The 57,671-nt window shown below is 38.9% G+C and carries 50 protein-coding genes (2 of these 50 cut by a window edge); 30 read left to right on the top strand and 20 right to left on the bottom strand.

Annotated elements, in window-relative coordinates:
* Window positions 1-597, top strand: partial view of a M61 family metallopeptidase gene (locus tag J690_RS11380; protein WP_032035894.1) — the final stretch only. 1,107 nt of this gene lie to the left of the window's left edge; only the last 597 of its 1,704 coding nucleotides appear in the window; its start codon lies beyond the left edge, outside the window; it ends in the stop codon at window positions 595-597.
* A gap of 400 nt (window positions 598-997) precedes the next feature.
* The gene (locus J690_RS11375; RefSeq protein WP_002118624.1) at window positions 998-3,235 is read left to right on the top strand and encodes an NADP-dependent isocitrate dehydrogenase; all 2,238 of its coding nucleotides are present in this window, start codon (window positions 998-1,000) and stop codon (window positions 3,233-3,235) included.
* Between the two features lie 115 nt (window positions 3,236-3,350).
* Here J690_RS11375 and J690_RS11370 read toward each other — a convergent pair whose 3' ends face one another.
* On the bottom strand, window positions 3,351-4,139 hold the full coding sequence (locus J690_RS11370) for an rRNA large subunit pseudouridine synthase E (protein WP_005067912.1): 789 nt from the start codon (window positions 4,137-4,139) through the stop codon (window positions 3,351-3,353).
* Window positions 4,140-4,335: 196 nt separating this feature from the next.
* On the opposite strand from J690_RS11370, the gene icd reads away from it, so the two are divergent.
* Window positions 4,336-5,592, top strand: a complete 1,257-nt coding sequence (gene icd / locus J690_RS11365) for an NADP-dependent isocitrate dehydrogenase (RefSeq protein ID WP_005067916.1) — start codon at window positions 4,336-4,338, stop codon at window positions 5,590-5,592.
* A 35-nt stretch (window positions 5,593-5,627) separates the two neighbouring features.
* Here icd and J690_RS24585 read toward each other — a convergent pair whose 3' ends face one another.
* Window positions 5,628-5,753: a hypothetical protein gene (locus J690_RS24585; RefSeq protein WP_080776957.1), complete on the bottom strand. Its 126-nt coding sequence runs from the start codon at window positions 5,751-5,753 to the stop codon at window positions 5,628-5,630.
* Entirely contained in the window at window positions 5,750-6,928 is a 1,179-nt protein-coding gene (locus J690_RS11360; RefSeq protein ID WP_032035892.1) for a YbfB/YjiJ family MFS transporter, read from the bottom strand. The genes J690_RS24585 and J690_RS11360 overlap by 4 nt, the downstream gene beginning before the upstream one ends.
* Before the next feature lie 96 nt (window positions 6,929-7,024).
* Here J690_RS11360 and J690_RS11355 point away from each other — a divergent pair, with 96 nt between their 5' ends.
* The 4 genes from J690_RS11355 to J690_RS11340 all read left to right on the top strand — a co-directional run bounded on the left by J690_RS11355 (window position 7,025) and on the right by J690_RS11340 (window position 13,349).
* Window positions 7,025-7,906: a LysR family transcriptional regulator gene (locus J690_RS11355; protein ID WP_032035890.1), complete on the top strand. Its 882-nt coding sequence runs from the start codon at window positions 7,025-7,027 to the stop codon at window positions 7,904-7,906.
* A gap of 197 nt (window positions 7,907-8,103) precedes the next feature.
* On the top strand, window positions 8,104-9,498 hold the full coding sequence (locus J690_RS11350) for an L-cystine transporter (RefSeq protein WP_032035888.1): 1,395 nt from the start codon (window positions 8,104-8,106) through the stop codon (window positions 9,496-9,498).
* A 150-nt stretch (window positions 9,499-9,648) separates the two neighbouring features.
* A complete protein-coding gene (locus J690_RS11345; protein ID WP_032035886.1) occupies window positions 9,649-10,464 on the top strand; it encodes a PhzF family phenazine biosynthesis protein in 816 nt (271 codons plus the stop codon).
* Between the two features lie 122 nt (window positions 10,465-10,586).
* A complete protein-coding gene (locus J690_RS11340; RefSeq protein ID WP_032035884.1) occupies window positions 10,587-13,349 on the top strand; it encodes a M16 family metallopeptidase in 2,763 nt (920 codons plus the stop codon).
* Window positions 13,350-13,410: 61 nt separating this feature from the next.
* Here J690_RS11340 and J690_RS11335 read toward each other — a convergent pair whose 3' ends face one another.
* Window positions 13,411-13,794 carry a DUF3144 domain-containing protein gene (locus tag J690_RS11335; RefSeq protein WP_002118682.1) on the bottom strand — a complete coding sequence of 128 codons (384 nt, stop codon included), beginning with the start codon at window positions 13,792-13,794 and terminating at the stop codon, window positions 13,411-13,413.
* A 107-nt stretch (window positions 13,795-13,901) separates the two neighbouring features.
* Between J690_RS11335 and J690_RS11330 the strand changes: the two genes are divergently transcribed.
* A complete protein-coding gene (locus tag J690_RS11330) occupies window positions 13,902-14,534 on the top strand; it encodes a hypothetical protein (RefSeq protein ID WP_017387283.1) in 633 nt (210 codons plus the stop codon).
* 35 nt (window positions 14,535-14,569) lie between these two features.
* Here J690_RS11330 and J690_RS24580 read toward each other — a convergent pair whose 3' ends face one another.
* The gene (locus tag J690_RS24580) at window positions 14,570-16,033 is read right to left on the bottom strand and encodes a CYTH and CHAD domain-containing protein (RefSeq protein WP_032035882.1); all 1,464 of its coding nucleotides are present in this window, start codon (window positions 16,031-16,033) and stop codon (window positions 14,570-14,572) included.
* A gap of 165 nt (window positions 16,034-16,198) precedes the next feature.
* Here J690_RS24580 and J690_RS11320 point away from each other — a divergent pair, with 165 nt between their 5' ends.
* From J690_RS11320 to rapA, 6 genes are all read left to right on the top strand, one after another.
* Complete coding sequence (locus J690_RS11320; RefSeq protein ID WP_081405136.1) at window positions 16,199-16,582, top strand: Mpo1-like protein; 384 nt, start codon at window positions 16,199-16,201, stop codon at window positions 16,580-16,582.
* A 115-nt stretch (window positions 16,583-16,697) separates the two neighbouring features.
* Window positions 16,698-17,309: a thiamine phosphate synthase gene (gene thiE / locus J690_RS11315; protein WP_032035878.1), complete on the top strand. Its 612-nt coding sequence runs from the start codon at window positions 16,698-16,700 to the stop codon at window positions 17,307-17,309.
* Window positions 17,310-17,351: 42 nt separating this feature from the next.
* Window positions 17,352-18,650, top strand: coding sequence for a glutamate-1-semialdehyde 2,1-aminomutase (gene hemL, locus J690_RS11310; protein WP_016146072.1), 1,299 nt, complete (start codon window positions 17,352-17,354; stop codon window positions 18,648-18,650).
* Between the two features lie 62 nt (window positions 18,651-18,712).
* A complete protein-coding gene (locus tag J690_RS11305) occupies window positions 18,713-19,417 on the top strand; it encodes an isochorismatase (protein ID WP_032035877.1) in 705 nt (234 codons plus the stop codon).
* Window positions 19,418-19,549: 132 nt separating this feature from the next.
* On the top strand, window positions 19,550-20,188 hold the full coding sequence (locus J690_RS11300) for an RluA family pseudouridine synthase (RefSeq protein ID WP_005307342.1): 639 nt from the start codon (window positions 19,550-19,552) through the stop codon (window positions 20,186-20,188).
* A gap of 144 nt (window positions 20,189-20,332) precedes the next feature.
* Window positions 20,333-23,170: an RNA polymerase-associated protein RapA gene (gene rapA, locus J690_RS11295; RefSeq protein ID WP_032035875.1), complete on the top strand. Its 2,838-nt coding sequence runs from the start codon at window positions 20,333-20,335 to the stop codon at window positions 23,168-23,170.
* A gap of 57 nt (window positions 23,171-23,227) precedes the next feature.
* Here the strand turns inward: rapA and J690_RS11290 are convergent, their stop codons facing one another.
* Window positions 23,228-24,244 carry an AI-2E family transporter gene (locus tag J690_RS11290; protein WP_005067939.1) on the bottom strand — a complete coding sequence of 339 codons (1,017 nt, stop codon included), beginning with the start codon at window positions 24,242-24,244 and terminating at the stop codon, window positions 23,228-23,230.
* 166 nt (window positions 24,245-24,410) lie between these two features.
* A complete protein-coding gene (gene fabR, locus J690_RS11285) occupies window positions 24,411-25,106 on the bottom strand; it encodes an HTH-type transcriptional repressor FabR (protein WP_002118668.1) in 696 nt (231 codons plus the stop codon).
* A gap of 140 nt (window positions 25,107-25,246) precedes the next feature.
* Between fabR and J690_RS11280 the strand changes: the two genes are divergently transcribed.
* Together J690_RS11280 and J690_RS11275 are read left to right on the top strand one after the other, a co-directional pair.
* A complete protein-coding gene (locus J690_RS11280) occupies window positions 25,247-26,317 on the top strand; it encodes a ferredoxin reductase (protein WP_017399288.1) in 1,071 nt (356 codons plus the stop codon).
* 12 nt (window positions 26,318-26,329) lie between these two features.
* Window positions 26,330-27,424, top strand: coding sequence for a fatty acid desaturase family protein (locus J690_RS11275; RefSeq protein ID WP_002118415.1), 1,095 nt, complete (start codon window positions 26,330-26,332; stop codon window positions 27,422-27,424).
* A gap of 48 nt (window positions 27,425-27,472) precedes the next feature.
* Here the strand turns inward: J690_RS11275 and J690_RS11270 are convergent, their stop codons facing one another.
* Window positions 27,473-28,174, bottom strand: a complete 702-nt coding sequence (locus tag J690_RS11270) for an SIMPL domain-containing protein (protein ID WP_032035874.1) — start codon at window positions 28,172-28,174, stop codon at window positions 27,473-27,475.
* A 467-nt stretch (window positions 28,175-28,641) separates the two neighbouring features.
* Between J690_RS11270 and J690_RS11265 the strand changes: the two genes are divergently transcribed.
* The 3 genes from J690_RS11265 to J690_RS11255 all read left to right on the top strand — a co-directional run bounded on the left by J690_RS11265 (window position 28,642) and on the right by J690_RS11255 (window position 33,267).
* Window positions 28,642-30,015: a diaminobutyrate--2-oxoglutarate transaminase gene (locus J690_RS11265; RefSeq protein ID WP_002118718.1), complete on the top strand. Its 1,374-nt coding sequence runs from the start codon at window positions 28,642-28,644 to the stop codon at window positions 30,013-30,015.
* Window positions 30,016-30,017: 2 nt separating this feature from the next.
* Window positions 30,018-31,550, top strand: a complete 1,533-nt coding sequence (locus J690_RS11260) for a pyridoxal phosphate-dependent decarboxylase family protein (RefSeq protein WP_032035873.1) — start codon at window positions 30,018-30,020, stop codon at window positions 31,548-31,550.
* A 286-nt stretch (window positions 31,551-31,836) separates the two neighbouring features.
* The gene (locus J690_RS11255) at window positions 31,837-33,267 is read left to right on the top strand and encodes an aldehyde dehydrogenase family protein (RefSeq protein WP_032035871.1); all 1,431 of its coding nucleotides are present in this window, start codon (window positions 31,837-31,839) and stop codon (window positions 33,265-33,267) included.
* A 71-nt stretch (window positions 33,268-33,338) separates the two neighbouring features.
* On the opposite strand, the gene J690_RS11250 is transcribed toward J690_RS11255, so the two are convergent.
* Window positions 33,339-33,824: an Lrp/AsnC family transcriptional regulator gene (locus J690_RS11250; RefSeq protein WP_000357090.1), complete on the bottom strand. Its 486-nt coding sequence runs from the start codon at window positions 33,822-33,824 to the stop codon at window positions 33,339-33,341.
* 134 nt (window positions 33,825-33,958) lie between these two features.
* Here J690_RS11250 and J690_RS11245 point away from each other — a divergent pair, with 134 nt between their 5' ends.
* The 8 genes from J690_RS11245 (at window position 33,959) to blp2 (ending at window position 46,052) form a co-directional block, all read left to right on the top strand.
* Window positions 33,959-35,680 (top strand): alpha-keto acid decarboxylase family protein, encoded by a 1,722-nt coding sequence (locus J690_RS11245; protein ID WP_032035868.1) that lies wholly within the window; start codon window positions 33,959-33,961, stop codon window positions 35,678-35,680.
* Window positions 35,681-35,819: 139 nt separating this feature from the next.
* On the top strand, window positions 35,820-37,199 hold the full coding sequence (locus tag J690_RS11240) for an amino acid permease (protein ID WP_032035867.1): 1,380 nt from the start codon (window positions 35,820-35,822) through the stop codon (window positions 37,197-37,199).
* A 477-nt stretch (window positions 37,200-37,676) separates the two neighbouring features.
* Window positions 37,677-38,708, top strand: a complete 1,032-nt coding sequence (locus J690_RS11235) for a substrate-binding domain-containing protein (RefSeq protein ID WP_002118975.1) — start codon at window positions 37,677-37,679, stop codon at window positions 38,706-38,708.
* Between the two features lie 99 nt (window positions 38,709-38,807).
* On the top strand, window positions 38,808-40,187 hold the full coding sequence (gene pstC / locus J690_RS11230; protein WP_002119004.1) for a phosphate ABC transporter permease subunit PstC: 1,380 nt from the start codon (window positions 38,808-38,810) through the stop codon (window positions 40,185-40,187).
* Window positions 40,184-41,581 carry a phosphate ABC transporter permease PstA gene (gene pstA, locus J690_RS11225; RefSeq protein WP_005073268.1) on the top strand — a complete coding sequence of 466 codons (1,398 nt, stop codon included), beginning with the start codon at window positions 40,184-40,186 and terminating at the stop codon, window positions 41,579-41,581. The genes pstC and pstA overlap by 4 nt, the downstream gene beginning before the upstream one ends.
* A 13-nt stretch (window positions 41,582-41,594) precedes the next feature.
* Window positions 41,595-42,497 (top strand): phosphate ABC transporter ATP-binding protein PstB, encoded by a 903-nt coding sequence (pstB, locus tag J690_RS11220; protein ID WP_005067963.1) that lies wholly within the window; start codon window positions 41,595-41,597, stop codon window positions 42,495-42,497.
* A gap of 148 nt (window positions 42,498-42,645) precedes the next feature.
* Window positions 42,646-43,608 (top strand): protease SohB, encoded by a 963-nt coding sequence (gene sohB, locus J690_RS11215; RefSeq protein WP_032035864.1) that lies wholly within the window; start codon window positions 42,646-42,648, stop codon window positions 43,606-43,608.
* A gap of 254 nt (window positions 43,609-43,862) precedes the next feature.
* Window positions 43,863-46,052 carry an Ig-like repeat protein Blp2 gene (gene blp2 / locus J690_RS11210; protein WP_032035862.1) on the top strand — a complete coding sequence of 730 codons (2,190 nt, stop codon included), beginning with the start codon at window positions 43,863-43,865 and terminating at the stop codon, window positions 46,050-46,052.
* Window positions 46,053-46,091: 39 nt separating this feature from the next.
* Here the strand turns inward: blp2 and J690_RS11205 are convergent, their stop codons facing one another.
* The 10 genes from J690_RS11205 to J690_RS11160 all read right to left on the bottom strand — a co-directional run bounded on the left by J690_RS11205 (window position 46,092) and on the right by J690_RS11160 (window position 54,411).
* Window positions 46,092-46,730 carry a DUF2238 domain-containing protein gene (locus J690_RS11205; RefSeq protein ID WP_032035861.1) on the bottom strand — a complete coding sequence of 213 codons (639 nt, stop codon included), beginning with the start codon at window positions 46,728-46,730 and terminating at the stop codon, window positions 46,092-46,094.
* A gap of 79 nt (window positions 46,731-46,809) precedes the next feature.
* Window positions 46,810-48,198 (bottom strand): adenylosuccinate lyase, encoded by a 1,389-nt coding sequence (gene purB / locus J690_RS11200; RefSeq protein ID WP_002118712.1) that lies wholly within the window; start codon window positions 48,196-48,198, stop codon window positions 46,810-46,812.
* A gap of 55 nt (window positions 48,199-48,253) precedes the next feature.
* Window positions 48,254-48,985 carry a high frequency lysogenization protein HflD gene (gene hflD / locus J690_RS11195; protein WP_002118587.1) on the bottom strand — a complete coding sequence of 244 codons (732 nt, stop codon included), beginning with the start codon at window positions 48,983-48,985 and terminating at the stop codon, window positions 48,254-48,256.
* A gap of 13 nt (window positions 48,986-48,998) precedes the next feature.
* Window positions 48,999-50,132, bottom strand: coding sequence for a tRNA 2-thiouridine(34) synthase MnmA (gene mnmA, locus J690_RS11190; RefSeq protein ID WP_032035860.1), 1,134 nt, complete (start codon window positions 50,130-50,132; stop codon window positions 48,999-49,001).
* 4 nt (window positions 50,133-50,136) lie between these two features.
* The gene (locus J690_RS11185) at window positions 50,137-50,625 is read right to left on the bottom strand and encodes an NUDIX hydrolase (protein ID WP_002119006.1); all 489 of its coding nucleotides are present in this window, start codon (window positions 50,623-50,625) and stop codon (window positions 50,137-50,139) included.
* Window positions 50,626-50,724: 99 nt separating this feature from the next.
* Window positions 50,725-51,483, bottom strand: coding sequence for a DUF4262 domain-containing protein (locus J690_RS11180; protein ID WP_032035858.1), 759 nt, complete (start codon window positions 51,481-51,483; stop codon window positions 50,725-50,727).
* A 71-nt stretch (window positions 51,484-51,554) separates the two neighbouring features.
* Window positions 51,555-52,097, bottom strand: a complete 543-nt coding sequence (locus J690_RS11175) for a gamma carbonic anhydrase family protein (RefSeq protein WP_032035857.1) — start codon at window positions 52,095-52,097, stop codon at window positions 51,555-51,557.
* A gap of 90 nt (window positions 52,098-52,187) precedes the next feature.
* Window positions 52,188-53,336 (bottom strand): D-alanyl-D-alanine carboxypeptidase PBP5/6, encoded by a 1,149-nt coding sequence (gene dacC / locus J690_RS11170; RefSeq protein WP_002118558.1) that lies wholly within the window; start codon window positions 53,334-53,336, stop codon window positions 52,188-52,190.
* Between the two features lie 126 nt (window positions 53,337-53,462).
* Complete coding sequence (locus tag J690_RS11165) at window positions 53,463-53,885, bottom strand: MCR_0457 family protein (RefSeq protein ID WP_002118406.1); 423 nt, start codon at window positions 53,883-53,885, stop codon at window positions 53,463-53,465.
* A 154-nt stretch (window positions 53,886-54,039) separates the two neighbouring features.
* On the bottom strand, window positions 54,040-54,411 hold the full coding sequence (locus J690_RS11160) for an MCR_0457 family protein (protein WP_032035856.1): 372 nt from the start codon (window positions 54,409-54,411) through the stop codon (window positions 54,040-54,042).
* A 101-nt stretch (window positions 54,412-54,512) separates the two neighbouring features.
* Between J690_RS11160 and surE the strand changes: the two genes are divergently transcribed.
* The 3 genes from surE to J690_RS11145 all read left to right on the top strand — a co-directional run bounded on the left by surE (window position 54,513) and on the right by J690_RS11145 (window position 57,254).
* On the top strand, window positions 54,513-55,283 hold the full coding sequence (surE, locus tag J690_RS11155) for a 5'/3'-nucleotidase SurE (protein WP_017387263.1): 771 nt from the start codon (window positions 54,513-54,515) through the stop codon (window positions 55,281-55,283).
* Window positions 55,284-55,394: 111 nt separating this feature from the next.
* The gene (locus J690_RS11150; RefSeq protein WP_031968531.1) at window positions 55,395-56,222 is read left to right on the top strand and encodes a peptidoglycan DD-metalloendopeptidase family protein; all 828 of its coding nucleotides are present in this window, start codon (window positions 55,395-55,397) and stop codon (window positions 56,220-56,222) included.
* Between the two features lie 102 nt (window positions 56,223-56,324).
* Window positions 56,325-57,254 carry a LysR family transcriptional regulator gene (locus J690_RS11145; RefSeq protein ID WP_002118686.1) on the top strand — a complete coding sequence of 310 codons (930 nt, stop codon included), beginning with the start codon at window positions 56,325-56,327 and terminating at the stop codon, window positions 57,252-57,254.
* 51 nt (window positions 57,255-57,305) lie between these two features.
* Here the strand turns inward: J690_RS11145 and J690_RS11140 are convergent, their stop codons facing one another.
* Window positions 57,306-57,671, bottom strand: partial view of a Lon protease family protein gene (locus tag J690_RS11140; RefSeq protein ID WP_005067989.1) — the final stretch only. The gene runs 2,253 nt beyond the window's last position; 366 of the gene's 2,619 nt are visible here — the last part of the coding sequence; its start codon lies beyond the right edge, outside the window — the gene reads right to left on this strand; its stop codon occupies window positions 57,306-57,308.

Genomic DNA, 57,671 nt, shown 5'->3' with positions numbered 1-57,671 from the left:
TCGAATAATGCGGGCACCAGTTACTACAATAAAGGTTCGTTAGTTGCGTTATGTCTAGATTTAGGTTTACGCCTGCGTGGTTCTAGTCTTGATGCTTTAATGCGTCGGTTATATGAAAACACTCAAAATGGTCTTCAAGTAAATGAAAGAACCATTTTTGATTTATGTAAAGAACTGACGGGTGATAGCTGGATTGAACAAATTAATCATTTAATTAATACCACTGATGAATTGCCACTTGATCAACTGTTCCCTGAGTTTGGCTTAAGTTATAGAGTTAAAATTGACAAATCTTTGCCACTTGGTTTGAAACTTGTTGATAAGCCAGAAGGCGTACTCGTGCAAAGTGCTCGCCGTGATAGCGCAGCAGCTAAAGCAGGTATTTCTGCCAATGATGTAATTATTGCAATTGATGGTTTAAAAGCGACCACTAAGCTTGTCGAGAAGTATGCAAAGCAGGGCGGTACTTATACTGTGTATGCTTTCCGTCGCGATGAGTTACTATCTTTTGAAGTTGAGTGTGCTACATCTGATTTAACTGAAGTTGAACTTATTATTGAAGATCAAGCTAAAATTGAAAAATGGTTAAAAGCTTAAATAACAGATAAATAGTTTATAAAAAACCGATGTTTTGTACATCGGTTTTTTATTTTTAAGTGCTACTAAACGATGAGATTAGTTTTATCTTTGAGTTTGTTTTGAATGAAAAGTATAATAATTGTCAGAACTCTGAAAGATATCTCATGTAATTTAATCGTATTCAGTCCCTAAAAAAGTAATGATGAATTATGTATTACTTAAAGTTGGGTATAGGAATATTATCAATAGATTTAAATTATGTATTATTTCGCTGCGAAATGTCGTTATCACTGGATATTTCGTTGACTGGAAGACAATGAGAGCCGATACTCTCAGGGTTTTATTTAAGCATATCGGTTCGTAGGCACTGGGTCACAAGCTCGGTCCTCAACACTCAATCAAACGGAAGGGGCTATATATGGCTGGTGAAAAGTCAACTATTATTTACACACTGACTGATGAGGCGCCATTATTGGCGACCTATTCGCTACTGCCGATCATTGAGACCTTTACCAAGCCAGCTGGCATCGAGATTATTAAAAGTGACATCTCTGTAGCTGCACGTGTGCTCGCAGAATTCGCTGATTACCTAAGTGAAGAGCAAAAGGTATCCGACAACCTTGCAGAGCTAGGTCGTCTTACACAAGATCCAGATACAAACATTATCAAACTCCCGAACATTAGTGCGTCTGTTGCGCAATTAACTGCATGTATTAAAGAGCTTCAATCAAAAGGTTATGCAATTCCAGATTATCCGGAAAATCCAACGACTGAAGAAGAAAAATCAATCAAAGCTCGTTATGGTAAGTGCCTTGGTTCAGCAGTAAACCCTGTCCTTCGTGAAGGTAACTCTGACCGCCGTGCTCCAGCAGCAGTTAAAAACTATGCGAAAAAACACCCTCATTCAATGAGCGAGTGGAAACAGTGGTCACAAACTCACGTTTCACATATGGAAGAAGGTGACTTCTACCATGGTGAAAAATCAATGACACTTGATCGCGCACGTAATGTGAAAATGGAACTTATCACGAATAGTGGTAAGAGCATTGTTCTTAAGCCAAAAGTTGCGCTTCAAGAAGGTGAAATCATTGATTCAATGTTCATGAGCAAGAAAGCACTTTGTGATTTCTATGAAAAAGAACTTGATGATTGTAAAGAAGCGGGAATTTTATTCTCTTTACACGTAAAAGCGACAATGATGAAAGTTTCACACCCGATCGTTTTCGGTCACTGTGTGAAAATCTATTACAAAGAAGCTTTCGAAAAGCACGGTAAGTTATTTGACGAATTAGGCATTAACGTTAATAACGGTATGGCTGGGTTGTACGAGAAAATCGAAACTCTTCCAACTTCATTACGTGAAGAAATAATTGAAGACTTACATGCTTGTCAAGAACACCGTCCTGCACTTGCAATGGTTGACTCTGCAAAAGGCATCACAAACTTCCACTCTCCAAACGACATCATCGTAGATGCTTCTATGCCAGCAATGATCCGTGCTGGTGGTAAAATGTGGGGTGCTGATGGTAAGCAGTATGATGCTAAAGCTGTTATGCCAGAATCAACATTTGCCCGTATTTACCAAGAAATGATCAATTTCTGTAAGTGGCATGGTAACTTCGATCCGAAGACTATGGGTACAGTACCAAACGTTGGTTTGATGGCCCAAAAAGCTGAAGAATACGGTTCTCACGACAAGACTTTTGAGATTTCAGAAGCGGGTATTGCAAACATTACCGATCTTGACACTGGTGAAGTGTTATTGACTCAAAATGTTGAAGAAGGCGATATCTGGCGTATGTGTCAGGTTAAAGATGCTCCGATTCGTGACTGGGTTAAACTTGCAGTAACTCGTGCACGTAACTCAGGCATGCCTGCAATCTTCTGGCTTGACCCGTACCGTCCACACGAAAATGAATTGATCAAGAAAGTACAAAAGTACTTAAAAGATCATGATACGACTGGTCTTGATATCCAAATCATGTCTCAAGTACGTGCAATGCGTTACACACTTGAGCGCGTAGTACGTGGCCTAGACACGATTTCTGTGACTGGTAACATCTTACGTGACTACTTAACTGACTTGTTCCCAATTATGGAACTTGGTACTTCTGCAAAAATGTTGTCTATCGTTCCGCTTATGGCGGGCGGTGGTATGTACGAAACTGGTGCAGGTGGTTCAGCTCCTAAACACGTACAACAGCTTGTTGAAGAAAACCACTTACGTTGGGATTCACTTGGTGAGTTCCTTGCCCTTGCAGTATCTTTAGAAGAAATGGGCATTAAAGAAAATAATGCTCGTGCTAAGTTACTTGCGAAGACACTTGATGAAGCGACTGGTAAATTGCTTGACAATGACAAGTCTCCATCACGTCGTACTGGTGAAATCGATAACCGTGGCAGCCACTTCTACTTGTCACTTTACTGGGCTGAAGCACTTGCTGCTCAGAACGAAGATGCTGAGTTGAAAGCTAAATTTGCTCCTCTTGCTAAAGCTTTAGCTGAAAATGAAGAGAAGATTGTTGCTGAACTTGCTCAAGTACAAGGTAAACCAGCGGACATCGGTGGTTACTACGCAATTGACCCAACTAAAGTAAATGCTGTAATGCGTCCAAGTGCTACATTTAATGCAGCTCTTGCAACAGTTGAGGCTTAATTACTAACTCGTTAGTAAATAGCTTAAGAGCCGGTGCATATGCACCGGTTTTTTATTGCCTAAAATAAAAGACATTAAAAAAGCCCACTGATGTGAGCTTTTAAAAGATTAAATCTTATCGACCATTGCGGCCACGACCACGTGGTGCTTTGGTATTTGGACGAGTTGTACCATTAGTCTTACGACGTGGTTTCTCGCTTTCATCCATTTGCCAAATACGTTTTGTCCCAGACTTTTTAGCAGAACCATCTTTGTTCTTGCGAACCATTGGTTTGCCACCCGTACCGCCTGGCTTTTTCACGTATGAACGCGAGCGATAAGGCTGTTCAGCTGGTACATCTTTAAAGTCAGGGTAGAGTAATGGTTCAATTTCTTTTACATCACCCGGTCTTAAGCCAAGTTGAACTAAGTCAATTGAGCCAATTTTAGTACGAATTAAACGTAAAGTTGGAAAACCTACTGCAGAAGTCATACGACGAACTTGGCGGTTACGGCCTTCACAAATTGAAATCTCAATCCAAGATGTTGGAATATTTGCACGGTAACGTACGGGTGGATTGCGTTCCCATAACCATTCAGGTTCACTTACTTTAATGGCTTTTGCAGGAAGCGTCATACCATCATTCAGTTCTACACCTTTACGAAGTTGCTCAAGCGCTTCTTCGGTTACATCGCCATCAACTTGAACTAAATACGTTTTGTATTTTTTATTTGCAGGGTTGGTAATGAACTGATTCAGACCACCATGATCGGTTAAAAAAACTAAACCCTCAGAGTCCATATCAAGACGGCCTGCCAAGCGCAAAGTCGGGTCATCAACAAAGTCAGAGACGGTCATGTGCGCTTCGTCTTTACGAAACTGGGAGAGAACGTCATATGGCTTGTTGAGAATCACAATTTTCATAAAAAATGGCTTCTTCTTTCAAATAACTAGAGAAAACATTGAGCTATATTTAAGTGGGAAATTTGCTTATTTCCCACATAAATCTCAAAAAGAATTAAATTCGATTAAGCTATTATGCGTTAATAAAAGTTGAAAGTATTGTTTATCGATAATTATTTTTAGTTAATTAAGTATTATAAAAGGGAGAATCTACACAATGGGTTATCAGAAGATCGTGGTTCCTGCCGACGGCGACAAAATCAAAGTAAATGCAGACCTATCACTGAACGTACCAAATCATCCAATTATTCCTTTCATTGAAGGCGACGGTATTGGTGTGGATATTACACCAACCATGAAAGCAGTCGTAGATGCTGCGATTTTAAAAGCTTACGGTGGCAAACGCTCAATCGAATGGATGGAAGTGTATTGCGGCGAAAAAGCCAATAAAATTTATGGCAACTATATGCCTGAAGAAACTTTTGAAGCACTTCGCGAGTTTGTTGTATCAATCAAAGGTCCTTTAACCACACCAGTAGGTGGAGGTATTCGTTCACTCAACGTTGCATTGCGCCAAGAATTAGATCTATATGTTTGCGTACGTCCAGTGCGTTGGTTTGAAGGCGTTCCATCACCCGTTCAACACCCCGAATTAACCGATATGGTGATTTTTCGTGAAAACTCGGAAGATATCTATGCAGGGATTGAATGGAAAGCTGATTCTGAAGAGGCAAAAAAAGTCATTAAGTTCCTTCAAGAAGAAATGGGTGTCACAAAAATCCGTTTCCCTGAAGGATGTGGCATTGGAATTAAACCTGTATCGAAAGAAGGAACACAGCGTTTAGTCCGTAAAGCCATTCAGTTCGCAATCGAAAATGACAAGCCTTCTGTGACGTTGGTTCACAAGGGCAATATCATGAAATACACCGAAGGCGCATTTAAAGAGTGGGGTTATGAATTGGCTCTAGATCGTTTCGGTGGAGAACTGATTGATGGTGGTCCATGGGTTAAAATTAAAAACCCTAGAACGGGTAAAGACATCATTATCAAAGATGTCATTGCAGACGCATTTTTACAGCAGATTCTCATGCGTCCAGCCGATTACTCTGTGATTGCCACGCTAAATTTAAACGGTGATTATATTTCTGATGCTTTGGCAGCAGAGGTTGGCGGCATTGGTATTGCACCAGGTGCAAATATTGGTGGTGCTATTGCAGTGTATGAAGCAACTCATGGTACTGCACCTAAATATGCGGGACAGGATAAAGTAAACCCTGGTTCTATTATTCTTTCTGCGGAAATGATGCTGCGTGATATGGGGTGGACAGAGGCTGCTGATCTGATCATTAAAGGAATTTCTGGAGCAATTGCAGCCAAAACCGTAACTTACGATTTTGAGCGACTAATGCCGGGAGCAACCTTGTTACGTTGTTCTGAGTTTGGTGATGCGATTATTAAGCACATGGGAGAGTAATCTTCTATAAAAAAGCCCTCGGTTGAGGGCTTTTTTTATTGTAAAAATTCAGAGTGCTTAGTGGTCTTCGTGATGCCGACTTTCTTTTGATAACTCTGATCTATGGCCTGAATAACAAGAACAAAGGCAATTAAAAATAGCGGGAAGAACAGAGATTTCATGATTCGGTTTCTCCGAGGGTTGAGATGAAAGAAGGGCGTACAGGAAGTAAAAGGCAAACCGCAAAGAGAAGAACGGTTCCACCCAAAAGAAAGAGATGTGCATAAGACCAATGCAAATGATGCAAAGTACTAATGACAATCCCACCTAAAAGCTGAGTGCTAGCAAACCCAATAGTGGCAAGGCTCCAAAGCTTTTGATAACGGTGCTCATAAATCTGTAGCAGACTATAAGAACTAATAAATACGGTTGCGGGAGTCAGTAAGCCTGTCAGAAGCGAAGATAAGGCCAGTAAAGATGCGGTATGTGAAAGGAACGGCAAAACAACGGCTAAGCTGTAAATGGTATATAACCATTTAATGGCCTGTATATATTCCACCAGTCGGCTTAAGCAATAAGCGACAAATGCACCAATGCAGCTTCCCACTCCATAGAGAACCCAAAATAAATTCCTTTGTTGTAAGGGGAAATGCAGAGTTCCAGATAAATAATCCATCCAAAACAAAGAGTGTGGAATATATGCAAAGGCACTACACATATAGGCAATAATAATGACAAGGCCTATACGTGATTTTTGTGAGGCTTGTAGAGTAGTAGATTGCGGTTTAAGAATCTGGGCAGTATTACGACTTAATAATCGATAAAGAGTTAAGCTTCCTAATAGAGAAAGACCCGCAAAAATATTCCAAACATAATGAACAGGCATATTTTGAAGTAGAGGAATAATAATAGTGGCGGATAAAACCCCTACACCAATCCCGCTAAATCCTAAAAAGTTAACTTTTAATCTTTGCGTGGTGGGAATGTATTTCATTGCAAAGCTAGGCGCCAAAATCATAAGTAAGCCGCCAGCAATACCTGAAATGGTGCGCCAGAGAACAAACCAAGCCAAAGACATGTGTATAAAAGAACAGCAGAGTAGGCTTAAGCTACCTAAAACCGCCGAAGTTATAATCAAAGCGGGTATAGATTTTTCTTTAATGCTAAACAGTGCCAATAATGCGCCAACCAGATAGCCCAATAAATTTGCACTTCCTAAATAGCTTGCAAAATCATGAGTCCATCCATATTGCACAATCATAATAGGCATGAGTGCGGTATAGGAAAATCTAAAAATACCAATTCCTAGGCAAGTCGCTAAAAAGACAAGCAGGCTCATTCGATAGAATGTAGACATGAGAAATCTCTCAATTTTTTTATTATTAAAAGCGAGTTTATTTATCATTAGAAATGATTTAATATGATATTAATTATCTTGTTTTGAGATAGTGGCATGTTGCTTAAGTCTTTAGAGTTTTTTTTAGCGGTTGCAGAGAGTGGAAGTTTTTCATTGGCTGCACAAAAAATGTGTACGGTTCAATCCAATATCACGAGCCACGTGAAAAAGCTTGAAGAAGAGTTAGGTGTGATTTTATTAAATCGTCATAACCCCGTTACATTAACCAATGCAGGACACCAGCTACATAGTTATGCTGTGCAAATGATCGCACTGCATAATAAAGCGAAGACAATCTTCCGAGAAGGTGATATTGACCCGAATGAAACTATTCGTTTGGGCAGTATGGAAACGACAGCAGCAATACGACTTCCGCAATTGCTTAATGAATGTATGCAGCAACATCCGAATTTGCCGCTTGAACTTCAAACTCACCCGACAGGATATTTGTTAAATGCTGTGCAACAAGGAGAAGTCGATTGTGCTTTTGTCGCTTCTAAATATGTGATTCCAGAGCTATATAGTTTTCCGGTGTGGCAAGAACAACTGGTTTTGGTTTGCCCAAAACAACAAATTGATTTTCCCGACATTGCCACCCTCGCAAAGACTCGATTTATTGCATTTCGACAAGGATGTTCCTATCGGCATGCAATTGAGTTGTTTTTAAATGATCACAGTGTGCCACCTTCGCAAATTATGGAAATGGGCAGTCTGGATGGCATTGTAAGCTGTGTGGAATTAGGTGTCGGTTTTGCTTTATTGCCAAAGTCATATCTGAATAAAGTAGCCGATAAAGTCTCATTAAGTTGTTTTGAAATTAACACTGAATCTGCACATTTCACTACTTATTTGGTCGCCCAGCCTCCTGAAACATGGGGAACCAATTTAAAGCAATTTATTTGTTTTATTGAGCAACAATTTATACAGAAATGCGCTTAATTTTTATACATAAATATCTAACGTAACTTATGTTTTAAAAGTGATATATATGTATGAAAAAGTCATTTTATATTCTCACAGAGGTTTGTAATCATCTTGATGCTATAAAATTGTGGAAAAGGGTAGTTTATATAGGCTGGCTATGGTCAAATATGCCCCCTTGAAAGATGACACAAGCAATAATTTGGAGTTTGGGAATGAATATACCCTTAATCATCAATATTGTGGTTTTTGTCGGGTTAATATTTTTACTCGCCCAAACACGTAAAACGGACTGGAGCTTATCTAAAAAAGTTCTGGCTGGCTTAGTTCTAGGTGTGGTGTTTGGTTTAGGACTACATTTGATTTATGGCGGTGGCCATCCGATTCTTGCTGAATCTATTAGCTGGTTTAATATCGTTGGAAATGGCTATGTAAAACTTTTACAAATGGTCGTGATGCCTTTGGTATTTGTGTCTATTTTGGGAGCGGTGGCAAAATTACACCAAGCCTCATCTTTAGGCAAAATCAGTTTTTATACGATCGGTACTTTACTCTTTACAACACTGATTGCTGCACTGGTAGGGGTATTTGTTACCAACCTGTTTGGCTTGACTGCAAAAGGTTTGGTGCAAGGTGCTGCTGAAACTGCACGCTTAACTGCCATTAATACGGACTATGTAGGCAAAGTTACCGATTTAAGTGTACCGCAGTTTATTCTTTCCTTTATTCCAAGTAACCCATTTGCTGAGTTAACGGGTGCAAACCCAACATCAATTATTAGTGTAGTTATTTTCGCCGTCTTTTTAGGTATAGCAGCGCTTAACCTAATGAAGGACGATCCAGAAAAAGGTCAACGTATTCTGACTGCGATTCAGACGTTGCAGTCATGGGTAATGAAGCTTGTGCGCTTAGTGATGACACTTACGCCGTATGGTGTTTTTGCCCTCATGACCAAAGTCGTGGCAAGTTCAAACGTCGCAGATATTTTAAATCTAGGCGGTTTCTTGGTGGCATCTTATTTAGGTTTAGCCATCATGTTTGTCGTGCATGCCATTATTTTAACCCTGACAGGTGTTTCTCCAGTTAAGTTCTTCAAAAAAGTTGCTCCTGTTCTGACTTTCGCATTTACCAGCCGTTCAAGTGCTGCCAGTATTCCACTGAGCATTGAAACACAAACTCGTCGTTTAGGTGTGCCTGAATCAATTGCAAGTTTCTCTGCTTCTTTTGGTGCCACTATCGGTCAAAATGGCTGTGCGGGTTTGTACCCTGCAATGTTGGCAGTGATGGTTGCACCTACCATGGGTATTAACACCTTAGACCCAATGTGGATTGCATCGTTAGTCGGTATTGTGACCTTAAGTTCAATTGGAGTTGCAGGAGTAGGTGGTGGTGCGACTTTTGCTGCGTTGATTGTGCTTCCTGCAATGGGTTTACCTGTAACGTTGGTTGCACTTCTTATTTCAATCGAGCCACTCATTGATATGGGGCGTACTGCGTTAAACGTAAATGGTTCGATGACTGCTGGTGTTGTTACGAGCCAATTGATGGGTCAGACTGATAAAGAAATATTAAACAGTGAAGATGAAATTGAGTTAACTCAACATCATTAAAAATCAATAAAAAAACGGCTCGCTATTCTGGATGAGCCGTTTTTTTTATATGCATAAATTGCCACTGTGATGTTAATTTTAAAAAAACTGTATCTGTTTTTCTTTTAAATAATTTTCGAAAATAGGCCTATTACAAAAGAGAGCACTATCATGAAAATGTATCAAGTCGATGCTTTTACAAAAGAGTTATTTCGTGGAAATCCAGCCGCTGTCGTTGTTGAAAAAGAGTGGTTAGATGTAGATTTAATGCAGAAGATAGCACTTGAAAATAATTTGTCTGAAACTGCTTTTGTAAAAATTATAGACTCTGAAAACTATGAAATCCGTTGGTTCACGCCAACGGTTGAAGTTGATTTCTGTGGGCATGCCACGCTTGCCAGCGCTTTCGTATTATTTAAAGATTTTACCGAGAAAAAGACCATTAATTTCCATGTTCGAAACTTAGGTCTTTTTGTAGTTCACCAAGATGAAGACGGTAAAATCAGAATGGATTTTCCAATTCGCAAAGCTCATCAAGTTGAAGATTATCCAGCTATTTTACGTCAAGCTTTAACAAAACCTTTTAAAGCAGTTTATCAAAATGTTCAAGCCTACATTGTTGAGTATCAATCAGTACAAGATGTATTAGATGAGCAGCCTGACATGAATTTGCTCAAAGCTCTAGGTAAGAGAACTGCGATTACTACTGCAGGGATGGATGTTGCAATCACCTCAAAAGCCGATCAACAATATGATTGTGTATCGCGTTATTTTGCACCTGTCGCGGGCATTGAAGAAGATCCGGTTACGGGTTCAATTCATACGGCAATAGCGCCATTATGGGCAGAGAAACTCGCTAAAAATAATATTATTGCTTATCAGGCTTCTAGCCGTGGAGGCGTTTTATATTGCAATGTCCTGAATCAGGAACGTATTGAAGTTTCAGGGTATGGGAAGCTTTATATGCAAGCTGAAATTTTTCCTTAAAATATAAGGCCGTTTAAATAAACGGCTTTTTTTTCAAAACTTTACTATGAAAGTTAGTTCAAATTTCCTACTATAGTCCCACAACTATTGATTTTTTATTATTCAAATTAATTGGTATTTATATGTTTATGCAGTTTAAACAACTGACACTCTCCCTATGTATTCTTGGTTTAAGTGCTGCGTCTTGGGCACAAACTACACTAGTAAAAAGTAAGCAAAATATTGAGGAATATAAATTAGATAATGGTTTTCGGATTGTGCTTGCACCGAATGACAAAGAAAATAAAATCTTTATTAATACCATTTATTTAACAGGCTCATTAAATGACCCGCAAGGTAAAAGTGGCTTAGCTCATTTGCTTGAGCACTTGGCTTTTAAGGGGACACAAAATGTTAAAGGGGAAGAATTCCAGCGTCGTTTAGATCAATATACATTGATGACAAACGCCAGCACTGATTATTATTCAACAAAATATACCAATATCGTTCGTCCAGAAAAAACCGCGCTTGATCAGGTACTGTATCTTGAATCTGAGCGTATGGATAAATTAGTTCTTCAAGAAAAGTTTGTTCCTTCCGAAATTGAAATCGTAAAGCGTGAACGTGAAGTTCGCATGGATCAGCCATTTGCTGTGCTGATGGATCAAATGTGGAAGTCAGCCTACGGTAATCAATATTTAGGACGTTTACCGATTGGTGATTTGCCTGAACTTAAATCGATTAAAATGCCTGAATTAAACCAGTTCTATCGTAGCTGGTATGCACCTAATAATGCTGTTATGGTCATTTCAGGTAAATTTGATAAGACTGATGTCTTAAAAACAATAGATCAATATTTTAGTCCAATTGCGGCAAGAGCGGTTCCTAAAACTGTACAGATTCCTGTGCTTGACTCTACAAAAATAAGAAATCGTCAATTCATGGTGAAAAAGGGCAGTGATCTGGCTAAATTCCATATCTATATGAATGGTAAAAATACCAAAATTCAGCCGACACTCGCTTTAGCTCCTTTGTTATATACCATGCAACCAAGTGGTCACCTATACCAAAATATGGTGGAAACAGGTATTACCACAAATGTTGAAGCTAGTACTTGGTTAGACCAAGATTTTAATGTGGTTTTTCTAGGCGCTATTTATTCACCAAGTAATGACCCTAAAAAAGTTGAAAGTTCTTTGTTAGCAGGCATTGAAAAAGGGAAGCCGTTTACTGAAGTTGAATTAAATCGTGTTAAAAGTTTAATGAAAACTCAAGGTGACTTAATCACGAAAGATGCGGTAGCACTTGGGTCACGGTTAAGTGATTACACCGTCGCTGGCGGGCAATGGGATCAATATTTTAAAGATTTAGATTCTGTAGAAAAAGTTAAGCTAGATGATGTGAATCAAACTTTAAAACAGTTCCTTGTGGCTGATCATCGTATTGATGGCGATATTTTGCCAACACCTGAAGACCAGAAAAAAGCGCAACAGCAAAATTCAAAAGAGACACCTAAAACTCTAGATCAGGTCGAAGCAAAGGCCGAGCCTTTAAAAGATCCGAAGGTATATCAACAAGAAGTTGCTGAGTTTTTAAAAACTTCTAAGCAATATGTTGAAAGCAATGAGAAAAAAATTATCCGTGGAAAACTAAAAAATGGAATGAAGTATGCTTTATTCCCAGTTGAAACACGCGATGATCGTACTTATGCAACGATTACGATGGACTTCGGAACAGAAAAATCTTTATTTAATAAAGGTACAGTAGTTGATCTAACCTCATACTTATTGCTCCGTGGTTCTGATAAATACAGTTTGCAAGATATTGCCGATAAATCAATTGATGCAGGCGGTGCGGCTTATGCAAGTGCTGACGGCAATGGCATGACCATTAATATTCAGTCTAAATCAGAAAAATTTGATGAGTTTTTCAAGTTTGTTCTTGATGTGATGAAAAATCCGAAATTTGAACAATCTCAATTTGATTTAATTAAATCGCAAAGTTTATCAAGCCTAGATCGTCCTTATACCGAGCCAGATGTAGTGGCGGGTTTAACACTTTCACGTTTACTTGAAGAATATCAACCGGGTGATTTGCGTTATCACTTCGAACCTGAACTGGCAAAACAGCAGTTGAAAAACGCAACTCAAGAGCAAGTGAAAGAGTTATATGAGCGTTTCTTTGCAATGAACCATGCTCAAATTGCCATTACAGGCGAATTTGATGCGAAGAAGATGCAGAAATTACTGAATCAGGAATTTGGTCGTTGGAACGGTAAGCAACCATATCAAAAAATCTTGATTGATCACGTTGATTTTCCAGCACAGCAAGTTCATGTTCTGTCTGAGCAGCGCGAATTTGGTAGCTACCAAAGTGTCCTTTCAATTCCAGTTGGGAAAAACCATCCAGATGCATCTGCTCTCATTTTAATGAACTATATTTTAGGTGAGTCTCAAATTTCATCACGTTTGGCTCAAGAGCTTCGTGAGAAAAATGCGCTAGTCTATGGTTTTGGAAGTGGGCTGCAACTTGATCGTGACACGAATGTAGGAGCTTTGAGTATTAGTGCAAATTATACTTCAGGTCGCTCAGCACAAGTGTCTGCTTCAATACACAAAGTGTTAAATGACTTGGTTAAAAATGGGGTAACTGAGCAAGAGCTTGAAGCTGCTAAAGCAGATATCATGAAGAAACGAGTTACGGCTTTAGAAGATGAACGTAATATTCATGGCATGTTAAATCTACAGCTTGAAACAAACAAAACATTGCAAGACCGAATTCGTCATGATCAAGAGTTAACTAAATTGACTGTTGCTGACGTTAACAGCGTAATTAAGAAGTATATTAAACCTGAACATTTGGTCGAAGTGATGGCTGATCAATATGGTCAGGCAGCAAAGAAATAAAGTCTTCTCGCAAATAAAAAGCCACTCAAATGTGGCTTTTTATTTGGGTCTTTAAATCATATTAATGATCATGTTTGTGCGCGTGAAAATCTTCATTTTTACGGAAACGTAAATAATTTTCGAATTGTTCACAATATTCATCGAAGTTATCTTCAAGCATCATCTGAAATTGCTGAAGAAGGTAAGACATAACCTGATCTTTTGCATCACGCATTTCATTACCATCTTTAAAGTTATTTGCTGCTACCCATGTATTGAAGCGGGCAGTAGCAAATAACATTGCAGCACTCACTTGACCACGTAGCTCAGCTGGATCAACTTTTTTATCTTTTGGCGGGCGACAAAAATCATTAGCTTGTTTAATAAATTCATCCGCACGCTCAAAGAAAACCGCATTTAACGCTTCTTCTTCAGTAATATCTGTTGCATTAATCTTTTGAGACATGACTTATTCCCGCAAAAATAGAGCTGCTTATTATAGGCAAACGCTTGCGGAAACAAAACCTTTGACTTAGTCTGTAAATAGCCTAAGTATTGGTAGGAGAGACTAATATGCAAGATGCGATTGCTATTCAAAGTTTAAAAACAGATATTGCTTTATTACGCCAGCATGTTTTCCCACCTCAATATTTAGAGCATGTTGAAGGGCTACCGATTTATTATGGCTTGCAAGAAGAAGTCGAAAATTATTACCAACAATGGCAGGGGTTAATTGAAAGAGCACAAGAGCTTTTTCAGCCATTTATGGAAGATGAATTACCAGATGCGATTCATTTGCCAAGCCATTTAAATTTACCGCTATTCTTTTTTCACGTAGACCGAATTCGGATTAATAAAACACGCGCAAAAGAATCTAAAACTTTTCGCGGTGTTGCGAGTCTTATTGAAAAGTGCGGGCAGTTTGAAACAGACCAGATATTTACGATGCAAGAATGGTTGCAAAGTGATGATACCGCGGCTTTGGTTGCTCACCGTGAATTCATCGATTTAAGAACTTATGTGTTTCAACATGGGCAAAGCGAATATACACGTTCACGGTTTTATACCAATGGGATTGTGCTAGGGGTTGAACCGCATTTTAAACTGGTCGATGCTCGTGATAAGCCAAGAAAGCAACGCAGCGATAGCTATAGTGATCCGTTAGCAGATAACGGCGTATGGAAAGTATTTGGTAAATACCGATAAAAAGTCGCTGCACGTTTACAGCGACTTTTTATAAATTACCAGAAAGTTTCAGCCTGACTAAAAGTTTGTAAAGCTTTTGCTGAGCGCTTTTGTAATTGTGGCTGTTTGGCTTTGACCCAACCTAAGGCAAACCAAAAAGACGGATCTTGTTCAACCACATTGTTAAAAATACCTTCTGCAATAAACAAATCGTTATATTGACCTAGAGTATTTTGCACAGGTTGTAGCTGTTTTAAATATTGCTGTACTTTTTTATTTGGATAAAGACTCGAAATAAACTCAACACAATAACGTAACTGCTTAGCTTGCTTTCTTATTTTGTGTTGTTCAGTCACTTCAAGCTCAGAGAAGTGTTCAGCATTACTAATCACTTTATGATGTAACTTATCTAAACTCTTTTTAATGTGTTTTTTTAATCCACCTGTTTTGCTGTCTGAATCTTCTTCTGAATAAGCAAATGCTAATAAATCGAGTAATAGCTTAATCGTGTCCGCAGAGGTAAAGATTGTTGAGAGTTCTTTTGAGGGCTGGGCTGAAACTGGTAGTAAAAGTTCAGGTGAACCGTGTTGTTGAATAATAGGTAACACTTCGGTGCGAATCGCATCTTCATCACGAGTGTCTCCAAGTTTACGGAAAAGCTCAGCAATTTGTTCTTCCCAAACAGGATTTAGCTCGCCTGACCAGCCAGAGAAGTGTTTAAGCGCACTGCGTAAACGACGTAAGCTTACCCGTGCCTGATGGATATGCTCAGCTTCGGCAACTCCATCGGCAATGACAGCCATATTTGGTAAGAATTGCCCTAAACAGTTTTCGACAATCTTTTTTAGAGCCTGTTCAGCAGTAATATCTTTATTTAATGTCAGACTTTTAGCATGAACAGCAGGTGAGGCAGCTAGCCCTAGTGCTAATAAGTTGCCACGTTCGGCTTTACTTCTTACATCAAGCCAAAGTGAGTAACGATTAATCCATTGCTGCGCAAACTGAATTAGAGTTTTCACAGCCCCTTGCTTGAGTTCAAATTCGACTTCACAAATTACACTTTGTGCATCTGCTGTTTTTACGACACCATCATCTAAGCAAACTTCAATCGCTGTATTATCTGCTTCAAACACATGATAGGTGCGCTGTACATCAGTCTCAAACTGCAAACTTAGTTTTTCAGCTTGCGTTCCTAAGGCCGCATTAATTAAATCAGTTACCACTTTATTATCTTGGTATAACTCAAGGTTTAAGTCAGGTTCTTGGTCATATACACCTAAATGAATTTCTTCTTCAACACGGTGGAGATGGCTTTGACCTGCGGCTTTAAATGTTTGTACCCATTGATCATCTTCTTTACGTAAACGTAAGGCCATACCGTTTTTTGCAAGTAGGCGATCTGGCGTGTCGTAATACTTTGCCTGTAAGTGAATGTTCTTTGCTTTGTGTTTTTTTAAGTATTGCTGGACAGTTTTTTTCTTCGATTCAGGTAACTGAAACTTTAGTTCGACTTCGACCATAATATATCTCCCTGAATCAGGTATTTAGACTATCTTGAATAAGTATAATAGCTTAGCTCTAAAAATAATGGTTTTGATAGAGAAAGTTACAATCAAACATATGACGCTACACTTTTATTTAGGTGTACAATCAGGTGACGTTTTGATCAAATAAAAATCAGGAAGATGATCGTGAATGCACCAGTAAACTTTAGCCATGAAGCTCAGCCAGAGTTTGAATTGCCGATTAAAAACTATCAGGAATTTTATCGTTTTTATTTAACTGAACACCGTAACATTATGAGCAGACGCTTACACGTGGTGGGCAGTAGCATTGGTGTATACTTTTTTTCAAAAGCAGTCCGTAAGAAGCAAGCCAAATATGTACTCTATGGTTTGGTAGCAGGCTACGCAAATGCTTGGGTTGGACATTTTGCGTTTGAAAAAAATAAACCTGCCAGTTTTAAACAACCTTTCTATAGCTTTATTTCTGATTGGCGAATGTTGTCTGATGTTGCACGTGGCCGTTTGAGTTTGGTTGATCGTAAGCACGATAAAATTCCGAGTTAATTTTTATTTCTATTCTTAATATACCGATTGGTACTGGTAAGCCTATATCAATCGGTACTTATGATGACTTATAAATCCGTTATACTAGCGAAGTTTTCAAAAGCGAGAGTAGAGTATGCGCGGTTTATACCTCATTACCAATGATGACCCAATCCAACTATTATTAGAAAAACTAGATGCCGCACTCGCAACTCGTCAGGTCGCAATTTTACAGTACCGCCGTAAGAAAATAGACAAAGCAGACCAACCCGCTGAAGTCGAACAAATCAAATTATTGTGTGAAAAATATCAGGTTCCTTTTGTCATTAATGATGACTTAAAACTTGCCGCTCAGTTTGGTTTAGGTGTGCATTTAGGTCAAAGTGACGGTGAAATTACCGATGCAAAATCGCAATTACCAGAAGGCGTCATTATTGGTCGTACTTGTCTGAATTCTTTAGAGCTTGCACAAAAAGCAATTGCAGATGGCGCGACTTATATTGCATTTGGTGCAGTCTATGCGACCTCTACAAAACCTGAAGCGGGTAATGTGGGGATCGAAGTGATTAAGCAAGCAGCAGCCCAATATGATGTACCAATTTGTGCGATTGGTGGTTTAACTGTTGAAAACTCAAAACCAGTGATTGAGGCTGGGGCTGACCTCTGTGCAGTCATTAGTGATATATTAGGCCGATCAACTGCTGAAATTCCTGCCCGTGTACAGGCCTGGGCACAATTATTTTCTTAAGCTTTCAAAATTATTTTTTAGATATTTAAGACGAGCATTTCCATGAGTTTATCTCCAAAGCAAGAACAGTTATTTAAACAAGCCAGCAAACACATTCCAGGTGGTGTGAACTCTCCGGTACGTGCCTTTAATGGCGTTGGAGGAACACCTGTTTTCATCGAGAAAGCAAAAGGTGCTTATTTATGGGATGTCGATGGTAAGCGTTATGTTGACTATGTTGGTTCTTGGGGACCAATGATTTTAGGTCATGCTCATCCAGAGATTATTAAGGCTGTACAAACAGCAGCAGAAGATGGCTTAAGTTTTGGTGCACCAACCGTACACGAAACAACGTTGGCAGATATTATCTGTGAAATCATGCCATCAATTGAATTGGTGCGTATGACTAACTCAGGAACAGAAGCGACCATGACCGCTATTCGTTTAGCGCGTGGTTATACTGGCCGTGACAAAATCGTGAAGTTTGAAGGTTGTTACCACGGCCACTCAGACTCACTTTTAGTAAAAGCAGGTTCAGGTTTACTCACTTTAGGTGAAGGTGAACCGACTTCAAAAGGTGTTCCTGTTGATTTTGCTAAACATACTTTAACGTTACCTTACAACGATATTGCTGCATTAAAAGAATGCTTTGCTAAGTTCGGCCATGAAATTGCGGGTGTCATTATTGAACCAGTCGCGGGTAACATGAATATGGTGAAACCAATTGATGGTTTCTTACAAGCCATTCGCGATATTTGTGATGAATATAAATCTGTATTCATTATTGATGAAGTGATGACAGGCTTCCGTGTTGCTTTAGGCGGTGCGCAATCGGTTTATAACGTTAAGCCAGATTTAACAACTTTAGGCAAAATTATTGGTGCGGGCTTACCTGTTGGTGCATTTGGTGGTAAGCGTGAAATCATGGAATGTATCGCGCCCTTAGGCGGTGTATACCAAGCAGGTACATTATCTGGTAACCCACTTGCTATGCGTGCTGGTATCGAGATGTTTAAACATTTACGCCAACCTGACTTTTACAGCAAATTATCTGCTCAACTTGAAAAGCTACTTGCAGGCTTACAAGCTGCAGCTGATGAAGCGGGTATTCCATTTAAGACTCAGCAAGCTGGCGCAATGTTCGGTCTTTATTTTACTGACCAAGAAGATATTACAAGCTTTGACTCAATGTTGGCATGTGATATTGAAGCTTTCAAAAAGTTCTTCCATGGCATGTTAAAGCGTGGGGTAAACTTGGCACCTTCAGCATTTGAAGCAGGCTTTATTTCATCTGCACATTCTGATGAAGATATTGAATTTACGATTCAGGCTGCAAAAGAAACATTCGCTGAAATGAAGTGAGCAAAAAAGCCCGTGTTAAACGGGCTTTTTAATTTGAGCTATTTTTATATTTGTAGAGAACAATGTTTTATCCCTTACCTCGAAAAATCCAATTAGCTGCAAGTACTTCAAATTGGTCAATTGAGTCAGCGCAAAGTATTTTGCTCATGGTTGGGCTCAATGAGCTTAAACTACGACCAGATTGGTCTGAGCAACCATTGGCGAATCATTTGGAATTGTTGATTAAGCGCGCTCAATCACTCGAAATTCCAATTATTTTTATTGAGACATCTCAGCTTCAACAAACCATGTTGGAGCTTGGTCAGCGTTTGTCATCAAATACTAAAGCCCAAGTTATGATGGCAGGTGATTTGTCGCCTCTGTTTAAACAAGTCATGCAGCTTGTTTTATCGATTACAGATCAGGTCAGTGTTGTAAATGATGCGATCTTGGCGGCTAATCTAGAGCAGCATATCCAATGGGTTGAAAAGATCAGTTTTGACCATATAAAACATTTAAATACGCAGAGCTTAATGCGGTTATGGTCTTTAAGTGCGCCGTCCTCTTATATCTTGTCAGATAAAGGAATCTTATTGGCAATTGCTGAACAGGTGGGGCGACATCCTATGGAGATCCATCCTGAAATTGATTTAAGAAACTACGGACTAGATCAGTCTGCTGTGAATTATCTAGTCGATCTATGGCGTGCAAATGGTGCGAGCTTAAGTGCTGAAGAGATAATGCAAGCACCGACATTGCAATATATTATGCAGTTATTGAAGCCTTGACTGACTATAGACCTCAAGTGATCCATAATATTTGCAAATTCTGCTGTTAATTTACCCGAACGGCATTGTAATTCGGACGTAAGCTTTTTATTATTGCCCGCTTGTTTTTCATCTTACCTTGGGAATACAACTTTGAGTGATTTTCTAAGTGAACATCTGATCTATCGTGATGATGATTTTATGGTGATTCATAAACCTTCGGACATCTTAAGTGTTCCTGGTAAGGGTGATTTACATGATAGCGTTTTGACAAGGTTGGTTGCGATTGAACCTAAAACTTTGCTCATTCATCGTCTAGACCGAGATACTTCAGGTATTTTAGTATTTGGTTTATCGAAGCGCGGTCAAAGTGCAATTGCACGTCAATTTCAAGATCGTCAGACTTCAAAAATATATGAAGCGCTTGTCGCAGGTCATTTAGAGGGTGAGGGGACTGTAGATATTCCTGTCATCTATGACCCAAGCCGACCACCTTTACATATTGTCGACGCTTCTCACAACAAGCCTGCTTTAACACATTGGCAGGCAATAGAACATTTTCAGATTCAGGGACAACCTGTAACTCGTGTGAAATTAACACCAATTACGGGCCGATCTCATCAACTCCGTGTACACATGCAATATCTTGGGCATCCAATTGTAGGTGACACGCTGTATGCAACACCGGAGCAGCAACTTGTTCCGCGTTTATGTTTGCATGCCAAACAGTTAAGTTTTAATCATCCTGTCACAGCAGAAACATTAACTTTTGACTGTCCTGTACCGTTTTAATGTAAAAATTTTAATGCGTGATTTTTTGTAGCAAAGCGATTTAATTGGTTTTTGCTTCAAAATTTTGCTTTAAAGACTACATAAAAAGATGCAAAAATAAGCTAATTTGCATCGTACAATATGTAGTGCGAACTTGAGAGAAAGGTGGAAAAATTGCAGCAGTATGCTATTGGTCAACGTTGGCTATCAGACACAGAAACTGAGCTCGGTTTAGGTGTTCTTATTGATGTAGATGAAAGATCTGTCAGCATTTTATTCCCCAAAAGTGATGAGACACGTGTCTATGCGCGTAACAATGCTCCACTATCTCGTATCATCTTCAATACGAATGATGAAGTTCAAGATCAAGAAGGCCAGAAGTGGATCGTTGAGTCTGTTGAAGATCGTCATGGCGTTTTGCGTTACAACGTTGTTCGTACTTTAGAAAATGGCGAGCAAGAGCGTAAAGCACTCAATGAAACTCGTATTGGTGCGCAAATTCAATTATCTAAACCTTTAGATCGTTTGCTTGCAAGTCAAGTTGACTATAAAGAGTGGTATGACCTGCGTATTGAAGCGATGTTGATGCAAGCACAAATGCAGACCAGTCCTCTACGTGGGATGGTCGGTGCACGTGTTGGCCTGATTCCTCATCAGCTTTATATCGCACATGAAGTTGGTAAACGCTTTGCACCTCGTGTTTTACTTGCCGATGAAGTTGGTTTAGGTAAAACAATTGAAGCTGGTTTAATTATCCACCAACAGCTTAAAACTGGTCGTTCAGAACGAATTCTGATTTTAGTCCCTGATTCTCTTCAGTATCAGTGGATGATAGAAATGCGTCGCCGTTTTAACTTGCAATTCTCTCTGTTTGATTTAACGCGTACCGCATCTATTAAAGAACATGATCCAGAGCTTAACCCGTTCTTAACTGAGCAATGCATTATTGCCAGCGTTGACTTAATGGTTGACCATGATGATTTGCGTGAGCAAGCCATAGAAGCTGGTTTTGATTTGCTCGTAGTCGATGAAGCACATCATTTGATGTGGAGCGAAGAAGAAGGCGGGAATGATCGTTACGATTTAATTGAAGAGCTCGCTGAAAATACAGCAGGGGTACTATTACTCACTGCAACACCTGAACAATTAGGTGTAGAAAGTCATTTCGCACGTTTGCGTTTACTTGATCCACAGCGTTTTAGTAGTTTAGAGCGCTTCTTAGATGAAGAGACTCAATATCAGCAGACTGCAAAAATTGCTGAAGTGCTGATGTCGGATCAAGCTTTAACCCCAGAGCATTTATCTGCTTTAGAAGGCTTATTAGGTCACAGCATTGAAGACCAGCCTGACCAACGCTTTAGAGCAATTCACGAATTATTAGACCGTCATGGTACTGGACGTATTTTATTCCGTAATACACGTGAAGCCATACAGGGCTTCCCAGGTCGTGATTGTCAGCCAGCACCATTACCAGCACCAGAAGATTGGTCAAAAAATGGTAAACTGCGTGAGCAGATGTGGCCTGAAGAAGCACAAATTGATGGTTCATGGATGCAGAATGATCCGCGTGTGCCATGGTTAATGGAAATTTTACGCAAAGATCTTAAGCATAAAAAAGTGCTTTTAATTGCGCGTAGTGGACCAGTAGTTGAATCTTTAGAAAATGTGTTGCGTTTGCATGCAGGTATTCGTACTGCAATGTTCCATGAAGGCATGAGCTTACTTGAACGTGACCAAGCGGCTGCTTATTTTGCTGAAGAAAGCTATGGCGCGCAGATTTTACTGTGTTCAGAAATTGGTTCGGAAGGCCGTAATTTCCAATTCGCCAGTGATCTAATTTTATTTGATCTACCAGCTAACCCAGATGTTTTAGAGCAACGTATTGGGCGTCTAGACCGTATTGGGCAAGAAAACCGTATCCAAATTCATGTGCCATACCTTGTAGGAACAGCTCAAGAGCGTATGTTCCGTTGGTATAACGAAGCACTAAATATTTTCAGCAATATTTCTCCAACAGCACAAACGCTGCAAGAGAATTTTATTGTTGAATTAAAAGACTGTTTACTTGCAGACCAAGGTCAAACATTTGAAGATTTGCTTGAAGAGGTCAATGTTCAACGTCAAGCCTTAGAAGCTGAACTTCAAGCTGGCCGAGATCGTTTACTTGAATATAATTCATGTCGTCCTATTGTGGCACAAGAAATTGTTCAAGCTCTTGAAGACTATGATGACAATACCACGCTACCAATGTTTGTGAAGCGTTTCATGTCATCAACCAATATCGATTTTGATGAGCAAAGTAATGGTACGGTGATTATTAAACCGACCGATCAAATGCAAGTGCAAGGTTTGGCTTTAGACGAAGAAGGTATGACAGCAACTTTCTATCGCGATCAAGCTCAGCTTCGTGAAGATGCTCAATATTTAACTTTAGAGCATCCATTCATTGAAAGTGTTATGGAAATGATCCGTACGCAATCATTTGGTAGTACCAATGTTGCTGTACTCAAATCCAACGCTTTAAAGCAGGGCTCAGTATTAATTGAAGTCTGGTTTAAAGTGGATGTTGTTGCTCCGAAGTCACTGAACTTGCCATCAAGTTTACCGAAACAGCTCATTCGCGTGTTGTTAAGTGAAAATGGTCAGGATTTATCTGAAAAGATTGATCCAACAATTTTAAAACCTTATTTACATCACTTAGATGGTAATAGCTGTCGTCAGGTGGTTAAAGCTCGTCGTGATATCATTGAGCAGCGCTATAAACAAGCGTTAGAAATTGCGAAAGTTGATTTACCGCAGCTTCAGCAACAAGCAAAAGAACATTATGGCAATAAATGGCAATATGAAATTGACCGTTTAACTTATCTCAAACAGTTCAACCCAAGTATTCGTCAAGACGAAATTGAACGTTTACAAAAGCTGCAAAAAGAAGGCTTGAGCTTACTTGATGGTTTAACTGTTACACCAGAAGCAATTCAAGTGTTAGTTGTGGTTAAGCCGTAACTTACCCAAAATAAAAAAAGCGCCGAGAGGGCGCTTTTTTTATACATCGATTTTGAGTTAGATAAGACCAGCGTCTTTTAATTCTAGTTTTAAATAAGCATAAAAAATTGGAGCTGCGATTAAACCGCCTAAGCCAAAAATTGACTCAAATACTAGCATTGCTAATAAAATCTCCCATGCATTTGCATTGATTTTATGCCCAATAATTTTAGCATTAATAAAATATTCAAGTTTATGAACCAAAACGAGATAAAGTAATGCTGCTCCTGCTAGTCCTAGGGAAATGGTAAGAGCTGCAATAAACGTTAAAGTGTTTGAAAGTAGGTTCCCCAAAATTGGAATGAGACCAAACATAAAGGTCAAAATAGTTAATGTTTTGGCAAAAGGAAGGTGAACTCCCCAAAGCGGCAACAAAATAAAGGCGAATAAAATAAAGAGCAGGGTGTTAATCGCTGAAATTTTTATTTGGGCAAAAACAACATTTTTAAATGAAATTGATAATTTTTGAATACGCTGGATAAGCAGTGACTTAAAAACAGGCTGAGGCGTACGGCGATGAAAACCATGTATTGCCACCAAAATACCAATAATTAATCCCATGACCATAGTCACGAAGTTATGCAAAATATCGGAACTGGTGTTTTTTAGAGTAGTCACGTTATCTTTCATAAATGCAAAGATTTCGTCTTTTAGATCTGTCACGCTATCAGGAATATAACCTGGAAGATATTTTGTGATCTCTGCTTGCAAATGAAGTAAGGTTTGATCAACCTTGCTATTAATACTATGTAATCCGACACCTTTTAGATCGTATACAACGAAACTAATTAGACTCGTTATGAAAAACCCAATAAGTGAAATGGTGACAATACTGAGTAAAATACTAATAAAAATACGGGCTCTTTGGCCGTCAATATAACGTTCTACAACTGAACTTAAGCTAATAATAATTTCATAAATGAGAAAGCCTGCAAAAAAACTTGCTAATAAATGTAATGGGATAACCGAAAGCAAAAAGATGCCCATAAGAATGTAGCTTGCAATCAGACTTTGACGATTATTCAAATTTTGCATGTTGATCCCTGAGATCGTTGGGAATATAGGAGAAAGAGCAAACGGAATGATTATTTATACTCTGGCAAGCTATTCGCTTCAATCAGTGAATTATATTTTTATTGGAAAATAGGGGAGTTAGATATAAAAATGGCCTGTTCATCAACAAGCCATTTATTAGATCATTTTAGCGAATTTTTGCTTCATCTAAATGACGTGCGCCTTCTAAAATCATCCGAATCATAATCATGGTTTGTTCAGCAACTTCTGCACGTTGATTGATCGGTAAATCAATCACTTTAGCACCCATGTGAAACACAAGTTGAGTAATTGCTTTTGCAACAAGGTCTGGGTGATACAGGTGATTGTTATTTAAACGCTCAAGACGGATTAAGTCTTCTTGCAACTCTTGCTGAAAAAAGTTGAGCTGGCGGTCTACGGCAGCCTTATAAGAAGCAGAACCTGTAAAACTTTCACGTAGTAATAAACTTAAATTACCTTCATCGGCATCGAGTTGTTGAAGGAAAATATCGACAGAACTACGAATAATACTTTCTTGTAAAGAAGCACGTAGGCGAGCCTGACGAATGATTTTACGTAAAACGATACCTGCGCGGTCAATTAGAGAAATTGCTAATTCATCGATATCTTTAAAATGTCGATAGAAACTATTTGGGGCAATTCCTGCTTCTCGAGCTACTTCACGTAAACTCAATGAAGCAATACTTTTTTGCGGACCAATGAGGTTTAAAGCGGCCTGAAAAAGTTCTTCTTTAGTAATTGTCGCTTTTCTTCCAACAGAACGCGTAGCTGTTTTAATTTCAATGACATCTTGTTGTTGAGGTGTGTCATTCAGGTTCTGAGAAAGTGAAGATTGGGTCATGCTGTTCAATATATTTGTAAACTCTCAGGATTATAGCCTTAGAAGCTGAACTTGTGAAATTGTAATTAAAAGTACGGGTGTATATACAAATATATATACATGTGTATAATAATTAAAAAAGAGCGACAGAGCCTTCAATTATGCAAGCAATCGAAAAGAGAAATTCTCTATTCAATTCATTGACACAAGCCATCTTTGATAAAGAAATGGCTAATTTCTGGCTGCAAAAAGTTAATCCTTTATGGTCTGTAAAGCACGGACTTGTTCAAATTGTAAAAAAAGAATTTGTCGCTCATGACATGGTGAGCCTGACGCTAAAATGCAACCGCCTAGTAAAAATGGGTGTTGCAGGCCAGCATCATCCTGTGATTGTAGAAATTGCCGGTCGTCGCTATGAACGTACTTATAGTTTGACGCAAATTGATGCGCAGCACTTACGTTTAACCGTAAAAAAAGTTGCAGACGGTATTGTGAGTAACTGGTTTATTTCTGAAAGCAAAATCGGTGATGTTTTTGAGCTTGGTCAACCTTATGGTGACATGCAACAAAACATCAAAACACCGAATTTAATTATGTTGGCTGCGGGTAGTGGTATTACCCCAATGTTGAGCTTGATTACTGCGATTAAACAAAGCCAGCAGTTAGATAAAGTTCAGGTGCAACTTTTATATTGGGTGAAACAACGTTCAGATGCAGCTTTTGTTGAATACTTTGAAAAAGTTGCGCAGCAATATCCGAATTTTAATTATCAGGTTTTCTATACACAAGAAACCCCAAATGATGAACGTTTAAATGCAGAGCATTTAGCATTAGTTGATGATGTAGAAAACAGCACAATTTATGCGTGTGGTCCTTCTGGTTTTGTAGCGTCTGTTGAGCAGTTATTTGAAAACGCTCCAGCCGTTTTAACAGAAGCATTTAGCTTAACAAATGAAAGCTCTGCCGATGATATTGGTTATGTGAATGTCACATTAACCCAGTCTAATAAGGTGATTGCAATTCCTAAAGGCCAGTCAATTCTGGTTAGCCTTGAACATGAAGGTCTTAAACCAACTCATGGTTGCCGTATGGGAATTTGTAATAAATGTGTTTGTAATAAATCCCAAGGTTCAACACGTAATTTACTTAACGGTAGCGAAAACACTGAACCAAGCCAATTACTCAAAATTTGTGTGAACTCAGCAAAATCCGATCTAGTTATTGATCTTTAAGAGAGAACTCTTATGAATATGCCAGTGAAAGTCGAATATTTTAAAAATCCTAAAAATCGAGATTTGACTCCAGCAGAACTTGATGCATTTGCAAAAGAGCTCGATCAGATCAAGCAAGAAGTATTGGATGATTTGGGCGAAAAAGACGCTAAGTATATCCGCCGTGTTTATGCTGCGATTCGTTATAGTAGCTTTTTAGGTCGTGCATGTTTGTTTGCAGGTTGGTTCCCACCAGCGTGGATTTTAGGAACAGGTCTATTAGGCTTCTCTAAAATTATGGAAAACATGGAACTCGGTCATAACGTAATGCACGGTCAATATGACTGGATGAACGATCCTAAATTTAATGGTCAAACTTACGAGTGGGATACTGTCGGTACTTCTGATAACTGGCGCCAAACTCATAACTATAAACATCACACCTATACCAACATTAAAGGTATTGATGATGACATTGGTTACGGTTTACTTCGTTTATTCCCAGAGCAACGCTGGAAGCCGGGTTTCTTACTTCAACCTGTTTATAGCATCCCATTCTGTTTATTGTTCCAATGGGGCGTAGCTATTCAGAATCTTGAAATTGGACGTGTCCTTTATAAACGTAAGAGTATGGCAAAGTTCTTGGAAGAGTTAAAACCTGTTAATAAAAAGATTGGTAAACAACTTTTTAAAGACTATGTTTTCTTCCCTTTAATTGCAGGCCCAGCAGCTTTACCTGTATTCACTGGTAATTTGGTTGCGAATGGTCTTCGTAATATCTGGACATTTACGATTATTTTCTGTGGTCACTTCACAAAAGACGCAGAAGTATTTCCAAAGTCTGTTTTACAAGAAGAAAGCCGTGGTCACTGGTATATGCGCCAGATTCGTGGTTCTTCTAACTTGAAAGGTTCAGAAGCATTACATATTTTAAGCGGACATTTGAGCCATCAGATTGAGCACCATTTATTCCCTGATATCCCAGCGCGTCGTTATCGCCAAATGGCTCCAAAAGTTGAAGCTGTATGTAAAAAATATGGTCTAAATTATAACAACGCAAGTTTGGCTAAACAGTTTGGACAGGTGGTAGGCCGTATCTTTAAATATGCTTTACCTTTTAAAAAATAAGTCAAAAAAAAGCCCTGATGAGTTCAGGGCTTTTTTTAGAGAAACAAATTATTTAAACTGAATTGAACCGTTTGCATTTACAGTAATTTTAGACTCACCAGCTGCCATGTCTTGAGCTGGTGCAGCTTCGGCCATAGCAAATTTAGCCATGCTGGCACGCATTACAGGTTGTGGGAAATAGTTATTTGTGTTCAGGTTTAGAGTGACCAAAGTATATTGGTTTTTATTCCAAGCTTGGGTCAACATTTGAGCACGTTGTTGGAAGTTTTTAGATGCTTCTACCATTAACTCATTTTCAACTTTTTTACGTTGCTCATCAGAAACCGTAAAGTTAATTGATTGAGTGTGGAAGTTTTGCTGTAATTCGTTTACTAACTGGCTAGCAGCTTTAAAGTCTTTACTTTCAAGACGGATTTCAGCGCGGCCACGCCATTCTTTTAACTTATTACTATCGTTATCGTAAATTGGATAAGTGCTTTGAGCACCAGTTTCCACTTTTACTTGTGGATATTTACGAGAAACATTAAGTGCCTGATTCATCAGCTGATTAATTTGGTTTGAAAGCTCGGCTGGTTGTTTGTTACTTTTTTCAATATATAAAGTTGCATGCATTTCATCATTAGAAACTTGGCGAGAAGCTTCTGCTTGTACATTTACAATATTGTAGTTCAAAGCATTATCATCCTGAGCAAAAACTAAAGGGCTAAGGAGAGAACCTAAAAGAAGGGTGGATACGGCTAAAGTACGCATAAATTTTTCCTTTAAAAATTAATATAAATTTAATTTTTTTCATTAGGAAATGTTAAACATAACTTATGCATAACTTTTGCAGATTTTGTGGCGTATTTGTAATATTCAGATCAGGTTTTTTTAAATTTTGGTAAATATAAAGTCTTTAAAAATTAAAAGCTTAAAATTAAAGTGTTTCAATGTAACTTAAAAAATCAAAGTAATATAAAAAAAGAATATTTTCTTTAGGTTGTCACATAGTATGATGATAATTCATCATAACTATTGGGATGATACATTTTTTCAATAAGATTAGATGAGTAAAGTACATAAAAGACGTTTTTTTTCTTGTAAAATTAGGTATCATCGCGCTCCTAGTTACAAGATATAAAATAAGTGTCTTTACTAGTTCTATAAAGCACCGAGTCAAAGGACCAATCGTCACCAGACTTATTTCTTTCTCCCCCTATCAGAGATGGTAATCCGATATGAGCGTTACTTCCGTTAACCCTGCCACTAATGCTACTAACGAATATTATTTGACTCGCCAAAGTCAAATGGAATCAAATGTTCGTAGCTATCCACGTAAATTACCGTTAGCGATAGCGAAAGCACAAGGATGCTGGGTTACTGATGTTGAAGGTACACAGTACCTTGATTGTTTAGCTGGGGCAGGTACATTGGCTTTAGGTCATAATCATCCTGCGGTGATTCAAAGTATTCAAGATACTTTGGCAAGTGGTTTGCCATTGCATACTTTAGACTTAACCACACCTTTAAAAGATGCATTCACTGAAGCATTGTTAGCATATTTACCTGGTGGTAAAGAAGAATACTGCTTGCAGTTCTGTGGTCCTGCTGGTGCAGACGCAACTGAAGCAGCAATTAAACTTGCTAAGACTTACACTGGCCGTAGCTCAGTGATCAGTTTCTCAGGCGGTTATCATGGTATGACCCATGGTGCGCTTGCTATGACTGGTAACTTAAGTGCAAAAAATGCAGTTAACGGTTTAATGCCAGGCGTACAATTCATGCCATATCCGCATGAATACCGCTGCCCACTTGGTTTAGGTGGTGAAGCTGGTGTTGACGCTTTAACTTACTACTTTGAAAACTTTATTGAAGATGTAGAAAGCGGTGTAACAAAACCGGCTGCTGTTATTCTTGAAGCGATTCAAGGTGAAGGCGGCGTAGTTACAGCTCCAGTAAAATGGTTGCAAAAAATCCGTGAAGTGACTGAAAAGCACAACATCGTTTTAATTTTAGACGAAGTTCAAGCTGGCTTTGCACGTTCAGGCAAAATGTTTGCATTTGAACATGCAGGTATTGAACCTGATGTTGTTGTAATGTCTAAAGCAGTAGGTGGTGGTTTACCACTTGCAGTATTAGGTATTAAACGTAAATTTGATGCTTGGCAGCCTGCTGGTCACACGGGTACTTTCCGTGGTAACCAACTTGCTATGGGTACTGGTCTTGTCGTATTAAAAACGATTAGCGAACAAAATCTTGCTCAAAATGCGCAAGAGCGTGGTGACTTCTTACAAGCTGAATTTAAAAAATTAGCTCAAGAATTCCCATGTATCGGTAACGTACGTGGTCGTGGTTTAATGATCGGTGTTGAGATCGTTGACGAGCGTAAACCAGCTGATCGTATTGGTTCGCATCCTGCTGACTCACAATTAGCTGCTGCAATTCAAACTGCTTGTTTCAACAATAAATTATTGCTTGAAAAAGGTGGTCGTAACGGTACAGTAATTCGTTTACTTTGCCCGCTTATCATCACTCAAGACGAGTGTGTTGAAGTAGTTGCTCGCTTTAAGAAAGCAATTGCAGAAGCATTGGTTGCAGTACGAGGCGCATAAGTATGGTGGATTTTGCAGAACATCGTAAAGCGTTACTCTGCAATGATGCACAATCCATTGCTGACTATGAGTCAGCAATGGGCGAAGCGGTAAAAGCCGTTTCAGCATGGTTGCAAAATGAAAAGATGTACACTGGTGGTAGCATTAAAGAATTGCGTTCAGCAATTTCTTTCCAACCTTCAAAAGAAGGTATGGGTGTACAAGAATCTCTTCAACGTATGATTGAGCTTTTCTTGAATAAAAGCTTGAAAGTACATCATCCACATTCATTAGCACATTTACACTGCCCAACCATGGTGATGAGCCAGATTGCGGAAGTGTTAATCAATGCAACTAACCAATCTATGGACTCATGGGATCAAAGCCCGGCAGGTTCATTAATGGAAGTTCAGCTCATTGATTGGTTGCGTCAAAAAGTAGGTTATGGTTCTGGTCAGGCTGGTGTTTTCACTTCTGGCGGTACTCAATCTAACTTGATGGGTGTATTGCTTGCTCGTGACTGGTGCATCTCGAAAAACTGGAAAGACGAAAATGGTAATCCATGGTCTGTACAGCGTGATGGTATTCCTGCCGATGCAATGAAAAACGTCAAAGTCATTTGTTCTGAAAATGCGCATTTCTCTGTGCAAAAGAACATGGCAATGATGGGTATGGGCTTCCAGTCAGTTGTAACTGTTCCTGTGAATGAAAATGCACAGATGGATGTAGATGCTCTCGAAAAAACGATGGCGCATCTTCAGTCTGAAGGTAAAGTTGTTGCTTGTGTCGTTGCGACAGCAGGTACAACCGATGCTGGTGCAATTGACCCATTGAAGAAAATCCGTGAAATTACCAATAAATATGGTTCATGGATGCATATCGATGCGGCATGGGGCGGTGCATTAATTCTGTCAAATGACTATCGTGCAATGCTTGATGGTATTGAGTTGTCTGACTCGATTACCCTCGACTTCCATAAGCATTATTTCCAAAGCATTAGCTGTGGCGCGTTCTTGTTGAAAGATGAAGCGAACTATCGTTTCATGCACTACGAAGCTGAATACTTGAACTCTGCTTATGACGAAGAGCACGGTGTACCAAACCTTGTGTCTAAGTCATTACAAACGACTCGTCGTTTTGATGCATTGAAATTGTGGATGACAATCGAATCACTAGGTGAAGACCTTTATGGTTCAATGATTGACCATGGTGTAAAACTTACTCGTGAAGTTGCAGATTACATCAAGGCAACTGAAGGTTTAGAACTTTTAGTTGAGCCACAGTTTGCTTCGGTATTGTTCCGTGTTGTGCCACAAGACTACCCAGTTGAGTTTATCGATAGCTTGAACCAAAACGTAGCGGACGAATTGTTTGCACGTGGTGAAGCAAATATCGGTGTAACAAAAGTGGGTAATGTACAGTCATTGAAAATGACAACATTAAGCCCTGTTGTGACATTCGAAAACGTCAAAAACCTTTTAGGTCAAGTATTGGCTGAAGCTGACCGCATTAAAGATGCAATTGCTTCTGGTAACTATGTACCACCAATTGACTAATTAAGTTGATAACAAAAAAAGCTCGGTTTATTACCGGGCTTTTTTATGGCAGATTGTTTTTATTTGGATTGTGTATGAAGAAAAGAATACATGCACAAATCATGCATATTTTCAAAAAACAAAAATAATTATGCATGATTTATGGGGAGCAAATTTCTTATTGTATTGGTATGTCCCCAATATTTTTGGTCACATTGATATATCAATATCGTACTTACTTTAAATAATCCCGCTTTAACTGAAAAAAGTAAGTGGCTGTAATTACAATTAAGACAAGGAAGAAGAAATGCAACAAGCGAATATGCTCAATGAATTTAAACTCATTATTGGCGGTCAACTTTGTTCAGGTGAACAAGGTGAACTAGAAATTCTTAACCCTGCTACTGGCTTAACTGCTGCACGTTGTGCAAAAGCATCGGTTGCGCAAGTAAATCAGGCAGTGAGTGCTGCTAAACAAGCATCTAAAGCTTGGCAACAAGTTTCACACGAAGAGCGTAAGTTAATCTTGAACAAGATTGCCGATGGCATTGAAAAGCACGCTGAAATGCTCGCAGAGTTGGTTGTGCTTGAACAAGGTAAGCCATTGGCACTTGCTCAAATGGAAGTGCAGGGCGCAATTGGCTGGACTCGCTATGCGGCTGCGATGGATTTACCTGTAGAAGTAATTGAAGACAGTGAAACCAAGCGTATTGAGCGCCATCGCCAACCATTAGGTGTAGTGGCTTCAATTACACCATGGAACTGGCCACTGATGATTGCAGTTTGGCACATCATGCCTGCCTTACGCGCGGGTAACGTTGTGATTAGCAAACCTTCTGAATACACACCACTATCAACTTTGCGTTTATGTGAAATCATTCAGCAAGAAGTTCCTGCTGGTGTAATTTCGATTGTGGTTGGTGCTGGTGAGATTGGCGAAGCATTATCTTCTCATCCAGATGTACAAAAAGTTGTATTTACGGGTTCAACTCGAACAGGCCAGCACATTATGGCGGGTGCAGCTCAGCAGCTAAAACACTTAACTTTAGAGTTGGGTGGTAATGATGCTGGTATTGTATTACCAGATGCAAATATCGATGAAATTGCACCTAAGATTTTTAATATGGCGTTCTTGAATGCCGGTCAAACATGTGCAGCCTTAAAGCGCTTATACGTTCATGAAAGCCAGTATGAAGCTTTATCTCAAAAGTTAGCTGATATTGCCAACGCTCAAGTTGTGGGTGATGGTATGGCATCTTCTACAACATTTGGTCCAGTACAAAACCAAATGCAATATAACAAAGTAAAAGCACTTATTACTGAAGCGATTGAACAGGGTGCAAAAGCACTTTCTGGGCAACAGCAGCTACCAGAGCAGGGCTACTTTATTGCGCCAACTATTTTGACTGAAGTTTCTGACTCTTGCCGCGTGGTACAAGAAGAGCAATTTGGTCCAGTGTTACCTGTTTTAAAATATACCGATATCAACGATGCTATTGCTCGTGCCAATGACAGTGAGTTTGGTTTAGGTGGCTCAATCTGGTCGTCAGATATTAAAGCAGCACAGACTTACGCTAGTCAGCTTCAATGCGGAACTGTTTGGATTAATACCCATGCTGAGGTTCTACCTCATGCACCTTTTGGTGGCTGGAAAATGTCTGGCCTAGGTGCTGAATTTGGCTTGGAAGGGTTACTTGAAAATACGATTGGGCAAACGGTTCATATCAGTAAAGTCTAAATATTAATTTTAAGGCGGATCTAGTATCCGCCTTTTTATTTTCACTTTTATGAGTGAAAAGCTGAGTTAGTTTATTGAGAGTGATGATAGCTCATGCTTTTAGGTTTGATTAAAAAATGATTCTGTTCTTTAATTTTTTTAAGAACAATGTAAGACTTTATGTGCCCTATAAAATTATAAGAAAGTAATCTTTCAGTCACAAATTGAGAAAGCTGTTCTAAGTTTTCAGCAACGACTTTTAAAATAAAATCCGCATCGCCACTAATTGAAAACGCATCTTGAATGTTGTCTTCAGCTTCAATGAGCTCTTGAAAAGCCTGTTGTGATTTTGCCTCGTGTGTCCTTAAATTAATGTGAATCATTGCTGTAACTTCCAGCCCTAGCGCCTGTTGTTGAATGCGCGCCGTGTAACCGAGAATCACACCTTTTTGCTCGAGCAATTGACGTCGTCTTGAACATTGCGAAGCAGATAAACCGATTAAATCTCCAATTTCCTGATTGGTGAGTCGTCCATTCTTTTGTAGTGCCTGAATGATTTGCCAGTCGAACTTATCCATTGCATAAAATCCTTTTATGATACACAAATCATGTATTTTTATTAAAATGCGTTTTCATTATGCACGAAATCTAAAAGATAGATGAAATATTATTTTTCTATGGAATAAAAATTGGTCTCAAAGGATATAGAGCAATGTTCATAGAAATTGGTGAATTTTTAAATCTTCGTCTAAAACAAATGGGTATCCAACATCTTTTTGGTGTACCTGGTGATTTTAACCTCTCATATCTAGAACAAGTTGAAGCAGACCCACAACTCGAATTTATTGGAAATTGTAATGAATTAAATGCTGCCTATGCAGCAGACGGTTATGCACGAATTAACGGCTTTTCTGCCTTGGCAACCACTTATGGGGTAGGTGACTTGAGTGCGATTAATGGTATTGCAGGGGCCTATGCAGAAAATGTACCGCTTATTCATATCTCAGGTATTCCACCTTTACATGCAGTTCAAAAGGGCACTCTCATACACCATACGTTAGTTGATGGTAACTACGACAACATTATGAACTGTATGAAAGAGTTCACTGTTGCCCAAACACGTTTAACTCCAGCAAATGCAGCCTTTGAAATTGACCGCGTGTTACGTCAGTGTTTCCTTGAGCGTCGTCCTGTACACATTCAACTACCAGGCGATATTACCCACGTTAAAATTGAAGTATCTGAGCGTCCGCTTGACCTAAGTTATCCAGCTGTTGAACCTGAATTATTACAAACTGTGGTAAGCAAACTTTGTGACATTATTGAGAATGCTCAAAGCCCAGCACTTCTTATTGATAATGAAGCTTCGGTTTTTGGTGTAACGTCGCTTTTAAATGATCTATCTCAAAAATGCTCAATCCCATTTGCAGGTATGAATACTGCAAAAAATATTATGGATGAAGGCTCGCCTCGTTATATCGGGACTTATGTAGGTGGGGCAAGCCAACCCCATGTGAAAAATATCATTGAGCAATCTGACTGCCTAATTGGTATTGGTGCACGCTTTACCGATGTTGGCTCAGCTGTATTTACGCATCAAATTGAAACCAAAAACTACATCGAAATTAAATCTTATGGCTTAAATATTTTTGGTCAGGATTTTCCAGGTATTGAAATTGGACAATTACTTGTCGAGCTAAATAAAAAAGTTGCACCACGTAAATCGTCAACACCTCTTCTTGAAAAACAACCGCAGAAAGTAGTTGAAGCTCCAGCTCAACAAAAGCTAAGCCAAGATGTGCTTTGGAACTACATTTCAGGGTTCTTAAAAGAAGATGATGTAATTATTGGTGAAGTGGGAACATCAAACTCTGCTTTGTCAGGAATAAAGCTCCCTGCCACAGCTAAATATATTGCTCAGCCGCTTTGGGGTTCTATTGGTTACACCTTACCGGCTTTGCTTGGTAGTTTGTTAGCTGCTCCTGAGCGTCGTCAAATTCTGTTTATTGGTGATGGTTCATTCCAGCTTACGGTACAAGAGCTTTCTACGATTATTCGTCATGGTTTAAAACCAATCATTTTCTTGCTGAACAACGGTGGCTACACCATTGAGCGCCTAATTATGGGTGAAAATGCGGCCTATAACGACGTGCAAAACTGGAAATACACTGAAATTCCTGCGGTATTTAACGGTAAAAAAGGCCATACAACTTATGTGGTTGAAACAGCAGGGCAGCTAAAGAGCGTTTTAGACAATGTTCATTTAAATGACCAGTTAACTTTTATTGAATTAAAACTACCAGCAATGGATGCGCCAGTAAGTTTGAAAAAATTTGCTTCTGTGATTGCGCGTTTTGACTACGGCGATCGTGGCTACGAAATTTTAAAGGAGCGTTCCCAACCGATTAAATGTAAGGATGCAAGCTCGTTTTAAATAGAAGATAGGACAAGTCTTCTCAAAATTAAATGGACTCATATTAAAGCAACTTATGTCCGAAGGTCGGTTCCTGATCTTCGGATGTAGTGCTGAATAAAGGTGTACAGGAAGTGACACCAACATTGGAGATAATGTTATGGATGCAAACAATAAGCACGAGTTAAAACAAGGCTTATCCAATCGGCATATTCAACTCATCGCACTCGGAGGGGCGATTGGTACAGGATTATTCTTAGGTCTTTCACAAACAATTAAATTGGCTGGTCCTTCAATTTTATTAGGATATGCAATTGCAGGTATTATTGCCTTTTTAATTATGCGCCATTTAGGTGAAATGGTTGTTGAAGAGCCGGTTAGTGGTTCTTTTAGTTATTTTGCGAACAAATACTGGGGCAAAATGGCGGGATTTATGTCTGGCTGGAACTATTGGGTATTATATGTACTCGTCAGTATGGCTGAATTAAGTGCGATTGGGACATTTATACAGTTTTGGTGGCCTGAAATTCCGACATGGCTGACTGCTTTATTTTTCTTTATTTTAATTAACGGCATTAACTTGGTAAATGTTCGCTTTTTTGGGGAATCCGAGTTCTTATTTTCCTGCATTAAAATTGTTGCCATTTTAAGCATGATTGGTTTCGGTACTTATCTTTTACTTTCAGGCTCAGCAGGTCCGCAAGCGGGTGTTGCAAATTTATGGCAACACGGTGGTTTTTTCCCGCATGGGATTCACGGTTTTGTCATGGCTTTGGCTGTCATTATGTTTGCATTTGGTGGCTTGGAATTAATTGGTATTGCAGCAGCTGAAACGAAGAAACCTGAAACGACTATTCCTAAAGCAGTAAATCAGATTGTTTACCGTATCCTGATTTTTTATATCGGTGCAATCGGTATTCTTTTATGTCTTTATCCATGGAACATGGTTGCAGAAGGCGGCAGTCCATTTGTCATGATTTTCCAGTCACTCAATAGTAACGGTGTTGCGAACGTTCTGAACTTTGTGGTCTTAATTGCTGCTATTTCAGTTTATAACAGCTGTATCTATTGTAATAGTCGTATGTTACATGGTTTGGCAGAGCAGGGTAATGCTCCTGCAATTTTGAAAAAAGTAAACAGTCGCGGTATTCCAGTTCCAGCAGCAGTTGTTTCTGCATCTATCACAGCAATATGTGTGGTCGTGAATTATCTGATTCCTGGTCAAGCTTTTCAGCTCTTCATGATGCTTGTGGTGGCTGCACTTGTCATTAACTGGCTCATGATTTCAGTGACGCATTTGAAATTTACTAAAGCAATGAAATTGCAAAGACGCCAAACTAAGTTCCAAAGCATTATGAGTCCTTGGAGTAATTATTTAACCATTAGCTTTGTATGCTTTATTCTTATTATTATGGCGATGACTCCAGATATGAGATTGGCAGTTATTTTAGGGCCAATCTGGCTTGTTGTTTTAGCTGTGATGTGCTTCTTAAAATATCGTAAAAAAATGGTTGTTCTGCCAGAAGTACAATCGAATTGATCCTTTAAATTGACAATGATATTGCGGTTATCAGCCTTAGGGTCGGTAACCCTTTATCTTTTGTCATATTATTTTCATGTTACAAAGAAATTGTTTTTTTCTAGAAATTTTTAATAATAATTTTAATGACAGAAAATATTTAAATAATAAAATTAATAAATCACTAAATTACCGTTTTTTAATATATTTATAATACCTTTTGTTTTTATATTTTATAAAAAATAAAAATTTAATATTTTTAGTTAATGTCATAATATAGATTGATAGAGAGGGTTAAATAATCTCTGCATTTAAAATAACTAATTGATAATACATAAAAAATATTAATGTGACAGTTAACAATATCGAAATCATTAAAGCGTCATCATACTGTAACTTAATTGTCATATTTTCTATTCACAATGCAGCTATCGAAGAGCGTACAAGCACTCAACAAAAAGTGACGTACAACCTATTGCATTAATGAGAGAGAACAGAATGCGCTTAAATCCACGTCAAATCGCAATTGCGTTAGCAGTAACTGGGGCAGCTGTAACAACGACTGCAAATGCAGCTCGTGATACGATTCAAATTGCTGGTTCTTCAACTGTATTACCATTTGCCAGCGTTGTAGCTGAAGAGTTTGGTAATACTTTCCCTCAATTTAAAACTCCTGTAGTTGGTTCTGGCGGTTCTTCTGCTGGTTTGAAACAATTCTGTCAAGGTGTTGGCGATAACACGATCGACGTTGCTAACGCTTCTCGTAAAATTAAAAGCACTGAAATCGAAGCTTGTAACAAAGCTGGTGTAAAACAAATTCAAGAAATCAAAATCGGTTATGACGGTATTGTATTCGCGTCTAACTCACACAAAGCAGCTTATAAATTAAAACCTTACCATGTGTTTGCTGCTTTAGCTGCACAGTTGCCCTCAAAAGGTAAATTGGTTCCAAACCCATATACAAACTGGAATCAAATTGATAAAACACTTCCAAATGAACCGATTACGCTTGTAATCCCTGCATCTAACCACGGTACTCGTGAAGTTTTCCAAGAGAAAATGGTTGAAGCTGGTTGTGAAGCATATGAATACTTCAAGAGCTTAGACAAAGATGCTCAGAAGAAAGCATGTTCTACTTTCCGTAAAGATGGCCGTGTAATTGAAATCGCTGGCGACTATACAGAAACATTAGCGCGCTTAAAAACTTCTCCAAGTGCTGTAGGCGTGTTTGGTTTAAGTTTCTATGACATGAACCGTGACAAGTTACGTGTAGCAACAGTAAACAACGTTGTTCCATCTGAGAAGACAGTATTGAATGGTACATACCCTGTATCTCGCCCATTGTACTTCTACGTGAAAGGCGAACACTTAAAATCAGTTAAAGGCTTACCGCAATATGTAGAATATTTCGTAAGCAAGAAAGCAACTGGTAAAGGTTCTAAAGCTGAACGTGATGGTTTAATCGCGATGTCTGATGCTGAACGTGCAAAAGTTTTAGCTGACTTTAAAGCAGGTAAAACTGTTAAATAAGTTAGTTTGAATGAAGGCTGGTGATCTTAAGAGTTCATCAGCCTTTTTGTCTAACTTGTTTTTCCAAATTATGACAATTGAGAAAACAGTGGAGAGTACATGAATCTGCTACTTATCGGTGTGTTGTTAGCCCTCGTGGCAATTGCATATCAACTTGGGCTGAGAAAGAGCCGTAACATAGCAGGTAAGGGAAGCAACTCGGCGACGTTACATTCTCGTCCTGGTTATTATGGCGCACTGGTTGGTCTTTGGTGCGGTATCCCTGCTTTTTTAATTTTGATCATTTGGAACTTGGTTGAACCAAGTATTTTAAATCATATTATTTTTAATAATATTCCGGCGTCTGTAAGTGCTTCTCTTGATGAAGCGGGTAGAAGTGTATTGGTTGATCGTGTTCAATCAATTGCTTCAGGTTTTGGGGTGAGCGATAAACCGGCAGCCTACGAATTAGCTGCTGCTCAACAGTTTGCAAAATTTCAAACCATTGGCTCTTTTGCCAAATTTGCTGTTGTAATTTGTGCTGCTTTATTGGGGTTGGTTTGGGCAAAGAAAAAAATCAGCCAACAATATCGTGCTCGTAACCAAGTTGAACGTGCCATTAATGTTGGTTTGATTTTATGTTCTGGTGTTGCGATTTTGACAACCATCGGTATCGTAATGTCGATGTTTGGCGAAGCAATGCACTTCTTCCGTTTTGTCAGTCCAATGGACTTTTTCTTTGGTACAGAATGGAATCCGGGCTTTAGTACTTCTGGTAATGCTGAAGGCAGTTATGGTTTATTACCATTGCTATGGGGTACGCTCATGGTCAGTGGTATCGCTCTACTCGTTGCTGTACCAGTTGGATTAATGATCGCAATTTATTTAGCTGAATATGCTTCACCATGGTTCCGCTCATGGGCAAAACCAACAATTGAAGTCTTAGCTGGTATTCCAACAATTGTTTATGGTGTATTTGCCATGATGATTATTGGACCATTCTTTAAAGCAGCGGGTGCATATGTTGGTTTAGAGATTAATGCGACGAGTGCTTTAACTGCTGGCTTTGTAATGGGAATTATGATTATCCCGTTTGTGTCATCTTTGTCTGATGACATTATTACTCAAGTCCCGCGTGCACTACGTGACGGTTCTTTAGGACTTGGTGCGACTAAGTCTGAGACAATTCGTCAAGTTGTATTACCGGCAGCTTTACCGGGGATTACAGGCGCTTTCTTATTGGCAGTCTCTCGCGCTGTTGGGGAAACCATGATTGTGGTTTTAGCAGCAGGGAATAGTCCACTTTTACACGCAAATCCATTTGAAGCTGTTTCGACAGTGACAGTAACTATTGTAAAACAGTTGACTGGAGATACAGACTTCTCAAGTCCACAAGCATTGGTTGCATTCGCGCTAGGTTTAACACTATTTGTTATTACCTTGGGATTAAATATTGTAGCACTGTACATTGTGCGTAAATACCGTGAGCAATACGAATGAGTACATCAAATACATCGTCTCCTATGGATCAGAACGTATTTGATCCGAAAACTGCTGCCGAAACACGTGAACGACGTAAACAGGTTATTGAAAAATCTTTGGCTAAACGTCATCGCAAAGAAAAAGCTTTCCGTTTTGCGGGTTTCTCGGCAGTCATTATTGGTCTTGCATTCGTTGCTCTCTTGTTCGGTAGTATCTTGGCAAAAGGTTTACCTGCTTTTTGGCAAACCAGTATGAATGTTCCAATTTACTTTGACCCTAAAGTGATTGATGCAGGCCCAGTACCTGTACGTACTCAAGGTGAAACACCTGCGCATTACCAAGAACGTTATGTTGATTGGCAAACTAAAATGGGTATGGTCGATTGGGATGGCATCATTGTAAATGGAATGATTGCTAAAGATCCTGCACTTGCATCACAACGTGACTACCTAAGCAGCTTATATGCAAGCTCGGAAGCTTATCGCCTACGTGATATGGTTTTTGCAGATCCATCACTCATTGGTAAAAAAGAAAACATTACCTTTTTAGGTGACGCGAACGTCGATGTTTGGTTAAAAGGTAATATTGATCGTTCATTACCAGATGATCAGCAACAACTCGATCCAGAAGTGCGTAAGCTTGCAGATGAGTTAAAGGCGAAAGGTGTTCTTGAAAGTACATTTAACTTGAACTTATTTAAGAATCCTGACTCTCGTAGTTCTCCAGCAATTAGTGGTCTTGCAGGTGCATTCATGGGTTCATTATTCATGATGCTCATCGTGATCATCATTGCGATCCCAATTGGTGTTGCCAGCGCAATCTATCTCGAAGAGTTTGCTCCAAAAAATGTTCTTACCGATATTATTGAAGTTAACATCAATAACCTTGCTGCTGTTCCTTCAATTGTATTTGGTCTACTTGGTGCTGCAATTTTCATTGGTTGGATGCATTTGCCTTTATCAGCTCCGTTGGTGGGTGGTTTGGTTTTAAGCTTAATGACACTGCCAACAGTGATTATTACCACGCGTGCTTCATTAAAAGCAGTGCCACCTTCTATTCGACAAGCGGCACTTGGTTTGGGAGCTTCTAAGTTCCAAACCATTTTTCATCACGTTTTACCGTTGGCATTACCGGGCATTATGACAGGTGCAATTATTGGTGTTGCACATGCGCTTGGTGAAACCGCACCTTTACTTTTAATTGGAATGAGTGCATTCGTTGCAAGTATTCCAGCAACTCCATTTGATCAAGCAACTGCTTTACCTGTACAGGTTTATTTATGGCAGGGTAATGAGTTGCGTAACTTCTTCGAAGGCCGTACTGCTGCTGCGATTATCGTACTACTTGCATTAATGATTGGTTTAAACAGTCTTGCAATTTGGTTACGTAAAAAGTTCGAAGTGCGTTGGTAATAGAGGATAAATCATGAATACTATTGATATTACGAATTCCTTAGAAAAGGATAAGTTAGTGAATACTGAACAATCTCAATTTACAGATAAATCGCTGAATCATGGCACTTCGTATGTTTCGCATTTTGAACCACATACTTCAAAAAAGCAGAACTCAAACGAAATTAAAATTAGTGCACAAGATGCCCATGTTTACTATGGTGATTTTGAAGCTATCAAGGGTATTGACCTAGATATTTACCAAAATGAAGTGATCGCATTTATTGGTCCTTCAGGCTGTGGTAAATCAACGTTTCTTCGTACGTTAAACCGTATGAACGATACGATTGATGGTTGCCGCGTAACAGGTAAAATTACCCTTGATAACCACAATATTTATGACCCAAATCTAGACGTTGTATTATTGCGTGCTCAGGTTGGTATGGTGTTCCAAAAGCCAAACCCATTCCCTAAATCTATTTTTGACAACGTGGCTTATGGTCCTAAACTCCACGGATTAGCGCGTGATAAATATGACCTAGAAGAAATTGTTGAAAATAGCTTACGTAAAGCTGGTTTGTGGGATGAGGTTAAAGACCGTTTGAACCAGCCAGGTACAGGTTTATCAGGTGGTCAGCAACAACGTTTATGTATTGCACGTACCATTGCTGTTAGTCCTGAAGTGATTTTAATGGATGAGCCGTGTTCTGCACTCGATCCAATTGCAACAGCAAAAGTAGAAGAACTTATTTCTGAATTGTCAAATCAATACACAATTGTGATTGTGACTCACTCAATGCAACAAGCGGCACGTGTTTCTGATCGTACTGCTTATTTCCATTTAGGTGACTTGATTGAAGTCAACTCAACTGAAAAAGTCTTTACTCAGCCTGACCATCAGTTAACGGAAGCGTATATTACTGGTCGCTTCGGTTGATTAATAAACAATAAAAGAAAAAGAGCCATGTGCTCTTTTTTTTATTTTATAAATGAAAATGACTCTATTTTGCAAAATCGCTATTGAATTTTAATCAAAAGGACCACATCTTAAGGCTATAAAGATAAACTTATGAGCTTAGAATTTTATGTTATTCCATTTGCCTAAACTCCCTGCGGAAATACGTGTCAGCCATTTAAATGCACGTGTCAATGAACAGAGAAAAAAAATTGCGCAAACTACGGCAAGCCGTTTAGAACTTTTACAATTAGCTCAACAACTTGCTAAAGAAGCTAAAATTCGCCGTAAAAATAATCAGAAGATTTTTGTTTTAGATTTCAAAGGTGATATTCAAGCTTCGGCAGTTGAAAATTTGCGTGAAGAAATTACCCTGATTTTAGCAACTGCTAAAGCAGGACGTGATCGTATTGTAGTTCGTCTGGAAAGCCCAGGTGGTATGGTCCATGGTTATGGTCTAGCAGCAGCTCAGTTGGTGCGTTTACGCGATGCAGGTTTTCATTTAACGATTTGTGTGGATAAAGTCGCTGCAAGTGGTGGCTATATGATGGCATGTATTGCAAATGAAATTATTGCAGCGCCGTTTGCTATTGTGGGTTCAATTGGTGTGGTTGCTCAAGTTCCAAACTTTAATCGTCTTTTAAAAGAACACAATGTGGATTTTGAGCTTTACACAGCAGGGCAGTATAAGCGTACTGTAACTATGTTTGGTGAAAATACGCCTGAAGGTAAAGCGAAGTTCGAAGAAGAGCTGCAACAAACTCATGTTTTATTTAAGCACTTTGTAGAAAAATATCGCCCACAGCTTAATGTTGATAAAGTGGCGACAGGTGAACATTGGTATGGTGAAGATGCGCTAGATCTGAACCTTGTTGATAAATTAAAAACATCTGATGAGTACTTATTAGCTTTATTGCCGCAACATGATGTGTATGTCATTAATACACGTAAGAAAGCGACTTTAGGTGAAAAGCTGGGTTTACAAGCAGCGCAAATGGCCGATAGTTTGATTCCTACTGTAATGAGCAAAGTCATGGAAAGCCTAGCAAAAGCGAACACGACGCTTGTACAAGTACGTGATCCAAAACTATAAGTTTATCTAATTCAAATGTTATAAAAAGACCAGCTTAAATGCTGGTTTTTTTATAAAGTTAATATTCAAAATTATCTGATTAAATGTGCTTAGATTTTTAATGGAAAGTAAAAAATAAATATTGATAAATATAATTTTTGAATTGTGATAAACAGAGGGTTTTGATATTTTAAACAGCAATAAAATAGCTTTTAAATGAAATATTTAAAAAGTTAGACATTTAAAAATATAACTGAAATTTAGGACAGGAAATAATGACAAGAATAATTGTAGCATCCAAAGAGGGTTTGGACGTTCTGCAAGATGGTCAACTCAATAAGGTAGTGTTAAGTAAACCTTCTATTATTCAAATTGGCGTAAGTCAAAAAGATATAGCATCGGTGGAAAAACAAGGTGGAAATCTAGTCGTCCATTTAAAAAATGGAGAGACTATTGTCTTAGAAAATTTCTTTAATGAAGCAACGAATACAACAGAACATTCACTTGTTCTTCCGACTGAGCATGGAAAATTTGTTGAGGCACAATTTGATGCTCAGGGTAAGGTAATCGACTATACAGGTTTAAACCATGTCACAGATTTAGCCTATACCAGCACGAGCCAACCAGCCTCAACAATGGCGGTTGATGATTCCCCAACTTTTTCGATGGGTAACGTGCTAAAAGCAGGTTTAGCGGTTTTAGCCGCTGAAGGTTTATATCTTTGGGCTTTTGATAATGATGACAAAGATGATTCTTCAGGACCTGTAGATATCTTAGCTCCTGCTGCACCGACTGCTACTGTTGCGGATGATACCGTTACGGTTACTGGTAAAGCCGAAGCAAATGCAAAAATTTATATTAAAGATGCTGCTGGTAATACGGTCGCAACGGGTGTTGCAGATGCAAGTGGAAATTTTACAATTAAACTCGATAAGCCTTTAGCAAATGGGAATAAATTAAATGTTTTAGCTGAGGATGCTGCTGGTAATATTTCTAAACCAGGTATTGTGACTGGTAGTAAAGACACAATTGCTCCAGATGCTCCCCAAACTCAGCTGAGTGATGATGGCTCATTGGTAACTGGTAAAACTGAAGCAAATGCAAAAATCACTGTTTATGATGCTAGTGATAATGTACTAGGCACTGTAACTGCAAATAAAGATGGTATTTTTTCTTTAAAGCTTACTCCTCCATTGACGAGTGACGTGGGTGGAAAAGTTATAGCTGAAGATGCAGCGGGTAATAAATCTGAACCAACTAAAATTATTGCCGGAAAGGATACTTTCGCTCCAGATGTTCCTTTAGTTGAAGTCAATAAAGAAGGTACCACGGTTGAAGGACAAACTGAGCCTAATGCAAAAGTTCAGATAAAAGATGCTGATGGTAAAGTAATTGGTACGGGTACCGCAAACGCTCAAGGCGAATTTCAAATTACGCTTTCTCCAGCATTAAAAGAGTCACAAAAGGCAACAGTTGTTGTTGAAGATGCAGCAGGTAATACCTCTAAACCTTTAGAAGTTTCTCCAAGTTATGACTCTATTGCACCTGATAAACCTGTTGCTCAAATTAATGCTGATGGAACAACCGTAACAGGTACAACCGAAGCAAATGCAAAAGTTGAAATTAAAGATACGACAGGTAAGGTCATTGGTACGGGAACGGCAGATGCAAATGGAAAATTTACAATTACGATTTCGCCTGCTTTAACTGATAACAAACATGCTTCAGTTGCGGCTATTGATAGTGCAGGAAATAAATCTGAGGTTCTTGATATTATTGGTACTAAGGACACAACACCACCTGCAAAACCTGTTTTAAACAGTGTGGATGATGATGTTGGTGCTCTAAAAGGTGCGATTACTGCTGGTTCAGAAACTGACGATGCAAGACCAAAGCTCACAGGTTCAGGTGAGGCAAATGCAACTTTAACCATTTATGATAATGGTGTTGCTATTGGGATTGTAAATGTAAGTAGTAGTCGATCATGGAGCTTTACACTCGATAAAGACTTAGCAATTGGTAAACATACTATTACTTTAACTCAAACAGATGCAGCAGGCCTTACAAGTGAAGTGAGTTCACCATTTACGTTTTATGTGGTCGCTCCAAAGGCTGCCAGTTTAAGTGAGGTAGCTGTTGATACTGCTCATACAGAAACTGTATCTGTTGCTGATAGCGTTGGGTTAAATACATTAAAGTTAGTACAAAGCACAACAAATGAAACGGATAGCCAGCAGCAGAAATCTGTACTATTAGATGATTTGTTAAAAAGCTCTACGTCTAGTGAACCAGACCCAATTGAAACTCTTTTGCCTTCAGCAGCAGTAAAGCCTACTCAGGTAAATGATCAGAGTGATGTAACTACGAACGCTAGTAATATCACAGGCAATCTTGAGCATGTTTTACCTGATACGACTTCTTCGGTTTTACAAAGCCTTTTAGAACAAACCTATCCTGTTGTCTAAAGTGATCTTAAAAAAAGCGCTCATTGAGCGCTTTTTTATTTATGAGTTATTTGTTTTAGATGGAAGCATCAGTGCAAGAAGTCCATAGAAAATTGCCCCAATAGTTGCTAACAGCATATCTTTATGGGCATCCCACATATCGCCTTGTTGCCCATTATAATTTTCGGCTTCTTCGGGAGATAATCCAATAGCAATTGCCCATTCAATAAGTTCATATAAAACACTTGATGCCATTACAAATTGAACCACTAGCAAAAAAAGACTGAATGGCTTTACGGATGGTAACCACACTTGAAACACGCGATAAGTAAGAGGGTAAAGAAAAATACCATAGGCAAGATGAACCAAACGATCATACATATTACGGGACCAACCCATGTATTGATCTAAATTAAAATTGAATGCTTGTTGTATCCAATCATTGTATGGAACGTATGAATACAGGTAATGTGCGCCAACAATATGGATGAGCAAAAACAGCAGATAGAAAGTAAAACTTAAAAAATCGAGTCCAATCTTCTTAAAAATAACAAAGAGCAAAATCAACATAAACACAGTGCCCGCTTGGTGAAGTAAATAGGCTTCAAATTCAAGAGGCTGAATAGCTGAAATAACAATCGCAATCAAAAGCAAGCCAAGAGCAATATAGTGTTTAAGTTTAAATTGTTTTTCGATCATTTTATGAAGTCTTTATTGTGATTTATATGAGTGTAATAAAAAAGCGAAGCCTAAGCTCCGCTTTTTGTAAACTTTTTAATTAGATTTTGCTAATTAAATCGTTAATTTGTTTCGCTTGTTCAGCTGCATTACCTGTGTAAGTTGCAGGAGTAAGTTCAGCTAAGCGCGCACGTTCTTCACTTGGTACTTGAGAAAGTTCATCACCATTTACGAAATTAACCATCATGTCACGAGTCATTGCTTGACCACGAGTTAATGCTTTTAATTTTTCGTATGGTTTTTCAATGTTGTAGCGACGCATTACAGTTTGAATTGGTTCAGCTAAAACTTCTTGAGCTTGGTCTAAATCTTCATTTAAACGGTTTGCATTTAACTCAAGTTTACCAACACCTTTTAAGCACGCATCGAAAGCAATTAAGCTTTGTGCAAAACCAACACCCATATTACGTAATACAGTTGAGTCAGTTAAGTCACGCTGCCAGCGTGAAATTGGTAATTTTTCACCTAAGTGAGCCAATACTGCATTTGCAATACCTAAGTTACCTTCAGAGTTTTCAAAGTCAATTGGGTTAACTTTGTGTGGCATTGTTGATGAACCAACTTCGCCTTCTTTCAATTTTTGTTTGAAATAACCTAAAGAGATGTAACCCCATACGTCACGGTTAAAGTCGATTAAAATCGTATTGAAACGACGTAACGCATCAAACAACTCTGCCATGTAGTCATGTGGTTCGATTTGAGTTGTATAAGGGTTGAATGTTAAACCTAAAGATTCAACAAAAGCTTGTGCGTGAGCAGCCCAATCAACATCTGGATAAGCAGAAAGGTGAGCATTGTAGTTACCTACAGCACCATTGATTTTGCCAAGTAACTCAACGTTTTCAAATTGTTTGATTTGACGAGCTAAACGGTATGCCACGTTCGCCATTTCTTTACCCAAAGTTGTTGGGCTAGCAGTTTGACCGTGTGTACGAGACAACATTGGTTGTTCAGCGTGAGTCGTTGCTAAAGCAGAGATCGCATTAAGGATTTGCTTCATGCTTGATACTAAAACTTCACGACCGTTTTTAAGCATAAGCGCGTGAGACAAGTTGTTGATGTCTTCAGAAGTACATGCAAAGTGAATGAATTCACCCGCATTTTGTAATTCAGCGATACCGGCAATTTTCTCTTTTAAGAAATACTCAACTGCTTTAACGTCATGGTTAGTTGTACGTTCAATCTCTTTAATGCGATTTGCATCTTCTTCAGAGAAGTTGCTAACAATTGCATCTAAAGCTGCATTTGTTTCGTTTGAAAAAGGTGCAACTTCAACAATTTCCGGACGGTTAGAAAGTGCTTGTAACCAACGCACTTCTACAGTGACACGAGCATGGATTAAACCAAACTCAGAAAGAAAAGGGCGTAGCGCATCACATTTGCTGGCATAACGCCCATCTAATGGTGATAGTGCGGTTAAAGCGTTCATAACGATTCCTTAATGTTGGAATAAACATAAAACTAAAAAAATCTCGTTTATAGTCTTAAACGACTTGGTACTGTAAACGAGCAAGTGCTTGAATATCCTGTAGCAATTTACGTTTGCTAAAAATCATGTTCCACGAACTACCGCCGAGTTGTCGCCATAAATGGGCCATTTGCAAGCCAGTAAACAGACAAGCACGGATGCGGTTAGTATGATTGGTATCTTTAAATGCTTCTGCATTACCACGAACTAAAATGCGTGGGTTAATCTGGCCAGCCGTATCAACATAAGTTTGCGCCAAATTAGCTAAAATGCTCGGGTGTAAGTAGTTATTATCAAAAAAAGACAGCTGTTTTAAAATTTTCTGCTGAGCTTTTTCAATGATTGCGACATATTCAGGGTTACTATAAACCTTTTTTTCTAGCTGTAAGAGCGACATCGCGTAGGACATTGGCAGTTTGGCCGTGCCCATTTTTGGAAGGCGAGACTTAGGCATGTTTGAAAAAGGTTGAGTAATACAATTTTCGAGTGTTTTAAGCCCTAAAGAGATATCTGCCAACTGATTAAAAAAATCTAAGGTTTGAACACCATTGTTGGCTGTAGGGCGAATATTTAAACTTGCTTTGATTAATAGTTCAAAATAGAAGTTACCACTTTCACCAATACTTTGCTGACCCGTCATGGCTGTCATATGGGTGAGCTGGGTGGCCTGAAATACCCCAGCCAAGGCAAGGGCACGGTTTTGGCGAACATTCAAGGCTTGTGATTGTTGAAATGGTAACTCCACCATGCCATTCATTCCCTTAAATAAAATTTGGTGTAGGGGCATTTGTATGGTGAATGACACCCCCGCCTAAGCAAACTTCATCTGAATAAAATACAACGCTTTGACCCGGTGTAACAGCACGCTGAGGTTCATCGAACTCAACGCGAACACCGTGTTCAGTGTTTTCATCAATAAAAATTGTACATCCCTGATCAGGTTGGCGATAACGCGTTTTAGCTGTACAGCGTAATCCTTCAACTGGAATATTTTGTTCACCAGCTACCCAGTCAATTGACTCACTCCACAGTTGAGTACTTTGCATGAGTGGGTGTTCATGTCCCTGACCAACAACGAGGCGATTATTTGCCAGATCTTTATGTAGTACGAACCATGCACCTTCAGCTGCACCCTTCAAACCACCTAGACCAATTCCACCGCGTTGACCGAGCGTATAGTACATCAGACCGTGATGTTCACCAACTTCTTTACCTGTATCAAGTACAATTTTCCCAGGCTGAGCGGGTAAATATTGTTTAAGGAAGTCATTAAAACGACGTTCCCCAATAAAACAGATTCCTGTTGAGTCCTTTTTCTTGGCTGTAGCAAGATCAAGTTCTTCAGCAATTCTGCGAACTTCAGGTTTTTCGATTTCACCTACTGGGAATAGTGTTTTATTAATTTCTCTACCATGAACGGCATGTAAGAAATAGGTTTGGTCTTTATTGTTATCTACACCACGTAATAATGGTGCGTATGCTTCGCCTTTAGAGTTATATGCGGTTTCACCACGGCGTGCATAATGACCAGTCGCAATAAAGTCTGCACCTAAAGTCATGGCATGATCTAAAAATGCGCGGAATTTAATTTCTTTATTACATAAAATATCTGGATTTGGCGTACGACCAGCAGCATATTCAGCTAGGAAAAGTTCAAACACTCGATCCCAATATTCCATCGCAAAGTTTGCTGTATGCAGCTTAATACCGATTTTATCAGCTACTGCTTGGGCATCAGCTAAGTCTTCCATTGCCGTACAGTATTCCGTGCCGTCGTCTTCCTCCCAGTTCTTCATGAAAAGACCTTCAACTTGATAACCCTGTTGAAGTAAAAGTGCTGCAGAAACAGAAGAGTCTACACCACCAGACATACCGACGATGACACGTTGTTGCATAGGACTAGGCATCCAAATGAGAAGTTAATGAGGGAGAGAAGGGGTGCTCATAGATAAGCGATAGAGGATAATGGTGGCCTTTCATAGCATCTTCAACTGCTTTTAGCACAAGAGGACTGCGAGCACGGGCAGATTCTTTGAGTTCATCCGGTGTCATCCACACAGCAGCGATAATACCTGTGTCGAGTTGAGGATCAATTTCAACCTGAGTTACATGCGCTAGAAAACAGAAACGGTAATAGGTGCGATCGGGAAACATTGGTGGGGTATAAGTATAAATACCAAGCAAGGCATCAATTTCAACATGATGGCCTGTTTCTTCAAGTGTTTCTCGAATGGCAGCTTCTGTTAATGACTCACCACATTCTACATGACCGGCAGGTTGGTTAAATACTGTGTGTACAAAACCTTCGCTATGCTCTTCTACAAACAGATAGCGTCCGTCTTTTTCTACGACTGTAGCAACAGTGACATGAGGAGTCCATGCGGCCATAAAAAAGCACCATGATTTAAAAGACGTATAATACGAAATTTAGGGGTTTTTGGCTACGATAAGATTTTTATAGATTACAGTATTATTTTATAAATCTTTTTACTCATCAAGATTTGTTATTTGCCATGAATTATTAATGGAGACTCTCTCAGCAGTTTGGCCGTAGTCAAGATCAAAAACTTCATTTAAGCTCGAATCTCTTAATATCATTTGTTCTAAGGCGACAAGACGAATATCTTCAGGTTCCTGATTACCTGTCAAAAATTGCCAATCTCCATCATGATCATGTACAACTCTTAAAATAGGTTGATTGAACTCCAGACACTGTCGAGTGGTGAAAACCCCTAAATTTTTGGCCTCTCTAAATTTAAAATCAGCATTTCGATCTAGTAAAGGCTGATCATAAATAAACTCTTCTTGATATCCATCTTCCCAAGGAAATTTGTCATTGCGATCAGTCCAGACTAATTGTAAAGCTGAGAATTTATTATGTTGGTAATAATTTAACGCCCCACCAAAATAATCATCAATATTCCTGAAGTCTACAGGTAAAAACTGAGCACGACTTTCTTTAAAAAACTGATCATCATAATCTTGATAGGAGGTAATTTTTTCGCCATTTTTAATTAGGTTTGCTACATCATTAATAATGAGATGAGCTAGATCCGTAGGTAATCCAAAACAAATAATTTCAGGATGCTGATAACTCTCATATAAACCCACACTGTAACTGAAAGAAGGTAAATAGTTCGTTGCACTAATTCCCATAACTTGTAATCCATATTTTTCAATATTGATTTTGATTTGGTTTATTAGCTCATGTTCAGTAGGGCAATTATGGGTATTATCTAAGCTCATTATTTATTTCTCAAAGGTTTCTTATTTTTGTAAGTGCAATATATGTATCAATTAAACTAAAAATAGCAAAGTTAGACTTCACTATTTTTATGATTATTTTGCACTTTTACATAATGTCTTGCTGAATAAGGAAGAAACGCCAGTTCTTTTTCAGTCAATGGTCGCACTTGTTGTACGGGGCTTCCTACATAGAGATAACCGCTTTTTAAGACTTTGCGAGGCGGAACTAAACTTCCTGCACCAATCATCACATCATCTTCAATAATCACGTCATCTAGAATAACGGTGTTGATTCCGACTAAAACACGGTTGCCAATGGTACAGCCATGTAAAGTCACATGGTGTCCAACCGTTACATCTTCACCAATAATCAGAGGTGAGCCATTCGGTTTGGCATCATTTTTATGGCTTACATGTAACATACAATGGTCTTGTACGTTACTGTTTTTGCCAATTTGAATACTATTTACGTCACCACGGATGACTGCAAAAGGCCAGACAGAAACATTTTCAGATAAGCTAACGTCACCAACCACAACAGCCATTTCATCGATATAACATGTTTTATCTACTTGAGGGTGGTGTTCAAGATAAGGACGAATGTTCTTTGCCATAAGTAGTATCAAAATAAAATTTAGTCGAATTATAAAATAAAAAAGCACTCAAGCTAAATAGCATGAGTGCTTAATTCAACTATTCTAAAATTAGAATAAGTTGCTGAAGAATTGCTTGATATGGTCGATTAAACGAGCAAAGAAACCTGCTTCTTCAACTGGCTTTAATGCAACTAACGGCTTTTCAGCAATTACTTTGCCATCTAGGCTAGCAACAAGTTTACCCACAACTTGACCCTTTTGAAGTGGTGCATTTAAGTTAGGTTGAACCACTAACTGAGTTTTAATGCCATCAGCTTTACCTTTAGGCATAGTCACACTAAAGTTTTCAGCCAAACCGACTTGAACTTCATCTTCTTTACCAAACCAAACTTTTGCTTTTGCAAGAACTTGATTGGCTGGTTGAACATTTGCAGTTTCAAAGTTTGCAAAGCCCCAAGCCAGTAACGTACGCGTTTGGTCTGCACGTTCAGACATGCTTGGAGTACCAAAAATCACTGAAATTAAACGCATTGGACCGCGTTTACTTGAAGTAGTTAAACAGTAACCCGCTTCATCTGTATGACCTGTTTTTAAACCATCTACACTTGGGTCAGTGTAAAGCAAGGCATTACGGTTACCTTGTTTAATACCATTAAAAGTAAATTCTTTTTCAGAGTAAATTGGGTAGTATTTTGAACTGTCTTTAATAATATGTTGTGCTAACACAGCCATATCTTTTGCAGTTGAATAGTGGCCTTCAGCTGGCATACCGGTCGAGTTAATAAACTGGGTGTTTACCATGCCGATACGTTTTGCTTCCTGATTCATCATATGAGCAAACGTGCCTTCATTTCCGGCAATATGTTCAGCCATTGCTTTTGATGCATCATTACCTGACTGGATAATAATACCGCGGAGCATTTCTAGAACAGTCGCTGTACCGTTTAAAGGAACATACATACATGATTCAGAACTACTGCCTTTACACCATGCAGACTCGTTCATACGAACCTGCTCATTTTCAGTCAGTTCACCTTTTAATAATTTTTGTTCAATGATGTAACTGGTCATCATTTTTGTCATAGACGCAGGTGCAAGCTTTTCGTTTTCATTTTTAGAAGCGAGAATTTGTCCTGTCTCATAATCCATTAATACATAAGACTTATTATTTAATTCTGGCGGAGCTGATAAGACAGTTGCTGCATAAGAAAAACTTGGTAAGAGGAGTAGTGCAGCAATAGCGCTTTTTCGAGTCATTCTAGGTAATTCCAATATCTTGTATGAAGCAGAAGAGCCTAGCATTTTAGGATAAAGCAAAGCCGACTTCTACGGGAGAAGTCGGCTTTTTCAAACAGTATTGTAACTCAAGAGTTTTTTACTAATTTAGTTTTGCGATTGATATGCTTTCACGTCTTGGCAAACTAATGTGTTTTGTTCATCACCAGCAGCTTTCGCATCGCTACGTGCTTCTTTTAAGTATTTCTTGAAAGCTTTGTCTTTACTGCGTTTTTCTAATGCAGAAACAGCATCAGTTTCATTTGGTAGGTAGTCTTTCACTAAACGTTCATAGCCTTGAGCAAAATCAGCGTCTTTTTTACCAATCAAACTTGGACAAATTTCAGAAAGCACTTGAATTGCAGCTAATTCTTCAGGAGTTGTGCCTTGTTGTGGAGTAACTTCAACAACATTTTCATTTTCGGTTTTCTTTTCAGTTGTTTTCTTCTTATCAGCAGCAAAACCAGCTGTTGCCATGCTCATAAGTAAAACCAAAGAGAGCGATTGAACTAAGCTTTTCTTCATAAACATCGATAACCCAAAATAAAATTTCTAAATATGCCGTTAGCTTAACCAATTTAGAATTTAAAAAAATGGAAAAAATGTATTGTTATGTTGGTTTTCTGCTTAATGGCAAACAGAAAACCCAAAATGAATAAGTCTCTAGATCAAAAAAGAGTAAGATCTATTCTTTATAATTAACGATCTCTTCACAGAGCTCATGTTGCTCATGATGATCCATTTGTTTTGCCGCAAGACGTGCTTCATTTAATAAAGTTTTAAATTCAGCATCGTTTTGTAGAGCCGCTAAGCTCATTGATTTATTTGAATAACCACTTAAATACATCGCAATAATCTTTTGAGCGTTTGACTCAAGTTTTTTATTTGTTCCGACAAAAGCTGGGCAGATTTCCTGCAAAACTTGCGTTGCGGCAATGTCATCTTTAATTAAGCTATCAGCCTCTTGTGTTGAGATATCCTCATCTGCAAAAACCACTTGCGTACACAATGTGATACTGATCCCCAATACCTGAAAAAAAGGAGCGAAAGTTTTCATTTTTTCACAATTTTATAATGCTATGGAGGCATAAATATATATAATTCAACAAATAATTCAATTGTGAAAACCTTTAGGTTTATTTGTAGAGAAAGATTTTAGTGAATATTTTAATTGCGAATGATGACGGTGTTTTTGCGCCAGGTATACAGGCTTTAGCTGAAGCATTAAGACCCCTTGGACGCGTGGTTGTGGTTGCACCAGAAAGTGAAAGAAGTGGTTTCTCAAGTGCATTAACATTGGATCGACCATTACGTCCCATTCAAATTGCCGAAGATGTCTGGGCAGTGAATGGTACACCAGCAGATTGTGTTTATTTATCCATGAATGGGTTGTTTGATTTTGAGTTTGACTTGGTGGTGAGCGGAATCAATAGTGGTGCAAACTTGGGAGATGACGTCTTATATTCGGGAACAGTAGGGGCCGCATTTGAAGGTCGTTTAATGAAACAACCTGCAATTGCCGTGTCTTTAGCTGGACCTGATGTACGTGCTTATAATGATAAAGAAGATTATGCTCAGGCTGCTAAATGGGTACATGATTTTATTGCAAGCGGATTACCAGCTTTGCCTCCGCGACATATCTTTAATATCAATATTCCTGACGTACCGCAGTTAAAAGGGGCGCAGATTACATATCAAGGGCGCCGTGCTCAATCTAAGCCTATTACCAGTCATGTCGATCCGCGCGGACGTCAAGTTTACTGGATTGGACTAGCAGGTGAGGCAGTTACAGATCCGCAACGTGTTTCTAGCCAGATTCAATCTGATTTCTTTGCCGTTGCAAACGGTTATGTAAGTGTTACTCCTATTCAAATGGATGCAACAAATTACGCTGTTTTAGAAGATTTACAGATCAGTTTGAGTCAATAATTCGCCTCGAATGTTATAACTTTGTGAATAAAGAAAAAGAGGAACGTGTTTCCTCTTACTTTTTTGGTACTCTTAGCCGAAATGATTTGTAGCATTTAGTGAGGGAGATCAATGCATTTAATTGGGCAACAAAGCAGAGTGCATATCCAAAAAGACAAAATAATGAAAATTATGTTGTTGTCTGTGGCTGTAGGTTTTACCGTTGCTATGGCAGGGGGTGCTTCTAAACCACAAATTAATAATAGTTCTCGCTATGCAATGGCTCCTAACTATTACACAGTTCGTTCAGGTGATACTTTAAGTGGTATCGCAATGCGTTATGGCCTCGACTATATCAGTATTGCCGAAATGAATGATATTGCTCCGCCATATCGTATTTATGTTAATCAGTCTTTGCGTTTGAAGAAAGGTTCTTCACCAAGAACAGTATCTACGCAAGTCATGGCACAACCTGAGCAAATCAAACGTCAAACCATTGCTCTACCTACCACACAACCTGTTACACCAGTAACTCAGCCTACAACGACCGCGCCGTCAACGAATACGACAGTGACTTCGGTTGCACCAAATTCTAGTTTACGCTGGATAAAACCGAATAATGGGCCAGTGATTCAAGGGTTTAATTTGGCAAATAATGTCAAAGGAATCCGTTATGGTGGAAATCAGGGCGATCCTATTTATGCCGCAGCAGATGGTCAAGTTGTCTACGCAGCTGATGGCTTAAAAGAATACGGCAATCTGGTTTTAATTAAGCATATTGACGGCTATATCAGTGCCTATGCCCACAATAGCAAGATGTTGGTGAAAAGCGGTGATAATGTAACTGCTGGACAAAAAATTGCCGAGATGGGCTCTACAGGGGCTTCTCAGGTCATGCTTGAGTTCCAGATCCGTTTGGATGGAAAACCAATTAATCCTATAAATCTTTTACCAAAATAGCTAATGCATAAAACTTAGGTTTCCTCGTATAATATAATTGGTTGCTTTCATTACAACAATAAGCATTTTTTTATAAATTTAGAATTAGATTTGAGGAAACCTATGTTAGATCAGCTTCGTGCGATGGGTGTTTTTGCTTGTGTGGTTGAAAAAAGTTCATTTAGTGGTGCGGCACGTGAATTAGGAATTACAACAAGTGCGGTGAGCCAGCAGATTCGATCCCTTGAGCATGAAATGGATGTAATTCTATTACATCGCTCCACGCGTAAACTCAGTTTGACAGAAGCCGGACAGGCTTTTTTTTCAAGCTGTCAAGAAATGTTGGCGGCTGCTGAACGGGGGAAAATCAGAATTAATGAGTTGAGGGATGACTTAATTGGGGATTTGCGTATCGCAACTACTCCTGATTTAGCAGTTCAGCACCTCATTCCTGCGTTATCTCACTGGATGTCAGCTCATCGCGGTTTATCAGTGCATTTTGAAGTTGGGCATCGTTATATCGACTTAATCGAAGAGCGAATTGATATTGCAGTGCGCATGAGTTCTACGCCAGTAGAAGAAAGTAGCTCTGTCATTCCGATGGCTTTTGTCGATCAGATTTTAGTAGCTTCTCCAAGTTATCTGAATCAGTCTAGTCCAATTGTGCATCCTAATGATTTAAGAGATCATGAATTATTATCAATTAATGTCATGAATGACGCGCACCATTTCCATTTTCAACATGTAAAAACGGGCGAAACACTTAATGTTGAAATGCAAAGCCGTTTGCAGAGCAATAATTTACAAGTTGCAAAAGCGTTATGTCAGCAAGGACATGGTATTGCAAGAATTTTATATTTAGATGCTCAAAAAGAGTTAAAAAATGGTTCTTTGATTGAACTCATGCCAGATTGGAAATTACCAACTTTTACTTTGTATGCAGAAGTTGCCAAGCATGACCAACAGCCAATGAAAATTCAGCGCTGTGTTGAAGCACTTAAACAATATTTTAGTCAGTTAGCAGGAGGACGAGCGATCCAAATCGTTCGCTAATTTTGCCACTCTAAAAGTAAAAAGGGCCTGTATTGGACAGGCCCTTTTTTATTACTTCTGTTTTAAGGTTGCGACTTCTTCTACACTTTCTTGTGGTAGATCTTCCGCAGTAAGTTCTTCATGCTTCTTAATTTTTTTCTTATTTTTCTTTTTCTTCTTTGGCTCCTCTTCAATTTCTGCGCCATCTTCAATGGCTTGCCAATATTCGAGTTGCTCCATTACAGCAGCATAAATAGAGTGTTTACTGTACTTACCTTTTTTGTCGAGTGTACCGACAGGGCGGGCCATTAGGATTTCAAGCGCTTGATCAATAGTATCAATCGCATGAATATGGAATTGACCACTTTGTACCGCATCAATTACATCTTGGCGTAACATCAAGTGCTGCATGTTTTGACGTGGAATAATGACACCTTG

The sequence above is a fragment of the Acinetobacter sp. 742879 genome (assembly GCF_000588535.1).
GTDB classification, from domain to species: Bacteria; Pseudomonadota; Gammaproteobacteria; order Pseudomonadales; family Moraxellaceae; genus Acinetobacter; species Acinetobacter pittii.
Note: the sequence above shows the minus strand (reverse complement) of the source record. Positions and strands in the feature narration are given on the sequence as shown.

What these genes read in the sequence shown, in the direction of transcription:
- J690_RS11375 (WP_002118624.1), top strand. Translation starts at nt 998, where the DNA reads ATGGCTGGTGAAAAGTCAACTATTATTTACACACTGACTGATGAGGCG.
- J690_RS11370 (WP_005067912.1), bottom strand. Translation starts at nt 4,139, where the DNA reads ATGAAAATTGTGATTCTCAACAAGCCATATGACGTTCTCTCCCAGTTT.
- icd (WP_005067916.1), top strand. Translation starts at nt 4,336, where the DNA reads ATGGGTTATCAGAAGATCGTGGTTCCTGCCGACGGCGACAAAATCAAA.
- J690_RS24585 (WP_080776957.1), bottom strand. Translation starts at nt 5,753, where the DNA reads ATGAAATCTCTGTTCTTCCCGCTATTTTTAATTGCCTTTGTTCTTGTT.
- J690_RS11360 (WP_032035892.1), bottom strand. Translation starts at nt 6,928, where the DNA reads ATGTCTACATTCTATCGAATGAGCCTGCTTGTCTTTTTAGCGACTTGC.
- J690_RS11355 (WP_032035890.1), top strand. Translation starts at nt 7,025, where the DNA reads ATGTTGCTTAAGTCTTTAGAGTTTTTTTTAGCGGTTGCAGAGAGTGGA.
- J690_RS11350 (WP_032035888.1), top strand. Translation starts at nt 8,104, where the DNA reads ATGAATATACCCTTAATCATCAATATTGTGGTTTTTGTCGGGTTAATA.
- J690_RS11345 (WP_032035886.1), top strand. Translation starts at nt 9,649, where the DNA reads ATGAAAATGTATCAAGTCGATGCTTTTACAAAAGAGTTATTTCGTGGA.
- J690_RS11340 (WP_032035884.1), top strand. Translation starts at nt 10,587, where the DNA reads ATGTTTATGCAGTTTAAACAACTGACACTCTCCCTATGTATTCTTGGT.
- J690_RS11335 (WP_002118682.1), bottom strand. Translation starts at nt 13,794, where the DNA reads ATGTCTCAAAAGATTAATGCAACAGATATTACTGAAGAAGAAGCGTTA.
- J690_RS11330 (WP_017387283.1), top strand. Translation starts at nt 13,902, where the DNA reads ATGCAAGATGCGATTGCTATTCAAAGTTTAAAAACAGATATTGCTTTA.
- J690_RS24580 (WP_032035882.1), bottom strand. Translation starts at nt 16,033, where the DNA reads ATGGTCGAAGTCGAACTAAAGTTTCAGTTACCTGAATCGAAGAAAAAA.
- J690_RS11320 (WP_081405136.1), top strand. Translation starts at nt 16,199, where the DNA reads ATGATCGTGAATGCACCAGTAAACTTTAGCCATGAAGCTCAGCCAGAG.
- thiE (WP_032035878.1), top strand. Translation starts at nt 16,698, where the DNA reads ATGCGCGGTTTATACCTCATTACCAATGATGACCCAATCCAACTATTA.
- hemL (WP_016146072.1), top strand. Translation starts at nt 17,352, where the DNA reads ATGAGTTTATCTCCAAAGCAAGAACAGTTATTTAAACAAGCCAGCAAA.
- J690_RS11305 (WP_032035877.1), top strand. Translation starts at nt 18,713, where the DNA reads ATGTTTTATCCCTTACCTCGAAAAATCCAATTAGCTGCAAGTACTTCA.
- J690_RS11290 (WP_005067939.1), bottom strand. Translation starts at nt 24,244, where the DNA reads ATGCAAAATTTGAATAATCGTCAAAGTCTGATTGCAAGCTACATTCTT.
- fabR (WP_002118668.1), bottom strand. Translation starts at nt 25,106, where the DNA reads ATGACCCAATCTTCACTTTCTCAGAACCTGAATGACACACCTCAACAA.
- J690_RS11280 (WP_017399288.1), top strand. Translation starts at nt 25,247, where the DNA reads ATGCAAGCAATCGAAAAGAGAAATTCTCTATTCAATTCATTGACACAA.
- J690_RS11275 (WP_002118415.1), top strand. Translation starts at nt 26,330, where the DNA reads ATGAATATGCCAGTGAAAGTCGAATATTTTAAAAATCCTAAAAATCGA.
- J690_RS11270 (WP_032035874.1), bottom strand. Translation starts at nt 28,174, where the DNA reads ATGCGTACTTTAGCCGTATCCACCCTTCTTTTAGGTTCTCTCCTTAGC.
- J690_RS11265 (WP_002118718.1), top strand. Translation starts at nt 28,642, where the DNA reads ATGAGCGTTACTTCCGTTAACCCTGCCACTAATGCTACTAACGAATAT.
- J690_RS11260 (WP_032035873.1), top strand. Translation starts at nt 30,018, where the DNA reads ATGGTGGATTTTGCAGAACATCGTAAAGCGTTACTCTGCAATGATGCA.
- J690_RS11255 (WP_032035871.1), top strand. Translation starts at nt 31,837, where the DNA reads ATGCAACAAGCGAATATGCTCAATGAATTTAAACTCATTATTGGCGGT.
- J690_RS11250 (WP_000357090.1), bottom strand. Translation starts at nt 33,824, where the DNA reads ATGGATAAGTTCGACTGGCAAATCATTCAGGCACTACAAAAGAATGGA.
- J690_RS11245 (WP_032035868.1), top strand. Translation starts at nt 33,959, where the DNA reads ATGTTCATAGAAATTGGTGAATTTTTAAATCTTCGTCTAAAACAAATG.
- J690_RS11240 (WP_032035867.1), top strand. Translation starts at nt 35,820, where the DNA reads ATGGATGCAAACAATAAGCACGAGTTAAAACAAGGCTTATCCAATCGG.
- J690_RS11235 (WP_002118975.1), top strand. Translation starts at nt 37,677, where the DNA reads ATGCGCTTAAATCCACGTCAAATCGCAATTGCGTTAGCAGTAACTGGG.
- pstC (WP_002119004.1), top strand. Translation starts at nt 38,808, where the DNA reads ATGAATCTGCTACTTATCGGTGTGTTGTTAGCCCTCGTGGCAATTGCA.
- pstA (WP_005073268.1), top strand. Translation starts at nt 40,184, where the DNA reads ATGAGTACATCAAATACATCGTCTCCTATGGATCAGAACGTATTTGAT.
- pstB (WP_005067963.1), top strand. Translation starts at nt 41,595, where the DNA reads ATGAATACTATTGATATTACGAATTCCTTAGAAAAGGATAAGTTAGTG.
- sohB (WP_032035864.1), top strand. Translation starts at nt 42,646, where the DNA reads ATGTTATTCCATTTGCCTAAACTCCCTGCGGAAATACGTGTCAGCCAT.
- blp2 (WP_032035862.1), top strand. Translation starts at nt 43,863, where the DNA reads ATGACAAGAATAATTGTAGCATCCAAAGAGGGTTTGGACGTTCTGCAA.
- J690_RS11205 (WP_032035861.1), bottom strand. Translation starts at nt 46,730, where the DNA reads ATGATCGAAAAACAATTTAAACTTAAACACTATATTGCTCTTGGCTTG.
- purB (WP_002118712.1), bottom strand. Translation starts at nt 48,198, where the DNA reads ATGAACGCTTTAACCGCACTATCACCATTAGATGGGCGTTATGCCAGC.
- hflD (WP_002118587.1), bottom strand. Translation starts at nt 48,985, where the DNA reads ATGGTGGAGTTACCATTTCAACAATCACAAGCCTTGAATGTTCGCCAA.
- mnmA (WP_032035860.1), bottom strand. Translation starts at nt 50,132, where the DNA reads ATGCAACAACGTGTCATCGTCGGTATGTCTGGTGGTGTAGACTCTTCT.
- J690_RS11185 (WP_002119006.1), bottom strand. Translation starts at nt 50,625, where the DNA reads ATGGCCGCATGGACTCCTCATGTCACTGTTGCTACAGTCGTAGAAAAA.
- J690_RS11180 (WP_032035858.1), bottom strand. Translation starts at nt 51,483, where the DNA reads ATGAGCTTAGATAATACCCATAATTGCCCTACTGAACATGAGCTAATA.
- J690_RS11175 (WP_032035857.1), bottom strand. Translation starts at nt 52,097, where the DNA reads ATGGCAAAGAACATTCGTCCTTATCTTGAACACCACCCTCAAGTAGAT.
- dacC (WP_002118558.1), bottom strand. Translation starts at nt 53,336, where the DNA reads ATGACTCGAAAAAGCGCTATTGCTGCACTACTCCTCTTACCAAGTTTT.
- J690_RS11165 (WP_002118406.1), bottom strand. Translation starts at nt 53,885, where the DNA reads ATGTTTATGAAGAAAAGCTTAGTTCAATCGCTCTCTTTGGTTTTACTT.
- J690_RS11160 (WP_032035856.1), bottom strand. Translation starts at nt 54,411, where the DNA reads ATGAAAACTTTCGCTCCTTTTTTTCAGGTATTGGGGATCAGTATCACA.
- J690_RS11150 (WP_031968531.1), top strand. Translation starts at nt 55,395, where the DNA reads ATGCATTTAATTGGGCAACAAAGCAGAGTGCATATCCAAAAAGACAAA.
- J690_RS11145 (WP_002118686.1), top strand. Translation starts at nt 56,325, where the DNA reads ATGTTAGATCAGCTTCGTGCGATGGGTGTTTTTGCTTGTGTGGTTGAA.